This is a genomic window from Marinitoga arctica, assembly GCF_054657315.1.
Genome location: NZ_BAAHYY010000007.1, coordinates 1 through 57671, shown reverse-complemented (window position 1 = coordinate 57671; position 57671 = coordinate 1). Strand labels below are relative to the sequence as shown.

Here is a 57671-nt window from a genome sequence, read left to right as displayed (position 1 = left end):
ATCCTAATCCTGAGGATATTAAAGCTTTTGAATATGCGAAGAGATTAGCTAAAGAAAAAGATGCAGATATAATAATTGCAACTGATCCAGATTGTGATAGAACAGCGGTAATGGTAAAACATAATAATGAATATATACCGCTAAATGGGAATCAAACAGGGGCATTATTGATTAAATATATTATAGAAGGAAGAAAGGAAAAAGGAATACTTTCAGAAAAAGGAATGATTATAAAATCAATAGTTACAGGGGATTTAGGAAAAGAATTAGCAGAAAAATATGGAGTTGTTACCTTTGAAACATTAACAGGTTTTAAAAACATATGTGGATTAGAAAATGAATTAGAAGGTAAATATGATTTTGAATTTGGTTATGAAGAAAGTATAGGTTATGTAACAGGAACATTTGTAAGAGATAAAGATGGAGTTATTTCTTCTATGTTTGTTTCAGAGGCAGCAGCATATTATAAAAAGTTAGGTAAAACATTGGTTGACGTTTTATATGATATGTATAATGAGATAGGATATTATTTCGAAAACAATTTTTCTATAATTATTGAAGGTTTAGAAGGTATGACAAAGATGAAAAAAATTATGGAAATATATAGAAAAGATTTTCCAAGAGAAATTGGAAGTATGAAACTTGTAAGATATATGGATTATTTAGAGAAAAAGGATTATGATTTATTATCTGGTGAAATAAAAGGTACAGATGTTCCTAAGTCGAATGTTTTAAGATTTTTCTTTGATGATGGTTCATGGTATGCAGTAAGACCATCTGGTACTGAACCTAAATTAAAAATTTACATTTATTCAAAGGACAAAGAAGAGGAAAAATCAAAAGAAAAACTTGAACTAATGAAAGAAAAAATTATGCAAATAATTAATTCTGTTGAATAAAAAAATTCCCCTGTGCTGTTTGTGCAGGGGAATTTAACAATAAAAGGGGGGAGAAAAATGGATTTAGGATTGAAAGATAAAATAGTCATGGTAACTGGGGGGAGTTCTGGAATAGGTTTGTCCGTAGCAAAAAATTTTTCAAATGAGGGAGCAATTCCTATTGTAATATCAAGAAATGAAGAGAAATTAAAAAAAACAGGATTTCCATATATTGTATGTGATCTATCTAAAAAAGAAGATATAGAAGAAATGGTAAAGGCTTTAGAAAATAAATATGGTATTCCTGATGTGATTTTTTTAAATGCCGGAGGTCCTAAATCAGGTTATTTTGAAGAAACTTCTGAGGAAGATTGGTATTATGGATTTGAGCAAAATCTTATGAGTACTATACATATTTTAAAATATTTTTTACCAAAAATGAAAGGCAAAGAGTGGAGTAGAATAGTATTTTTAACCTCTCTTTCTGTAAAAAATCCTATTGAAAATTTATACATATCTAACTCTATAAGATTAGGAATAACAGGATTATTAAAAACATTATCTTTAGAATATGGAAAATATAATATAACCATTAATGCTGTAGGTCCTGGTTGGACAAAAACTAATAGGGTAAGGGAATTAGTTGACGAAAGTAAAGAAAAAGAGATTTCGGAGGCTATTCCATTAAAGAGGATGGCTTTACCTGAAGAAATTGCAAATGTTGTTGTTTTCCTTTCTTCGAAAAAAGCATCTTATATTAATGGACAAACAATTTTGGTTGATGGAGGATTATCAAAATTTCCATTATAAATGAGGCCGTATTTGGCCTCTTTTATTATTTTTATACTAATTTTTTTTTATTTCTTGTGAAATGCCAAAAAATCTTATTTTTCCTTTTTCAAGAATAATAATTTTATCTGCCAAAGAAAGAGCATCATTTTTATCATGTGTTACTAGAATAGTAGTTGTATTTGCCTTTATTAGTATTTCTTTTAACTCAATTCTTATTTTATCTTTTAAGTTTTCATCTAAGTTGCTGAAGGGTTCATCTAATAAAAGTAATTTTGGTTCCGTCGCTAAAGTTCTAGCTAATGCAACTCTTTGTTGCTGCCCGCCACTTAATTCATATGGATATCTGTTTTCATAACCTATTAAACCCACTAATTCCAACATATTTTTAGATTTCCCCTTTTTAGCATATTCGATGTTTTCTTTGACGGTCATATGTGGGAACAATGCATAATCTTGAAAAACGAAACCTATATTTCTTTTTTCAGGCAAAATAAATTTGTTACTAGAAGATAAAATTTTATCTTCTAAGCGAATTATTCCTTTTTGTTGTCTTTCAAATCCAGCAATAACTCTGAGAATTGTACTTTTTCCACTCCCGCTTTCTCCCAAAATAGCTACAGTTTCCCCTTTTTTAATTTGAAAATCGACACCCTTTAATATATAATCCTTATTATATTTAAACCAAATATCTTCGACATATAAAAACATTATTTATCATCTCCTGATAATTTTTTTAATATCATGATGAAAACGAAAATTATTATTATTATTGTTAATGAAGCTACTGAAGCTTCATGAATCATTTCATCGTTTGCATACTCAAACACTTTTGTAGCCAAAGTATCAAAATTAAAAGGGCGTAAAATAAGTGTTAATGGCAATTCTTTTATTATTTCTATAAATACAAAAATGAAAGCACTAAAAATAGCTGGTTTAATCATAGGAATATCAATATTAATAAATGTCTTAAAAAATGTTTTTCCTAAACTTCTTGAAGCTTCATGATAATATTTCCCGTTTTTTTCAAAATTTGAATCTATTGGACTATATGCAATATTTAAAAATCTAACAATATATGCATATATTAGCATAATAATGGAAGAAGATAATATTAATTTTGTTTTAAAATTTAACATATTGTATATAGGATATAATTTTTTATCCAAAGTTATAAAGAAAACCATAACACCAACTGCAATAACTGCTCCAGGTATTGAATATCCCATAGTTGCTAATTTAGATAAAATTTTTGAATTTTTTCTACTAAATCTTATTGTATCAGAAATTATTAATGCAATAATTATTATTAAAATAGAACTAATAAAAGATATAAAAAATGAATTAAAAGTTAATTTAAAAAAATTAATATTTGTATTTTTATATGAAAAAATACTCCATTGAATTAATTGTAATAAAGGTAAAAGGAAAGATACAAAAAATACGATAATATAAAAGGTCATTACAAGGAATAATGGAATACCTTTTAACTTTCTTCTGTTTATAGGTTTTTTATTTTTAGTAAAGAACGCTTTATTTTGTCTTAAATATCTTTCTATTGATAAAACAATAAATACAAATAATAACATTACAGCAGATAGTCTAATAGCAGTATTTACATCTCCTAATGAAAACCATGCTTTAAATATACCAGTACTAAATGTTGGTATACCATAATATTTTACAACGCCATAATCATTTAAAACCTCCATTAATACAAGACTAGTCCCGCCTACAATTGCGGGTCTAGCCAAAGGAAGAATAACTTTAAAAAATGTTGTTAGAGAGTTTTTTCCCAAAGATTGTGAGGCTTCAATAATACCTGATATTTGTTTACTGAAAAAAGATTTAACTGTTAAATATACATATGGAAATAAAAATATTGAAAAAATAAATACAGCACCTGAAATAGACATTATATTCAGTAAATAAGATTTCCCATTATAATTAGTATATTTCATTAATAATGTTTGAATGGTACCAGTATAACTTAGCATTCCAGCATAAACATATGAGCCTATAAAAGGTGGTATTGTTAAAGGTAAAATTAACGCCCATTCAAAAAAATTTCTATAGGGAAATTCATAATAACTTATAAACCATGCACTTAGAATTCCTATTAATGATGAAAGTATTGCAGTACCAATTATTAATTTTAATGAGTTTAATACATAATTTTTTAATAAATATGTATAAATGTGTGTCCAGTTTTCATTTGAAGGTAATATAAAATTATATAATACGATAAATATTGGTATAGAAATCACTAAAATTAATAAAAAGGTCGTTTTTTTCATATTATTTCCAACCTGCTTTATCCATGATTTCCACAGCTTTTGAATTGTATTCTCCTAATAATGTTAAGTCTATATCTTGTGGTTCAAACTTCCCAAATGATTTTAAAAATTCAGATGGTTCAACTTCAGGATTTGCAGGATATTCATAATTAGCTTCAGCATATAATTTTTGAGCATCTTTGCTTGTGAGAAATTCTAATAATCTAATAGCATTTTCCTTATTTTTTGCATATTTTGCTACTGCAGCACCACTAACATTTATATGCGTTTTTTTTGGGAAATATAATTTAACCTTTTTTGCAGCATTAATTTGCTGTTCATCTGATGAATTTAACATTTTTCCCATATAATAAGTATTAATTATTGCAATATCTCCATCACCTGCAGCTACAGCAATTACTTGTGCTCTATCATTCCCTTGTGGTTCTCTTGCCATATTTTCAACTATTCCTTTTGCCCAATTAAAAGCCCATTCTTCACCATAAATAGCTATAAAAGAAGCAACTAAAGATTGATTATAAATATTTGAAGATGAGCGTATTAAAATTCTTCCTTTCCATTCCGGTTTAATTAAATCTGCATATGTTTTTATTTTAGATATATCAACTCTTTCTGGTGCATATGCAATTACTCTTGCTCGAACTGTTAAAGCGTACCAATAATTATCTCTATCTCTTAAATATGATGGAATGTTTTTTGTCAATATTTCAGATACAATTGGTTGTAATAATCCTAATTCTTTTGCCCTATGTAATCTTCCCACATCTGCAGTAATGAATAAGTCGGCGTTTGTATCTTCACCTTCATTTTTCATTCTTTCAATTAATTCGTCTTCTCCAGCTTTAATAACATTAACTTTAATACCTGTAAGTTTTGTAAAATCATTATATAATTGTTGATCTGTGTCATAATGTCTGCTAGTATAAACATTTACTACTCCACCTTGTCCATACCCAAACATACCAGCGAAAATAGTTAATGATAATATAAGTAATAATATAGTGGCAAACTTTTTCATTTTGCAACCTCCTTTGGTATTTTAAATTATTTTTTTCACTAAATCATTTTAATTATACCAATTTTTGTCCTATTATCAACTAAGAAAAAATTACAATAGTAGAAAAATTTTTGTAATATATTATGGTTATTTACACAAGATTTATAAAAAAATAACCATAATTTAAACAAACACCCCTATCATATAGGGGTGTTTGTTTATAAGTTAATATATAAAACAATTTTAGTTTCTTTAATTTTTTGTAAAAAAGAAAAAATTTTTTAAAGAACAAATACATATTTATAACAATTACAATTTACTAATTAATTCTCTTTCTAGATATTTAAATCCTTTTTCCCAAAATTCTCTTTTTGTTATATCTATACCAATTTTTGATAATAAAACTTCAGGAGCATTATTTCCTCCGCTTGATAATAATTCTTTATACTTAGGTACAAATGCTTTCCCTTCTTCTAAATATTTTTCATATAATGCAATTACTAATAAATTTGCAAAATTATATGCATATACATAGAACGGAACACTGATCATATGAGGAATAGAACTCCATTCATATTTGTATTCTTCAGTGATTTTCACTGAATCTCCAAACATTATTTTTAATTCTTTCTCATACAAATCAGATAATTCATCATATGTTGCCAAACCATTTTCATCAATCATTTTATGCGATTGAATTTCAAATCTTGCAAACATATTTTGTCTAAACATTGTGGCGAACATATCCTCTATTTTTGAAGCAATAAATACTTTTTTATCATCTTCATTTAATTCATTTAATAATTTATCCATTACTAACATTTCACCAAAAACTGATGCTACTTCTGCCATTGTTAGAGGAGTATGATAATTTAATAAATTTTGTTTTGAAGATAAGGTTCCATGTACACCATGGCCTAATTCATGAGCTAGTGTCATAACATCTCTCATGTTTCCCGTAAAATTCATTAAAATAAATGGTTTATAATTTGGTATGTTATATGAGCAAAATGCTCCCCCTCTTTTTCCTGGCGCTATTTCAGAATCTATTCTGTTTTCATCGAAAAATGATTTGACAATGTCACCAATTTCTTTATCAAAATCATAATATGATTCTAAAACCATATTTTTAGCTTTTTCAAAAGATATCTCTTTTTTTACAGGATCTAATGGAGCATAAATATCAGCCAATGTTAATTCATAACCTAAATATTTTTCCTTCCATTTATAATATCTATGCACTATAGGAGCTTGTTCTGTTGTAACATCGATTACCATATCAACAATACTATCATCAACTTCATTTGCCATATTTCTCATAGAAATAGGTCTAGGATAATTTCTTAATTTAGTTTCTGTATCATAATATTTTGCTACAGAGTTAAATGTACTTTCTAAAACTATTTTATCTGAATGATATTTTTCAAAAAACATTTTCATAGCCTTTCTTCTTAATTCTTTGTTTGGATTTTGTCGTAATGCTCTAATTTGAGGACCAGTCATTTTTTTTATTTCACCATCAATTTCTATTTCAAAGCTATATGATGAAGTTAATTTTTCATATAGCATATCAAAAGCATCTCTTCCTGCAGGTTGTAAAGCAGATAATACTTTTTCTGCATCTTCGCTTAAAACATGAGGTTTTTCTTTAATCAATTTTTCCATTACGTGTTTATATTCTTTTAATTCTTCAGAATTTTTCCATCTTTCTAGTTTTTCAATTGGATGGCTAAGTAATAATGGTTTCCAAAAAGATAATTCTATCTCACCTTTTGTTAAATAATCCTGTCCCATGGCTATTAATTTTTGGGCTTGGACGTTTTGAGTATTTTCAGCATATAGTAAATGAGCATATTGTATAGCAAAATATGGCTTTTCCATAATTTCCTCTAAATCTTTAAAAAAATTTCTTAATTCAGAAGCAGTTAAATTTTCTGATGAAAGTTTTGAATAGTATTTTTCTTTTATATTTTTCGTATTTTCTAATGCAGATTCAAAATCTCTTTTTATATTCTCGCTTTCTGGCGAATCATAAAAAAATGTTAAATCCCATTTCATTATATTACCTCCTATTTTTAATTTGTCATACTAACATTATAGCATAAAATTATTATAAATTTTATTTTATAAATTTTATTAACTTTTTTGGTATAATAAAAAAAAATCGGAAGGAAGATAAAATGATAGAGATACTTGCAGTTTCTGATGAAGAAAGAAATTATTTGCCTAAAAAAATAAAAAAATGCGATATTTTATTTGGATGTGGAGATTTATCTCCAGGGTATTTTGATTATTTATTAAATACATTAAAACCAAAAGTAAGCTATATGATTTATGGTAATCATGATAAAAAATATTTTAAAAATATTTTTGATGTGGATTTATCTGGATATTCTAGTGTATATAAAGGATTGATAATACTACATGAAAATATTATAAATTTAAAAAAAGAATTAAATATAAAAAATAATTTATACATTGGTGGTTTCTCTGGAGCTTTTTCATATGGCAAAAGACCATTTCATTTTTCTGAAAAGGATGTAAAATCTTTTAAAAGAAAGCTTCAAAGGAATAAAAATTTTAAGTTTGTAAAAGATATAGATATAATAATTACGCATTCGCCTCCTGGATTGGGAAATATGTTTGAAGAAGAGATAAGTACATATCATAGAGGATCCAAATTAATGGGGTTAATTTATAAAAAGTTTTTTCCAAAAATCTGGTTTTATGGTCATATACACCCAAGATATACAGATCAATTATTAAATTTTATAATACATCATAAAGATAAAAAATCTTATTTACTAAATGCTGTCCCATATAAATATGTAAAATATGATGAAACAAGAAAAGAAATAGTAGAAATTATAGGTGAGGAAGGAGTAATTAAATTTAAGGAAATTTTTCTTTAATTGATGGGAGAGGATTATATGAGTAATATGAGATATGATAGTTCTAAAGAATATAGAATAGCAAAAAAAATGGGTGAGAGAGAATTATTATTTTGGCAAAGTAGAGGTAAAGACGGTTATTTACCTGCCCTTGAGGAAATTATAAAAAATAAAAATATAGTTAGTGAAGTATCTCTCGGAACAATAGAAATTCCAATTACAAAAATAAAAGGAACATTTTACTCATCTAGAAAAAGTGCATTTGCAAAAAATTTTATGCCCCTATTAGAAGAGAATACGGAATTTGCTATAAAATGGATGAATTTATTTGAAGCTCAGCAAGAAGAAGGGATAAGAGATGCTATTATAGCATATGAATACTTAAATAAATTTTTTGTAGTAGAGGGTAATAAAAGAGTAAGTGTTTTGAAATATCTTGAATCACCATCTATAATGGGTAATGTAAAAAGATTAATACCAAGTTATGATGAAATGGATTTAAATATAAGGATATACTATGAATTTTTGGAGTTTTATAATAAAACAAAAATAAATATGATATGGTTTAAAAGAGAAGGTGGATTTAAAGAATTAGAGAAAATTTTATTTGATTATATAGAAAAAAACAATGAAAATCCAACAGAATTTTTTAGACATTTTGAAAGATTTATTTATTGGGATTTTAGAAAAATATTTCATGAGTTAAACGGTGAAAAATTGCCTATTACCACAGGAGAAGCTTTTTTATATTATTTAAAAAAATATGGAATTCAAAGACTAATTTCTGATAAGGAATTAAAATCACAAGTGAAAATAATAATTAAAGAACTTGAAGATATTTATATAGAAGGGAAAAAAGGAATATTTCAAGATGTATTTTCTTCATTTATTAAATCAAATAATGATAAACGAATTAATATTGCTTTTTTATACAGAAATTATATTGAAGAAAGCACTTGGGTGAAGTCTCATGAGATTGGAAGAAAATACATAAAAGAAAAATTCGGAGATAAAATAAATACCTTTTATATAGAAAATGTAAAAAAAGAAAAGTCATTTGAAGTAATAAAAGAATTAGTGGAACAAGATTATAACTTAATTATAACTACAAGTTTTGATTTTATGGATCCTACCTATAAAGCGGCTATAGAATTTCCAAATGTAAAATTTTTAAATTGTGCTGGATATAAAAGTTATAGAAACTTATCAGTTTATTTTGGTAGAATCTATCAGCCTAAATATTTATCTGGAATATTAGCTGGAGCGATGACAAAAAATAATAAAATAGGATATTTAGCTCCATTTCCTTTACCACTATTTATAAGGAATTTAAATGCTTTTTCTCTAGGTGTTAAATCAGTAAATCCTCGTGCTAAAATAATTGTTAAATGGACAAAAAAGTGGATAGATCATGATATTGAAAGTGAAAAAACTATGCAATTAATTAATGAAAATATAGATATTTTAGTATCAGATATGGATTCTATAATACCTCAAACTATTGCAGATAAATATGATATATATACTATAGGATATAATATAATAACTCAAGATATAACTCCAAATACTTATATAGCAGCAGCATATTGGAAATGGGGGAGATTTTATAAAAGAATAGTTGAAAAACTATTAAATAACGAATGGATAATAACAACTTCAAAAAACTTAGAGGATTTAAAAAAATATTGGTATGGAATGGATAGAAAAATTGTTAAATTATATAAGAATAAAAAACTAATACCAGGACAAACAGAGAAAATTGTAGGGGTATTAAAAGAATTATTAAAGAATAATAATTTTGATATTTTTAGTGGTCCAATATATGATAATAATGGAAATTTAATTGTAGATAGAAACGAGAGTATTCTTGATGAAGATTTATTGAAAATGGATTGGTATCTTGACAACATTGAAGGAGAAATAGAAAAAGTTATTTTTAATACAGATGGATAAACTAATACACCTTTTATCTATTAATACCTTTATTTTTTATGATTTAAAAGATGAGTTGATAAATTCTTCTATATTATTTAATGATTTGTGTACAACTTAGTTAAAAAATATTTGCGGAGAAAAAAGATTATTTTTTAATGTTAATAAAAGAAGGGTTGATTATTGAAGAAATATTATATTTAGCTTCAAAGATAAAATATTTATGAGATATATATAATTGTAACAACAGTATACAAATATTCTACAGTTGTTACAAAGGTCACAATAAAATATTTTTAATTAAGAGAATTTTTAAATTAGATTGGAGGAATATTATGAATAGATTATTCAATCAAATAACAGCAAAACCTTTTTTGAAGTGGGCAGGTGGAAAAACTCAGATAATACCAGAGATTGAAAAAAGATTGCCTAAAAAGTTAAAATCTAGTGGAGGAATGAAATATGTTGAACCTTTTGTAGGTAGTGGCGCAGTATTATTTTATCTGCTTTCAAATTATAATATTACGGAAGCTTATATTTTTGATGCAAATATAGAATTGATAAATTTATATAATATCATAAAAAGCAATGTAGATGAATTAATTGATTTATTACATATATTTGAATCTCTATATAAAGAAAAGTCTGATGAAGAAAGAAAAAAGTTCTATTATCATCAAAGAGAAGAGTTTAATAATTTAAAAAATAATCCATTAAAGAAAGCTGCTTTATTTATTTTTTTAAATAGAACATGTTATAACGGTCTATATAGAGTTAATTCAAAGGGAGAATTTAATGTGCCTTTTGGAAAATATAAAAATCCAAAAATATGTGATGAAAAAAATTTAAGAAATGTATCTTTTGCTTTACAAAATGTAAGTATTTATTATGGAGATTTTGAATTGAGTAATAAATTCATAGATGAAAAAACATTTGTGTATTTAGATCCGCCGTATAGACCTCTGAGCTCTACGGCCAACTTTACATCATATTCTAAAAATAATTTTGATGATAATGATCAATTACGTTTAAAAATTTTTTATGATAAAATTACTGAAAAAGGTGCAAAAGCTTTGTTAAGTAATTCTGATCCAAAAAATATGAATATCAATGATAATTTTTTTGATGAGTTGTATAAAGACTATATTATTGAAAGAGTGCGGGCAAAAAGAATGATAAATTCTAAATCTCAAAAGAGAGGAACCATCACAGAATTATTAATAAGAAATTATTTTGATTAGGGGGGATTTTAATGGATAGATTTGACGAATTTATTAGTACATTATCAGAAACTAATGCAACATTAGATTATTTTACTGATTTTGATAAAGTTATAAATAATGTATCAAAGATAGAGATAAAGTTAAATCAACTAAATTATTTGCTTGGAAAGAAAGATATTAAAAAAGCTGTATATGAATTGCATCAAGAAAATCCTAAAGCTTTTGATGTTCTTGATATATTAATTGCAGTGCGTAAAAAACATAAAAAGAAAGTTTTAGATGAATTTGGTAACTATGCATATATCGAGCAATATTTTAAAGAACCAGAAAATATATATTATTTTATAAAAGAAACAGGTTTAGAAAAAATATTTTTAGATAAAAACATTACAAACCTTGTAGATTATGTATTTGGCATAGAGGTTGGACTTGATACAAATGCCAGAAAAAACCGTTCAGGAAAAAATATGGCAAAAATAATAGAAAAAATTTTTAATAAAAATAAAATAAGTTTTAAAAAAGAAGTTAATGTTAAAAGTTTTCCTGAAATTACAAGTCTTGGTTATGATGAAAAAAGATTTGATTATGTAATAAATACGTCTAAAAAACAATATTTAATAGAAGTAAATTTTTTTAATGGTGGAGGTTCAAAACCTAATGAAGTAGCAAGAGCCTATTCTGAATTAGCAAATAAATTGAAAAAATATGATGAATTTGAATTTGTATGGATAACAGATGGTAAAGGATGGATGTCCGCTAAAAATAAGATCCAAGAAGCTTTTTCCATAATTGATAAAATTTATAATTTGCACACATTAAAAAAATTTATTAAGATAGTAAAAACGGAGATGTGAAAATGGAGAAAAAATATGGATTAGAATATTCAACGGTTTGGTCATTTCCTGAAAGAGGGAGATGGGAAACTCATAATTCTAAATATAGAGGCAATTTTGCTCCGCAAATAGCTAGAAATATAATTTTAAGATATTCTAAAGAAGATGATTTAATATTGGATCCTATGGTGGGTGGGGGAACAACATTAATAGAAGCTAAATTATTAAATAGAAAAAGTATAGGTGTTGATATTAATCCTAATGCAATTAAAATAAGCAAACAGAATATAACTTTTGAAAAAGGAAAATATAAACCGAAATGTATAGTTGGAGATGCGAGAAATTTAAATTTCATAAAAAACAATTCTATAGATTTAATATTAACTCATCCACCATATCTGAATATTATAAAATATTCAGAAGGGGAAATAAAAGGGGATTTTTCAAACATTTCAGGAGTTAAAAAGTTTTGTGATGAATTAGAATATGCTGTAAAAGAATTTTATAGAGTTTTAAAACCTGGAAAATTTTGTGCAATACTTATTGGAGATACAAGAAGAAATAGACATTATATACCATTAGCATATTTTGTAATGCAAAAATTTTTGAAAAACAACTTCATTTTAAAGGAAGATATAATAAAAATTCAATATAACTGTCAAACAACTCCATATTGGAAAAAACAAGTTGAAAAATATAATTTTTATTTAATAATGCACGAACATCTTTTTATTTTTAGAAAGCCTTTTGAAAGTGAAAACTTATCGAAGTATAAATATAGTATGTACAATTGTTTTTAAGTAAGAAATTTGGTACAAAGGTAATAATAATAATAATATAATAATCAACCCCCGGGAGAAATAAATCTCCCGGGGTTTTGATTATTATATTAGTCAGCGTAATTTACAAATTTTCCTCTTTTGAATTTAACTGCTGCTTGAGCTGCGGCTAATCTTGCAATTGGAACTCTGTATGGTGAACAACTTACGTAATCTAATTGTGTTTTGTGGAAGAATTCAATTGATTCTGGATCTCCACCATGCTCACCACAAACACCTAATTTTAATTCTGGATTTACTGATCTACCATAATCTTTTGCAATTTTAACCATTCTGCCAACGCCTGTTTGGTCAACATGTTTGAATGGATCTTTTTCATAAATTCCTTTTTCAATGTAATCATTTATGAATTTACCATAATCATCTCTTGAGAAACCTAATGTCATTTGTGTTAAGTCGTTTGTACCAAAACTGAAGAATTCAGCAACTTCAGCAATTTCATCAGCTGTAATAGCTCCTCTTGGAACTTCTATCATTGTACCAACTTTGTAATCTAAATCAACGCCAGCTTCTTCGATTAATTTATCTGCAGTTTCTCTAACTATTTTATCTAAGTATTTTAATTCATTTACTGTTCCTACTAATGGAATCATAATTTCTGGTTTAACCTTTTTACCTTCTTTAACCATTTCAATAGCAGCCATGATAATAGCTTTTGTTTGCATTACAGCAACTTCTGGATATGTGATAGCTAATCTTACACCTCTGTGTCCCATCATTGGGTTGAATTCGTGTAAGTTTTCAACGATTTCTTTTAATTCTTCTACAGTTATACCTAATTGTGGTGCTAATTCTTTCATTTGTTCTTCGTCATTTGGTAAGAATTCGTGTAATGGTGGATCTAATAATCTGATTGTTACAGGGAATCCTTCCATTGCTTCAAATAAACCTTTAAAATCATCTTTTTGTAGTGGTAATAATTCTGCTAATGCAGCTTCTCTTTGTTCTACAGTTTTAGAAACAATCATTCTTCTCATTTTTTGAATTCTGTCGCCTTCAAAGAACATATGTTCTGTTCTACATAATCCAATACCTTCTGCGCCAAAGTTTCTAGCTACTTTAGCATCTCTTGGAATATCAGCATTAGCTCTAACTCCTAATACTCTTATATCATCAGCAAATTTCAATAATTCAGCAACTTCTCCTTCTAAACCTTGTGGTTTGATTGTTTTAATTTTACCAAGATAAACTTTACCTGTAGTACCATCAATTGAAATCCAGTCTCCATCCTTTACAGTAACGCCTCTTGCTGTAAATTCTTTAGCTTTTTCGTCAATAACAATTTCTTCAGCACCAACGATAGCTGGTTTACCCATACCTCTTGCAACAACAGCTGCGTGTGATGTCATACCACCTGTAGCGGTTAAAATACCTTCGGCAGCGTTCATACCTCCGACATCTTCTGGACTTGTTTCTGGTCTTACAAGGATAACAGGAGTCCCTTCTTTAGCTAATTCTTCTGCTTCATCAGCACTGAATACAACTTTACCTGTTGCAGCACCTGGTGATGCTGGTAATCCTTCTCCGATTTCTTGTGCTTTTTTAACTTCTGCTTCGTCGAATGCAGGGTGTAATAATTTGTCAATTTGATCTGGTGTTACTCTCATTACAGCTGTAGCTTTATCGATTAATCCTTCTTTTACTAAGTCAACAGCAATTTTAACTGCAGCTTTAGCTGTTCTTTTTCCTGTTCTTGTTTGCAAGAAATATAATTTTCCTTTTTCAACTGTAAATTCAATATCTTGCATATCTTTATAATGATGTTCTAATCTATCCATAATATCTGTTAATTCTTTATATACATCAGGCATAATTTCATTTAATTTTTCTAATGGGAAAGGTGTTCTTATACCAGCAACAACATCTTCACCTTGTGCATTTGGTAAGTATTCACCATATTTAACCTTTTCTCCAGTATTTGGATCTCTTGTGAAACATACACCTGTTCCACTATCATCACCCATATTACCAAATACCATCATAACTACGTTAACAGCTGTACCTAATAATTCCCCTTCTTTTATTCCGTTAATAGCTCTATATTTAATAGCTCTTTCATTCATCCAGCTACCAAATACAGCTTCAATAGCGATCCATAATTGTTTTTTAGGATCTTGTGGGAATTCTTTTCCAGCTTTTTTATAAATTTCTTTGTATAATTCTACAACTTTTTTGAAGTCATCAGCTTCTAATTCAATATCCAATTTAACGCCTTTTTCTTCTTTAACTTTATTTAAAGCTTCTTCAAAGTCATGGTGAGGAATTCCTAATGCGACATCACCAAACATTTGCATGAATCTTCTGTAAGCATCATATGCAAATCTTGGATTATTTGTATTTTTTGCTAATGCTTCAACAGTTTCATCGTTTAAACCTAAGTTTAAAATAGTATCCATCATACCAGGCATAGAAACAGCTGCACCTGATCTAACTGATACCAATAATGGATTATCTTTATCACCAAATTTTTTACCGGATACTTCTTCTAATCTTTTTAAAGCAGCTTCTACTTCAGCTTCTAATGTTTCAGGAAATTTTCTATCATGTTTCCAATAATAATCACAAACTTCAGTTGTAATTGTGAAACCTGCTGGAACAGGTAAACCCATTCTTGCCATTTCTGCAAGATTAGCACCTTTTCCACCTAATAAGTTTTTCATTTTTGCGCTACCTTCGGCGATACCACCGCCGTAAAAATATACCATCTTTTCCATATGTTTCTCCCTCCTTATCAATGTAAAAGGTTAAATTTCATTTTTTAATTCTCTCATCATTAATTCATGAATGGCCATTTTAGGATTTTTATTTAAATAAAGCACTTCATATGTTTTTTCTGTTATAGGCATTTCTATATTTAACACTTTTATTTCATTATATAAAGCTTTTACAGTATAAATACCTTCCGCCACCATATTCATATTTTCAATAATTTCATTTAATTTTTTCCCTCTTCCTATCATTTCGCCAACATATCTATTCCTACTATGTTGGCTCGTACAGGTTACTATTAAATCACCAAGACCAGCTAACCCTGAAAAAGTTTCCTTTTTTGCCCCCTTTTTTTCGCCATATCTCATAATTTCTGCAAGCCCTCTAGTAATTAATGCGGCCTTAGAATTGTCCCATCCACCTATACCATCAATTATACCAGCAGAAATTGCTATTACATTTTTCATAGCTCCTCCAATTTCTACCCCAATAACATCATCGTTAGTATACACTCTGAAAGAGACATTACTAAAATTTTCTTGAACAATTTTTGCATATTTTAAATCATATGACGAAGCGACTACACTTGTTGGAATATCTCTTGCAACTTCTTCAGCGTGACTTGGACCGCTTAATATCACATATTTTATATTTTCTCCTAAAATATCTTGTAAAATTTCACTTATTCTTTTTTGTGTGTGGATTTCTAATCCTTTTGCTAGATTAACAAGAATTTGATTTTTATAATAGAGTTTAATCTTTTCAGAAACTTCCCTGATTGCCTGTGTTGGGATAGCTAAAACTAATAACTCAGAATTCTCAATTACTTCTTTTATATCTAAGGACGGAATAATTGATTTTGGTATTGAAATCCCAGGAAGAAAATATGGATTTTCACCATTTTTTAAAGCCTCAACTACATGCTTGTCTCTTGACCATATTCTAACGGTATGGCCATTATTCAATAAAATTTTTGATATAGAAGTTCCCCAACTTCCAGAGCCTATAATTCCAATATTCATAATTATCCTCCTTAATTATATCATATCTTTTATTATAAATTCAGTGTTTAAGCTTTTGTTACTTTCTTTTACTATAAAATAACTTATTTGAGTTCTTTTTAAAAATTTTGAATTGTTTTTAACAGAGGTCCTTTTTATGGTGTGTTTCCAACTTCCCAGGTTACAATAGAAAACTTCGCCGTCATCAGTTGGAAATACTTCATATGATGGGACATGTATATGTCCCATGATTATTCCTTGTAATTTTGAAGGTATAACAATATCTTTTTCAGAATATCCAACACAATATTTTTTTGGAATAACTCTATTTTTATATAATAACTTTTTCACATTTTCCATTAAATAATTTGTTCTTTTTGCTCCTCGTAATGAACTTATAACTCTTACAAGCATCTCGCTGAATTTTATTCCACCTATTTTATTAATAAATATATATGATAAAAGATGTATGAATGGATAGTTTTCTTTTAACCATTCTTTTGATTCCTTGCTTCTTACAAAATTGACAAACATATCTATCCATTTATATTCTAAATCAAGACCTATAGAATACTTTTTTCTTATAACTTCTAACCAAAGAAATATTTCCATTTTTGGTTCGATGTTATCATAATCCATTAGTATTTCATCTGGAAGAACATTTAGAACCTCGTTATCAAAGTATTTAGATATAAAGTTTTCCATTAATTCACCATATGGAGATAATATTTTTCCTGTTTTAGTAAGGGTTAATCTATTAAGGGCATCAAATTGATTTCCATGAATAATAAAAAGTTCCCATTTTTCATCATAATAATAAGGATGGATTTCAACATTTTTCCCTAAAAATTCTTTAAATGTAGATTTTAATTTATTATCAAAAAGTAAGTAATAATCATGATTCCCCACTATATAATGTATGGTATTTTTTTGAGAATATTTTCTAAAAGCGTTTATTAAATCTTTATGATTTTGTTCAATTTTATGTAGAATATAATTAAAATCAATGTTTTTTACAATTTCAAGTACATCATTACTTTTATGGTGTGTTTCATATGATTGAAGAATTTCAAATCCATCACCTACAATATACAATTCATTGTTTGATTCTTTATTTAAATCATCTAAAATTTTTATTAATTCACTATCATATTTGAAATCATCCTTTTTATTACCATTACCAATGTGGAGATCACTTAAATAAACTTTAATCAATATTCTCACCTAGCTTTTTTTCTGCTGTTTTTCTTTCCTTCCAGATCTTTGCTGCTTCTTCGTAAGAAGTATTTTTTTCCCAGAAAAGCCAAGGTTTTCTATTGGAAATTTTTGATACAACTCGTTTGATTACTTTGTCGGAAGATATTTTATAATCTCTTTCAGCAATTTTTAATAGTAAAAGTGAATCATATATTAAATCTCCAATTTCTTCTTCAAGATTATCAATATCATTCTTAGAAAGAGCCTCTTCTATTTCTTTTATCTCAGAAGAGGCTTCATTTAACATAATTTTTGTATTTATAGATTTTACCCATGGACATTTTTCAATACTCTTTTGCAATATATTACATAATTTTTTAAATTCATCAAAAAATTTGTTATTCATATTATTCTCCTAATAATTTAAATAAAGATCTTTTGGAATATCGGATATAGCGCCATATTCATATAAGTTTTTTAAATATAAATCCGTTATATTTTTAATATCTTTTGTATAATAGATTTCTGAACGTGAGGCAGCTTTTTCTAAAACAGGTTTTGGCATAGTTTGCATAATTTTAAATACATAATTCAAAGCTTCTTCAAAGTTATTCTTATAAAAGTCATTTGCTGAAGCTTCGTAGGCATTCAATACCCGCTTGACAAAATTTGGATTTTCTGAAAATTTTTTATTTGATACAAAAATGCCTGCTATAGGGATTTTTTCATCTTTTAAATTAAATAAATTAGAATATAATTTTTGTAAATCCATTTGTGTTTTAATTTTTCCTTTTGTTTTTATTTCTGCTAATGAAACAAATGGTTCAGGTAATACGGCAATATTTTCTTTTCCGGAAGCTAATAGCTGTATAATTTCTGGACCACTTGTTACATATGCTATTTCAAAGTCAATATTTTTCATCTTTTTTAGTATTTTTAATATTACATCAGCTGTTTGACCAGGGCCATGAAGTGTAACAATCCTTTTGCCATTTAAATCTTCAACATTAGTTATTTTTTGTGAAGAAACAAGATAAAATGTTTTCCATAACGAAATGCCAGCTAATTTGTAATTAGCGCCTTTATTTATTAATTCAACACCTAAAGCAACAGGAAGAACAATAAAATCCGCTTGTTCTTTTAAAACTAAAGCTTGAGCTTGATCAATATTTCTCCAATAATATGTTTGTAATGTTGGAACTTTGTTTATATATAATTCTGCAGCAGGCAAGAGAGTAGGACCTAAAGGATTATAAAATGTACCAGCAAAAATTGAAAAACCTATAATTAAAATACTAAATAAAAAAACAATTTTTTTCATAATACCACCTCCTAATAAATTTTTTTAGTAATTTTTTTTGTATAATTGAAAATTTTTGATTGAATATAAAAAATAATTTCTAAATTATCAGGATATTTTTTAAGAGGGAAGTTTTCTAATATATATAAATTATCTTTTATTTTTAAATATTTTTTAAGTGAATTATTTATTAGTAATATTCTTTCATTAGTTTTTATTACAATTTTATTAATATCTATATTCTGAGATAAATTTGTATTTCCATCTTGGACGTAAAAAGATATAAATAAGTTATTATCTATCTTTTTGTCAATTATTATTACATTTCTTGGGACACTATGAATATTTACTATTAAAGAACCTTCAAGTTTTTTATTTTGATGATAAAAATATATTTTAAATTTTCCAGGATATGCATTAGAAGAAATATTAATTGAATGCTCTTTTATTGAAATATTTGGGGTTAATAAGGTTTCTGGTATTATTTTGAAAGTTATATTTGAACTTTCAGCAGGATTATCAAATTTATCATATGATGTATATTGTATTTTAGAATTTTTTGGTGGAAAATGAATAGTATCTTTAAAATATGTGGCTAAGTCTATAATATTTTTTTCAAATTTTATTTTATACGGTACATTTGGAATAATTTCAAAATTAATGTTTTTCTTTATTTTATCATCTATATTTAATGAAAAAACGTATTTTCCAGGTTTAGTAATATTAAATAGCTCTAATTCATAAGATCCCTTACCCGAAGTTTTTATATTATTTTTCACATATGGAAAAATAGAAAGATTTTCAAAAGGAAATATTATCTTATTATCATATTTATCGATATAATATAATTTGAAAGGTATTATAATTTTTTCAGAAGCTTGAAATGTTCTTTTAGGAATTTCAATTTTAATATCTATAGGTTTATCTGGAATTATTTGAATATCCAATGAGGTGGAATTATCAGAATGAGAAAAAGTTAATGTATAAGTTCCTGACTTTGTGAAATTATGAAATTTTAAATAATTTTTATAAATAGAAATTGAAGCGCCATTAGAAATGGGAGATATAGAAATTTTATCTATAAATTCTCCTGGAGTAGCAGCAAAAGTTTGTTTTGTATATACCTTAAAAGGTATAGAAAAATTTTTTGTTGCAACATAATGGGTATTTTCCAGTAATATATTAAATTTTTTAGTTTTTTTATATATTTCTTCAAAAGTTTTTTCTTTAAATTGAAAGATTGAACAACCTGAAAAAATAATAATTATTATAAAAAATATTAAAAAGTATAATGTTTTTTTCATATTACACCCCCTATTCGCTCTCTAAACTATTATACAATAAAAATAAGAATTTTTAAAGAAAGTATAGATATAATGTTCATGGTATTAAATTAAAAAATAAAATGATTAAATAAAATAAAGCCTTTTATTCAAGTATAATCTGGTAAAAAATTCACTAATCGGACTATGAAAAAAATTTCAAAAATGATATAGTTAAGTTGAATAAAATATGGAGGTGACGGTATGCTAAATTTCTATAAGATTGATAAAATTCCTGAAGATTATGATTTCCTAGATATTATGGTTGTCGACATAAATGGAAAATTAAAACATGTGGCCTTACCTAAAAGTTATGTGAATGAAAAAATATTCAAAGAAGGAATAGGTTTTGATGCGTCAAACTTTGGATTTGCAAAGGTAACTGATTCGGATATGGTTGCTATACCAGATATATCTAAGATGTATTTAGAAACAAATAATGAAATGAAAATCATTCACATTTTTTCTGATGTTATAAATCCTTCAACAAGAGAATATTTTGATCAATATCCAAGGAGTATATCTAAAGAAACATTAGAATACATAAAAAATTCCAAGATAGCAGATGATGTAAAAATGCTTGTAGAACTCGAATTTCATATATTTGATGATGTTAATTATAAAACATCTTCTACAGAGTCATATTATATCTTAGAAAATGCTGAAGGACTAGGAGAGAATAATGATAAGCCAAAAGCGAGTGGTTCTTCATATCATTTAAATGAACCATATGATGTTCATTTTGATTTAAGAAATAAAATAGTAAAAACATTAGAAAATGCCGGGATACCTGTAAAATATCATCATCATGAAGTTGGTATTGCTCAACATGAGATAGAATTAAACTTTATGAGTTTGGTAGATGCTGCAGATAATGTTACTTTAGCGAAATATTTAATTAGAAGAATAGCAAAGGATTATGGATTATATGTTACTTTTATGCCAAAACCTTTATATAACATGCCAGGAAATGGAATGCATGTTCATCAATATTTAGAAAAAGATGGAAAAAGTTTATTTGTTGGTGATGGATTATATAATTTGAGTGAATTAGCTTTAAACTATACTGCAGGGGTTTTAAAACATAGTTTATCTGGATCATTATTAGCATGGTCTAACCCAAGCACAAATTCATATAAAAGATTAGTTCCTGGATTTGAAGCTCCTATTTCTGCATCTTTTTCAAAGGGAAGCAGAAGTGCAGCAATCAGGATTCCAGGGTATTTAAGTAAAGCTGATACAAGAATTGAATTTAGAACAGGTGATGCTACTTCAAATATTTATTTTTTCCTTTCTGCGATGGTATTAGCAGGTATAAATGGAATAGAAAATAAGTTTGATCCTGTAGAAATGGGTTTTCATTCAAAAGGCGAAAATAATAAAGAATTTCCATTAAATTTAAAAGATGTTGTTTATGGACTTAAAGAAGATAACGGATATTTAAAAACATTCCCAAAATCATTAATTGAAAAATGGGTGAATACAAAAATAAAAGAAGCTAATCTTGTTTATTCAATTCCGTTGTCAAAAGAATTTGAATTATATTTTGATTTATAAAAACAGCTCCTGCTTTTGCAGGAGCTGTTTTTATATTCCTAAAAGTCTTTCTATTTTTGATTTATCAAATCCAACAATTATTTGATTTCCAATTTCGATTACCGGAACTCCCATTTGTCCAGTTTTTTTAACCATTCTTTCGGCAGCCTTTTGATCTTTTTCTACATTATATTCTTTAAAAGGGATGCCTAATTCTTTAAAATATCTTTTAGCTTTTTTACACCAAGGACATCTTGAAGTTGTATATATTGCAATTTTTATATGAGCCATAAAATCCCTCCTTATATTATATACAATTTGTATATATCACAGTATTTATGCCATATAAAATTTAAAATAAAGAGCATTTTTTGTTAAAAATAAAAAAATCTTCCCTAGCGGGAAGATTAATCAACGTTATATTCTTTTATCGGAATAATTTTATCTAATCTAACAATTTCAATAACTTTTTTAACATTCTCATTTCTCACGTTATGCAATTCCATTGTTCCACCTTTTTTCTTAAAATTCATAAAGAAATATAATATTCTACCTAACCCACTACTATCGATATAATCTAACCCTGACATATCTATAAATATCCTTTTTATTCCATTTTCTGCTAATTCATTTAATTCGTCTCTTAGTTCTTCAGAGTTATTTATGTCGACTCTTCCTTGCAAAAAAATTGTTGCACTATTTCCATAAATTTCTTTTTTCATAATATTCCTCCTCTCATAGTACACTTTGATTATATCACAAAAAATTATATTTTTTTTAATACAATAGCACATTTTCCCGGTATGTTTCCTTTTATTATACCTTGATAAGCCTCGATTTCTTCAAAATCAACACTTTTTGTACTAAATATAGTCCCTAATTTATCATTTTCAATTTCTAAAATCCATACAGGAATTTCAAAATCATATGGAGTATCATTTATATTGATAATAACTATTATTTTCTCTCCAGAATTCCATATTCCGTAAGATATGAAACCTTTGTTCCATTTTAAAAATTCAATGGAACCTTTTCTTAAAGATGTATAATCTTTATAAAATTTTATCATATTTTTCATAAAATTCAAACGCTCTTGATATTCTTTTTCATTTAATCTATCCCATGGAAATGTTCTTCTATTGTCTGGGTCTGTCCAACCAGCTAAACCTATTTCATCACCATAATATAAACCAGGAGATCCAGGTAATGTGAAAGTCATTAAGTAACCGATTTTGAATATTTCCCAGTCAATTCCATTTTCAGCATCTTTATGACCATTAGTTTGTGCTCTTCCAATTTTTTTAGTAGTTCTAGTGGCCCATCTGGAGTGATCATGATTACTTAACTGGTTTAAAGAAACATATTTTGAATTTAAAGGTAATTGGCTCCAAGCCCACTTTAGATGCTCTATAAACCATTCAGAATTCCCAATTAATTCTGGTTTGAAGTCATCATTATGCTTTTCTGTTCCTGTTAAAAAATAACTAATTGGATCCATAGCTCCAATATAATTCATAACTCCATCCCATGATAAACTCTCAAACCATTCTTTGGGTGATTCGTAATCTTCTGCGAAAATTATAGAATCTTTATTAGCTTTTTTTACTATTTTTCTAAAATACCTCCAAAAAGTTTTGTTTATATTTTTACTTTTTCCCAAATCTCTTGCTACATCTAATCTCCAACCATCTGCATTGTATGGCGGACTTACCCATTTTTCCCCAATTTGGGAAATATATTTCCATAGTAACATTGTTTTGTCATAATTTAATTTAGGTAAAGATTTATATCCCCACCAACCTTCGTAACCATCTTTATGCCAGTAAAAATATTCAGATTCAGGGGAATTTGGATCATTAGCTACACCCACATTTTCTCCGTAAATTTTATATTCGTTTACCCATTTATGATATGAACCACAATGATTAAATACACCATCTAAAATAATTTTTATTCCTCTTTTATGAGATTCTTCAATTAATTTTGAGAAAAGTTTATCACTCTCTATTAAATTCTTTTCAGAGGTTGTTCTAATTTTATATTTTTCATTAATATTTTCAGAATCTTCGATAATAACTCCTAAATGTGGATCAATATGTTCATAATCCTGAGTATCATATTTGTGAGGACTTGGAGATACGAATATAGGATTTAAATATATTACTTCAATACCAAGCTCTTTAAGATAATCTAATTTATCAATAATTCCTTGCAAGTCCCCACCATAAAACTCTTTATGGCCTTTAGTGGGGTGAGGTAATTCATTCCACTTTTTCTTTTTTATTGGTTCTCCATCATATATATATTCATTATCAACGGGATCATTTGAAGGATCACCATTATAAAATCTATCAGGGAAAATTTGATAATAAACTGCACCAATTGACCATTCTGGAACTTCAAAGTCAGGTATGATAACATAATCCTCAATATGTCTATGAGTTACAATACCTCTTGAATCATATTTAATTTTTTGTTTTTTGTCTAAGAAATCTATTTCAAAATGATATCGTATAAACCTTTCAGTTAATATAAATTTAGTTGAAAAATACCAGAATAAATTATTTTCCTTTTCTAAATGCATAGGTGTATGTTTATATTTGTTTGAGTGTTTTTGAGTTAATAAATATAAATTGCCAGCAACCCTTCCATATTGTTTTGGAACTCTAATTTTAATACAAATTTCATCTCCGATTTTTGGGTTAGTTGGTGTTAAAAAATTTTCGCTTTGGTCGGAATAAATTCCGAAAATCATAAAATCATCCTCCAATATTTTTTAATTCTTCTAATTCTAAAATTATTTCATTTTCTCTTTTTGAAATTTCATCCATTTTTTTTTCTAATAAACTTTTTTCTTTTTGTAATTCTACAAGTTTTTGATAATTATTAGAATAAGAAGACATTAATTCTTCTACATCTTCGATTTTTAATATTATTTCTTCAAACAAAATTTCTAGTTTTTCTTTTTCTCTAGTTAAAGATTTTATTTTATTTTTAATTTTTTTTGATGTTTCAAAATCAATATTTGCTTTATTTTCTTTTTTTAATTTAAAAGAATCATTTAGTAATTCGGGCAATATTGATTCAAAAGAGGTATATTCTAATATGTGGCCATCTTTTATTAAAAAGAATCTATCAGAAATATTTTTTATTAAATTTTCATCGTGAGAAACCATTATTATAGCCCCTTTAAACTCTTTTAAAGTTTCCTCTAAAGTTTGGACTGTAAAAATATCTAAATGATTTGTAGGTTCGTCTAATATTAATACATTAGGTTTTTGCAAAATTAGTTTAGCAAGAGCTAATCTTGTTAATTCTCCACCACTAAGAGTATCAACATTCTTGAAAACATTATCACTAACAAATCCAAAACGACCAATATACTTTCTAACTTCAAAATCTTTCCATTCTGGGACATCGCGCCATATAATATCCATTACATTTAAAGATTTGTTTAATGATGAAATAACTTGGTCTAAATAACCTATTTTGATATTATATCCCCAATTGATTAAGCCATCATCACATTTTATCTTCCCCATAAGTAATTTTAATAATGTAGATTTACCACTTCCATTTTTACCTAAAATAGTTATTTTTTCTCTTTCGTTTATTTTAAAATTTATATTTCTCAATATCAATTTATTTGTGGAGTATCCAAAATTCAAATTTTTAACTTCTAATACATTATACCCTGTTCGTTTTGGTTCAGGTATTTTAATTTTTATAACTTGATCTTCTTTTAATAAATCAAGTTCATTATATTCATTTATGAGTTTATCACGTATCTTTTCTCTAAGCTTAGCTTGCCTCATCATTTTTTCTGTTCCCCATTTTCTAAAACGTTCTATCATTACATTTAATCTCTCAATTTCTTTTTCAATATTTTTTTTTCTTGCTGTGATATTAATTAACATGTTCTTTCTATTGTTAATATACTGATCATAATTTCCTTTAAAATCCCATATTTTGAAATTATTTATTTCCCAAAATCTATTTGCTAAAGATTTTATAAAATTCCTATCATGTGAAACAAATATTAAAGCTCCTTTATAGTTTTTTAAATAATTTATAAGCCAATTTATGGAATATATATCTAAATGGTTTGTAGGTTCATCAAGTATTAATAAATTGTAATCACCAGCTAAAATTCTCCCAAGGCCAAGTCTTGTTAACTCTCCACCACTTAAAGAATGTATTTTTCTGTTCCAAGTATTTTCTTCAAAACCCATTCCTTTTAAAATAGAACGAACTATTTTGTTCTTCATTTCATCGGTAGCACTTTTCTCAATTTCTTTTAGTACATATTCAAATAATGAAAAATTTAATTCATCTGCTCTAAATTGCTTTAAGTATCCTAATTTTAAGTTTTTTGTTCTTAAAACAGAGCCCTCTAAAGGCTCAATTTCGTTGTTTATAATTTTTAAGAGAGTTGTTTTTCCAGAACCATTTGGACCAATTAAAGCAATTTTATCATGTTCGTAAACAGATAAATTGACATCATAAAAGATGTCTTGATTTCCAAAATTATGAGAAACATTTTCTATTTTAAAAAGCATTTTTTCACCTCGTGAAACATTTAAAAATTAATATTATATAATTACAAAATTTTATTAAAACAACTGTATAATTATAGCATTAAAATTTTAAATTTAAAAACACCACAAAAATGTTTTTATCCATAAAATTTATAGCTAACAATATTTTAAATTAAGATTTTAAATTTTATACTTTTAATTATTCATACTATGCTTAATTTTTGTTATTCTTTTTTTCTTTAGTTAATACTAGTAACTTTTTATTATTTTTTTTTTGTTTTTATACATCATCTTATCTGCAATATCAAATAATTTATTAATATCTTCACCGTCATCTGGGAAAACAGAGCATCCATAACTTACTGATAAATATATTTCTATATTATCATATTTGAAAGGTGTTGAAAGAGTTTTATTTATTTTTTTTATTACATTTTTTGCTCCATTTTTATCTGTTCGAGGTAAGGCAATAATAAATTCATCACCACCAATTCTTCCAAAAATATCACTTTCTCTTAAAATATAAGATACTTTTTTTGTAAAAAATTTTAAAACTTCATCACCAATATTGTGACCATAAGTATCATTAATTTGTTTAAATTTATCAATATCCATATATATAAAAGACATTTTTTCTTTATATCTTTTTTCAAATTTCATTAATTCAATTGATTTTAAAATGAATGTTTGTCTATTATAAACTTTTGTCAAATAATCAAACTTCGCAGCTTGTTTTAATTTTTTATCGGTTTCTAATTTCCACAATAAAAATTCAATATTAGATTTTAAAACCCTTGAAAAATCTAATTCTATTTCATCGAACGAATTATTAAAGGAGTCGAAGTTTATAAACCCATATAATGTTTTTTTAACCTTTATAGGAATGATTAAAGTTTCTTTTATTTCATTGATTTTTCCACATTTTTTTAATATATTTTCATTATACTCTGAAATTGGATGAAAACCATCCCATTTTTTTACAATGTATGGTTCGTTTTTGAAAAATTTTTCAAAATCAACTTCAAAATTTATTTCTTTTAATTTTTCAAAGTTAAACCCTTTAACAGCTTTATATTCATAATATTTTCCATTTTTAAAAATAAAACTACCAGCATCTGCATGAGGAAACAATTTTACAAACTTATCTAATATTTTTTGATATAAATCTTCAGTGTATCCTAAAGCAATAATTTCGTTTGAAAATTTTAATAGCTCATTAGATAAAAGATTGCTTGCTTTTAATGCCTCTATGTATTTTTTTTCTTTTGTTCTATCGATACCAGAAGAAATTACATATTTAATTTCTTCATTTTCTTCTATATAACCGTTATGCCAAGAAACTAAATACTTTTCTCCTTTTTTGCTAATAATTTCATTTTCATAAAATTCTACTTTATCCATTTCTTTATTAATAATTTTATTAAATACCATTTTTATTTTATCTCGAATACTTTTTTCAATAAAATTATCAAACCAATTTAATCCAATAACAGCTTTTTTTTCTACATTTAGCAATTCACATGCTTTATTATTTATATCGTATATATTTCCTTTTTTATCTAAAACAACATTTATAGTTTGAGAAAGATTAAAATAATTTTCAAATTTTTTCTTTTCTAAGTCCAGCTGGCTTTCTAAAATTTTTCTTTCCGTTATATCATATGCTATTTCTTGTATTATATAATCATTGTTTTTTAATAATATAGGCGAAATATGGACCTCAAACCATTTTATACTTCCATGTTTTGAAATGTATTTTTTTTCAAATATTTGCATAAGATTTTTATTTTCTATAGCTTTTTTAATTCTTTCTAATATATCAATTTCAGTGTCATAAATATGTTTTTCATATGAAATACCGATCATTTCATCAGGCGATAAGTAACCTAACATTTCTGCAGCTCTTTTATTTGCTTTTATTAATTTTAAATGCTTATCCCAATAAAAAACAGCATTATCTGTGTATTCAAATAATCCTTTACATAAAATATCTTTCATTTTATCACCTAAATTTATATATAATTTTAAATATTATAACATAAATTTTTAGAAGTTATGTAAATCTAAAATAAAAAACGGGGATTACCCCGTTTTATGCCATTTCTAAAGCTATTTTCATCATATTAGTAAATGATTTCATTCTTTCTTCACTGGATGTAGCTTTCATGGTAACTAATGAATCTGAAACGGTTAGCAAACATGCTGCATTCTTTCCTGTAACTTGAGCATTAGCAAATAAAGCAAATGATTCCATTTCAACGGCTATACAACCATATTTTTCTTTTATTTTTTTATAGTTATCAAAATTTTGTCTGTAGAAAACATCAGAACTATGTATTCTTCCTTTGTGAATAGGTATATTTAAATTTTTTGCAGCATTTTCTAATTTAATATTTAATTCAGAAGAAGGCTTTAATATTTCATCTTCTATTCCTGCCATTACTTTTGCATAAGTTGATTCGCTATATGATTCTTCCACTAAAATAACATCATATAAATCAATTTCATCAGTGTAAGCTCCGCAAGAACCAACCCTTATGATATTTTGGACATCATAAAATTTAAATAATTCATAGGAATATATACCAATACTAGGCATTCCCATTCCACTACCCATTACACTAATTTTCTTTCCTTTATAAATGCCAGTATATCCGAACATGTTTCTTACTTTATTAAATAAAATAGGATCTTCTAAAAAGTTTTCCGCTATAAATTTTGCCCTTAATGGATCACCAGGCATAATAACTGTTTCAGCAATTATTCCTTTTTTATCTACCTCAATATGTGGTGTTGGTATCATATAATCTCCTCCTTGTATTCTTTAGAAACGTCATAATTCCCTTGTTAATATTATACACTTTTGACTGTATAAAAATGTCTCAATATAATTACAATTAAGAAAATTGAAATTGAAATAATTATGGTATTATAATATTGAATTATAACATGGGAGGAATGCTATGTTAAATCTTTTTTTAATATTTTTTAGAATTTCAGCAGTAGCCTTAGGTGGAGGTTATGCTATGATTCCTGTGATGATGAAAAATTTAACTTCTAAAGGATATCTCTCTGAAGATGAGTTTAAACATATTTTAATAATAGCTCAAGCAATACCTGGCCCTATGGCGTTTAAAGTTTCATTTTTATCAGGTAAAAAAATTCAAGGTATTAAAGGGGCAATAGTTTCATCTTTAGGAGTAATACTTCCACCGTTTATAAGTATTATATTAGTAGCCTCTATATTAAAAGAGTATTCAAATAACGTTTATGTTTCTGGTTTTATTAAAGGGGCATATGCATCTTTGATAGGTATGGTTGCTGGTATTTTGTATGATTTCATAAAAACTACAAAGATTAAAAAATATGATTTATTTATAATACTTTTTTCTGTGCTAATAATGTTCTTTTTTCCAAGATATACAGTTTTAGTATTTTTTTCCGGAGTAATACTTTTCTATTTTTTTGATAAAGGATTTGATAAAAATGTTTAAAATGGTTTTATTATTTTTTGAAATTGGATTTATTTCATTTGGTGGTGGCTGGGCTTCTTTGGGGGTAATAAAACAATTAATACTTGAAAATAATTTGTTAACAGAAAGAGCCTTACAAGAAGCAATATCTATATCACAAATGACTCCTGGCCCTGTAGCAGTAAATCTCGCTACATATATTGGATATTTAAAATATGGTTTTTTAGGAGCTCTTCTTAATACATTTTTTTTGGTAATTCCTGCAATTATATATTATTTTACAGCTAAATTCTTATTGAAAAAATTTAATGTAAATAGAACTAAATTAATAAAATCTTTGAGATTAGGTACAATTATTTTAATTTCAATGACATTTTTATCAGTTTTAAAACCAGTAATTGTTGAAAAAAATTTAATAGGCATTTTAATATCAATATATGCTTTTATATTATTTATGAAAACAAAGCTTGACCCGATTTATATAATTTTAAGTTCTGCAATTATTGGATTGATTATAACCTTTATTTAATTATTGTAATAAAGAAATGCCTTTATTAAATTTTCAAATAATATGAGAGAGGTTATTTCACCTACACCCCCAGGTACTTCTGTTACATATGCAATATCATAAACTGTTGAAGATACATCACCAACAATGTGACCATATTTAAAGTTTATTCCCACGTCAATTATTATAGTATCTTTTTTTACCATATCCTTTGTTATAAAATCTGGAATACCAACAGCAGATACTATAACATCTGAATTTAAAGTTATGTTCTTTAAATTTTTAGTATGACTATGACATATAGTAACTGTGGCATTATTTTTGCTATTTGATAATAATATAGATACAGGTCTTCCTACAATAACACTTCTTCCTATTACGGTAACCTTTTTTCCATCTAATGTTGTAAAATCATTAAGTATTCTTTCGACAGAGTCTGCTGTACATGGTTTAAAATAGGATTTTTCATATAATAAGTTTCCTAAATTAAAAGGTGTTATACCTTCAATATCTTTCTTAGGATTAATTTCAGAAATAATTTCATAAGGATCAAAAGGTAATGGTTGAGCTAAAAAAATCCCATGAACATCATTTTTATTATTTAGGATATGTATAGTTTCAAATAGTTCATTTTTTGAAGATAATTTGATTAAATCAAAATCAATATGTAACTTTTTTGCTAATTTTCTCTGTGAATTTAGATATGCCAATGTTGGTTTTTCAGGATTTAAAGCAACACTAGTTAACTTGATTTTATGTTTTGTCGATGTTTTCAATATATTCTCTGTAATTTTTTTTGCAAGATTGTCAATATTAATAATCATAATATCACCTTAGAATAACCCTGTAATATTACCTTTTGCATCAATATCTAAATTCACAGCATTAGATATTTTTGGTAATCCTGGCATTCTCATTATATCTCCAGCTAATGCAACTATAAAACCAGCGCCTGCTGAAAGTTCAAAATCCCTAATTGTAAAATTATAGTTAGATGGGGCTCCTAATTTTTTTGGATCATCGGAAATGGAATATTGAGTTTTGGCAACAATTACAGGAAGATTATCATAACCATATTTCTTAAAAAATTTGATTTTATTTCTTGCTGATAACTCATAATCTACATGTTTTGCTCTATATATTTCTTTTGCAAGTTTCATTATTTTTACTTCAAGGGAATCATGCCAGTTATATATAGTTGTTAATTCACTAGCCTTTTCTGAGGCTTCAATAACCTTTTTCGCGAGATCTATAGCTCCATTTGACCCTTTTGAATATGATTCATTAATAGCTACAGGAACATTCATATTTTCGACATAATCTATAACATATTTAATCTCTGATTCAGTATCTGTGTCAAATTTATTTAATGCAACAACTATAGGGATTCCGAATTTTTGAAGATTTTCTATATGTGTTTTTAAATTTACAATTCCATTTCTTAAAGCATCTAAATCTTCCTCATTTAAATCTTTAGCTTTTCCATTGTATTTTAAAGCTCTAATTGTTGCAACTAATACTATAGCATTGGGTTTAAAACCTGCTGTTGGAGATACAAAATCTAAAAATTTTTCAGCTCCCAGATCTGCTCCAAAACCACTTTCAGTAACAACATAATCAGATAATTTTAAAGCCATTTTAGTCGCAATTAATGAATTAGTTCCATGAGCAATATTTGCAAAAGGGCCACCATGAATAAATGCAGGAGTACCTTCTATAGTTTGCACTAAATTTGGATTCAACGCATCTTTTAAAACAACGGCTAATGCGCCTTCTATTTTTAAATCTCCTATAGTAATAGGTTTTCCTTTGATATTTCTTGCAATAACTATATTTTGAAGTCTTCGTTTTAGGTCTGGAATATCATCAGCTAAACATAAAACTGCCATAATTTCTGAAGCGGCTGTAATTACAAATCCATCTTCCCTTGGATATCCATTTGAACGACCACCTAAAGAAATTACTATTTGCCTTAGAGCCCTATCATTCATATCCATAGCCCTTTTCCAGAAAATGCGAGTTTCATCAATATTTAAATCATTTCCATATTTAATATGAGCATCAATAACAGCAGATACAAGATTATGAGCGGTAGTTACAGCATGTATATCTCCTGTAAAGTGTAAATTTATGTCTTCCATAGGAAGAACTTGTGAATATCCTCCTCCAGCAGCTCCTCCTTTTATTCCCATAACAGGCCCTAAAGAAGGTTCTCTAAGAGCAACAATAGATTTTTTCCCTAATTTATTAATAGCCATTGATAAACCTATGCTTGTGGTAGTTTTTCCCTCACCTGCTGGAGTTGGATTAACTGCTGTAACCAAAATTAATTTTCCATTTTTTTTGTTATTTAACTCTTTTAAATAATGATGAGAAATTTTTGCAATATGATGGCCGCATTGGTGAACATGATTTTCATCAATTTCTAATTCTTTTGAAATATCAGAGATTTTTCTTAAATTAGCTTTTTTTGCGATTTCGATATCATTTAGCATAATATTGCCCCCTCTGTATTTATTTAAAATATGCTATTTTTGAAAATTAGCAATTAAGGTTTGAGTGGTTATACTTTTTGGACATGGTATTAATCAACAGAATTTCTTGCTATATTAACTAATTTATTTAAACTATTAGAAATATCACTTAATGCTAATGAAGTTTGTTTTATGCCTTCTAAAACTTCTTCCATGGATATATTAGTTGTGTGTGAAAAATTAGATAATGTTTCTACGCTATCAGCAAAACTTTCAACAACTTGTGAAATAGAATCTAAAGAATTTTCAACATTTATTAATTCTTTTGAAATTTTTTCTGACAATAAAACGTTTGAAGTAATGTTATTTTCAATGTCTTTGATTACTTTTTCAGAATTTCTAGAAGTTTCACGCGCTTCAGAAGCTAAATCGTTTATGAGTTCTGCAATTTTTGATATACCTTCTTTATCTATTACTTCTTTACTTGTCTCAATAGAAGAATTAATAGATAATATAGACACAGTATCAGAAATATCTTTTATTTTTTCGTTTAGTGCAGTTAATTTATTAATAAACTCTGCAATTTTCATAGTCATTTGATTCATTGTTTGAATATTTCCAAAAAACTCTTTCATATTTAAAAGTGTAGCATTTAGCTCGCTTCTACCTTCTTCAATTGATGAAGAAAAATTCTGAACCAGTTCATCTAATTTTTGAATATTTTGTCTGGTATTATTTGCAACTGATTCAATTTCACTTGAAGCAGAACTGCTTTCAGCAATATTAGCAGAAACATTTGTTGTGAATTCCTGTATTCTTTTTATGTGGTTTTTAAATATAGCGCTAAATTTGTTAAATAAATATAAAGATATAATTACAGATATTAATATTATTATAATATAAGCTATGTATATATATGTTTTAAATATTTTTAAATCAAAAAACAATTCATCTTCACTTAGAGCATGAACGAGAAAATATGTTTTTCCATTTATTTCAAACTTTGAAAAAGCAGCATATCTTTTTAATTTTTCATATGAATATTCATATACACCGTTATCATTATTTAAGAAATAATTATATAAATTTTTTAGTCCAACATCATTTAAATTTAACCCTATTTTTGTTTTATCAGAATGGAAAATAACATTTCCACTATTATCAACAATATAATAATAACCATGATTAAGTGAACCTAAATAATTAAACAAATTTTCATTGTTTATTTCATTAAAATTAGACAATATTTTAGAAGTAATATTAACAGATTCTAAGTAAGATTTTTCTAATTCCTTTATAGTAAAATTCAAAAAAGTGAAATAGGAAGACATAAATGTTACAATTAAAGAAATAGCTATAATGGATGTAAATAAAATTCCAAATTTGGTTTCAATTTTCATAATAATTCCTCCCCTGTAATTATTATATTTTTCCCTTTATTTTTGGCTATATATAAAAAATTATCTGCGTCATTAATAAAGTCTGTAACACTTTTATTTTTAAAATCACAACAAATACCTGCACTAAATGTTATTTTCCCTTTAATTCCAATAGATGACCAATTATAGTTATTTATTTTGTCTAAAGCTCTTTGTAATGCAATTTTAGCTTCTTCACAATTTGTAGCAGGCATTATTGCTAGGAACTCTTCACCTCCATAACGCCCTATAAAATCATTTTCTCTTAATTCTTCAGTTAATATATTTGAAAAAATTTTTAAAACGCTATCTCCAACAATATGACCATATGTATCATTAATGGATTTGAAATCATCGATGTCTATCATGGCTATTGAAATCTCAAAGTTTTTCCTTTTAAATGTAGTAATTAAATCTTTTAATTTTTCTTCTATAGTTTTTTTGTTATATAGTCCAGTTAAACCATCTCTTTCAGAAGCATCCCTATAGTCTATAAAATTATTTAAAGCTTTAAATAATATACTTATAGCTTTGTTTAATACATTCATATAATATATTAAATTGTTTTTATTATATATTTTCTCAAAAACAATTACACCTAATTCTATATTTTCATGAATAACATTAAAAAACATATAGTCTTCGGGGTTAATATCAGATTCATGATTAAAATTTCCCTTAAAAATCCATTCTGTAGGAGAAGTAGGTTTTATTGAAAATTTAAGCAAAAAATTCTTCATATTTTTTTGAGAATATTTATTTTTTGAAAAAGAATATATTCTTCCAAATGAAGTAGATAATAATAATATATGTAAGCCATCAAATTTAAAGAATTCTTTAAATAAATTATGCAAATTTTTAATAACATATTCTTCATCAGAAGTATAATCAATTAAATCTAAAATAGTTGATCTTAAAACTTCCATTTTTAAACTTTCTTCTAAAATATCTACTAATTCGATAAAAGGGTTTACTCTAAATTTATAAAATTCTTTTGACCATTCTATACTGAAATTATTATTTTTAATGAAGTTATCTAATTTAGTAATTAATTTTTCTGGAGGTAAATTTTTTCTTAAAAATAAATTGGCCCCGCTTTTTTTTGCCCAGAATTCATTTATTGATTCATTGGCACCAGTTAGTACAATGATCCCTACATTTGAAAAAGAATTATAGCTTCTGATAAATCTACACAAATGAATTCCGTTCATTTGAGGCATAATGTAGTCAGTAACAACTATGTCAGGTAAAAATTCAAAAAATTTATTTAAACCATTTAATCCATCAGAGGCAATTTCAACATCGTATCCGAGTGTAGTTAATTTGCTATTTAAAAATTCCCTCCACGAGACACTATCATCAATTATAAGTATTTTTTTTATAAGTATTTTTTTCATTTTTTCACCTTCTTATTTAATGAAATTAATAGATTTTTCAAATCTATTATATTTAACAATATATAATGTTTAATCTCTTTCATGGCATTTCTTGTCATGTAAGTGAATTGAGCATCTTTTTGAATATAGATATTTGTTTTAGTTTTTTCTAATTTTTTAATTCCTTTTGTTCCATCATTTCCTAATCCTCCTAATAAAATTACATATGTGTTTTCACCTGAAAAACTATATAATGTTTCAAAGAGTTTATTAATAGATGGAGCAACATAATCACTTTTCTCTACTGTTGTTATTATGTTTTTTGAAATAAATATTAAATCTTTTCCCCCTTCAGGAATATATATTCCTTTTTCTATTATTGTGGGGTTATTTATTATATAAACTTTTTGATTTGATATAGATGATAGATACTTCTTGAAATTCTCTGTTTGATTAGCTAGGTTATGCATAGCTAAAATAATAGGATATTCAATCTTTTCGTTAAAATTAAATAATTCCTTTAATGTAGCAGGACCGCCTGCAGACGCGCCAATTATCACTTTCATTTTTTCACCTTAATTTAAGAATTTTTTTAATAATTTAATTATTTTGTCGGTTTCTTTTCCTTTAACAACATATGCGTTTGCACCTGAATCTAATCCTTTCTTAATATCTTCTCTGGTAGATTTTGTGCTAAGCATAATAATAGGTATATCAGGATTTTTATTTTTTATATATTTCACAACTTCATAACCGCTTATACCAGGCAATTCGACATCAACAACAGCTGCATCGTATCCTTCTTTTTTTATTGCTTCTTCTCCTGATGCTGCTTCAATAACTTTAAATCCATTCTTTTTAATTAAATTAGAAACAACAAACCTTGTGAATACTGAATCATCAAGTACTAATATAGTTTTATTACTTGATTTACTACTAGCAAAGTTGCTGGATACTTTTGAAATAGATATTATTGGTATAGGAAACGATAAAATATTTTTTGCAAATCCTGATATTTCTCCTAAATTGTATGGATCAACGAAAGCTTCAAAATGCCCAATTATTTCATCACAAATAAAAGCTTTGTTATTATTACAAATAACAGAAAATCTAATATTTCCTTTTCCGTAATCTAAAATATCAAATAATTGATTTTTATATGTTATTTTATTATTTATAATTTCAGGATTGTTTATTACTTCAATAATATCTTCCGAAGATACGGCAAATATATTTTCATCTCTTTTCAATACCAGTACTTTTTTTGAAGTTATTTTCGTTTTAAATGCAACAATAAATTTTGTTCCAATATCCTTCTCTGTTTCTAATTTAACAAATCCTCCTTTAGCTTCAGCAAATGCTTTAACTGAATCTAAACCTATACCTCTTCCAGAGGATTGATCTGCAGTATCTTTAGTGCTAAAGCCTGATAAAAAAATAACCTCTTTTGGATCAATATTTCCTAAATTCATTTTTTCAGCTTTTTCAAGAATTTTTTCTAAATCTAATCCTTTTCCATCATCAGAAATCTCTATATAAATTAAACCTTCTTTAACATAACTTTTTATAGTTAAATTACCAATTTCATCTTTTCCTTTTTTTCTTCTCTCAGCAGGAGTTTCTATTCCATGAGCTATAGAATTTTTTACTAAATGAACCATTATATCTCTTAGTATTTCAGTATCTTTTTTTTCAATTTTGGTGTTTTCAACTTCTATATTGAGTTTTACTTTTTTATTATTAAAAGAAGATTCTTGTATTACTAAGTTTTCAAAGCTTTTTACTATTTTTTTAATAGGTACAAACATATTTTTTTCAATCAGATTTTGTAAATAATTTCTTATTTTTTTTACTTCTTTTATAGCTAAAGTTGTTTCATTGTTCAAAAGGAAATTTTCTATTCTTAAAGCCGTTTCATAAAATTCATTTAGATATTCCATTGAGGATTCTTCAATTACTAATTTGGTATCAGAACTTTTAATTTTTTCTTTTCCAGTTAATATATTTTCAAATAAAATTATTTCATCATCTGTTAAATCACTTTTTTTGTTTATTATTTCGCTAGATATTTTTATAACTCTAGCGACAAAATCTTCATCAAGTTCTTTATTTAATTTTTCTTTAAAAGCAGATTCTAATTTATGCATAAATTCACCAATTTTTGGCAGACCAACCAATGCGGCAGAACCTTTAAGTGTATGATATATTCTATATAAATCCTTGATTAATATAGGATCATGAGTTTTTAAATATTCTTTAAGCAATTCCAGGGCCTCATTTAATTTTTCATTCATTTCAGAAAAATAAATATCTATAAATTCCATAATATCACTCCAAGATTGGTAAAATAATTTTTCCAGATTTAAAATATTTTTTCTTATTATTATCCAACACTTCTTCTCCAAATACAAAATCTATCTTTTTACACAATAAACCCATGTTACTTGTTAATAATATCCATTTATTTTTTTCAGTTATCTCTTTTACTGGATAAATTTTATTTTTATATTCAATAAAACCTACATAATTTTGATACTTGAACTTACAATAATTTCTTTTATCGGTTATACTAATAACATTTTCTTTTTTTATTGCATATTTATTATCTAAAATATAATAATTTGGAATAAATAATTTTTTGTGATCTTTACTAATTTTTTTAACCATTTCTATAATATTGTTTTGTGGAATTTCATCGGTTATTTTATCAATATTAAAAGTAAAGATTTCTTCCCCCTCTAATTCAAAATAACCGCTAAAAATTTTTAAATGTGGAAATAAATTTAAAGTGTTTTCAGGAAATGTTTCAACTTTTTCAACATCAACCTTTTTTATTATAGAAGTTACGCCAAAAGCAAAAGAATTAAAAATTAAAAACATTTTTAAAATAAAATTTTTTTTAACAGGTAAAGTTAAAGCAGGATAAAGAATTTCTTTGAATTTTGCATAACCTAAAAAGTTATCATCTATATTCTTTTCAACAAATTCAGCAGAAACTCCAATTATTTTATCTTCTATCGCAATTTTTGTGGAGTAATTTTTGTCATCAATTAATTCACAAATATAATAATACATTGTATCATCTCCTGTAAATCATCTTTTTTAGATCCCAAAGATCATCATCGTCTGGATATAAAAATATAGCTTTATCTATAGATTTTTTAGCTTCTTTAAAATTTCCTAAATTTAGTTCAATTAAAGCTTTATATTTCCATATAAGGAAATTTAATGAATTTTTTGCAAGTGGGGTAATAAGCTCATAAGCATATTGAAAATTATTTTTAGATATTAAATTTTCAATTAATTCAATATATTCTTCTTCGGATAAATTAGTAAAAGTTTTTAATAATTTATTTTTTTCTCTATCCTTTAGAAGGATATGATTTTTTTTAGATTTCTTATTATTTATATTTTTAGGTTTAACGATGTTGTTATTAAATGATTTAATTTTTGTTTTATTATAATTATTTTTTTGATTTTTCCATATAATGACGCCGTTATTAGATTCGAATTCAAATAGTTCTGTTAATACAGGGTAAAATTCTCCATGACCTAATATTAGAATTCCGTCTTCTTTTAATATGTTTTTGATGTTTGTTAATATTTCATCAATTTGTTGTTGATTAAAATATATTAAAACTCTCCTCATAGTTATTAAATCATATTTTTTTGAGGATTTAAGTATATCTAAAATATTTCCAACTATAAAATCGACATTTCTTTTATACTCTTTTTTCACATAATAATAATCTTTATCAATGTCAAAATATTTTTCTATAACATCTTTTTTCAAAAATCTGACACTCCAATGAGTATATTTTCCTTCTTTGGCTTGTTTTATTCTTTCTTTTGAAGCATCAACGCCTAAAATATTAAATTCTTTTTTTAAATCGTTTAGAATGAAGGAGAAATTATAAGATTCTTCACCTCTAGAACAGCCTAGATTAAGTATATCTAGATGATTTTTATTTGATAAATAATTTGGTAATATTTTCCAGAGTTTTTCATCTCTGAAAAAATAAGATTCGCCTATTGTATAATTTTCTAATATTATTAGTTCTAACTCATTATCAGAGATTTTATCAAAAAATTTTATAGTTTTAAAAATATTTTCAATTCTCTTTTTATCATAACCAAGTCCATACTTCATTAATATGTTTTTTATTTTTTCTTCTATGACAATCCCTCCTGATATAAAACACTTTGTTACATTGTATTAATATTATATCATAAAAAATGATATAAATAAAAATATTTAGGATTTTACTTATACTAGGCGAAATAAATAATGATATAAAAACAATTTAAAAAGCTAAATGTATAAATAGTTTTATTGAAAAATGCTTGTTTAAACCACATTCTTGTGATATAATCTTTTTGAAAATTAATTAATCACTTGATATATTAATAGAATATTAATATTGCGAGGTATAAGCATGAAGTATGATAATGTAATAAAAAAATATATAAAAAACTCAGTGATACAAAATATTATTTTTGTATTTATTATTTTTATATTATGGGGATTAATGTTTGTGAATACCAATGAAACGTTAAAATCGGTATCTCACCTAAATATAAATAATTTTAATAAAATAATGAACAATTATTATTATCATCTTAAATATATTAGCATAATTAATGATAAAGATTTATTAAAGGATATAGGTATTTCAAAATTTTATATAATTGAAGAAACCGGGAATATAAGAAGAACGCTACCTGAGAATCTAGATGTTAATAATATATTCCATACAGACTTTTTTTCGAATTTAACAAATAGTAAGCTAGGTGTGTTTATATTTAAAAGTAAATTATTTGATGGGAAAAGTAAAATATATGTTGGTGGGAAATATAATAATTTATATTTGGTAGGTGAATTAGATAAAAAAATTTTTGAATATCAATCTAAATCCTTTTTTATTATAAAAAATAATAATGGCGAAATTGTATATTCAGACTATCCGTTGAAGGATATTAAGAAAGTAAATATCATCAATGGTAAGATATATGCATCATATTCGTCTGATTGGAATAATTTAAAAATAATTACATTTTTAGACATCACAAACCAATTAGTGGCTAACATTATTGTTTCTATTTTTATGATATTATTAATTTTATGGAATTTTAGTTCAAAAAATAAGAGTATTCTGTTGATTAAAAGGTTTGAATCTGAATTTAGAAAAATAATGAATAGTATGGAAAATTTTTTGAGAGAGCTTAGGGTTCTGGATAAACAAAGTTTTTTAAGTTTTTCAGAAAAAGATTTTGAAGATATATTAAAGCCTATTAAAGAAGAGGACTTCTTTTTTAATGAATTAAAAGAGCTAAAAGAGGTAGAATTTTTATCAATAAAGGAAATGTTAGAATTATTTGATGAAATAAGTGCCTCTACTGAAGAATTAGAAGCAACTAATGAAGAACTTGAAAATCTATATATGCAATTAGAGAATGCTTATAATGATTTAGAAAGCTCATATAGAAAATTTTCTTCACACTTATCTTCTATAGCTGAAAAATATGATGAAATTACAGGAAATCATATAGAAAGAGTTGCAAAATATTCAAAATTGATTGCGGAAAAAATGGGGTTTGATGCTAATTTTGTAAAAGATATAGAATCATATGCTCCTTTACACGATATAGGGAAATTAATGATTAAACATGAAATTTTGAATAAACCTGGTGGATTAAGTAGAGATGAATATGAAGAGATGAAGAAACATACACTATATGCTGAAAAAATTTTTGGCAATGATGTTAGATTTAAAATGGCTAAGAATATAGCAATATACCATCATGAATGTTATGATGGAAGTGGATATCCTTATGGCTTAAAGGGAGAAGAAATTCCAATTGAGGCACGAATAGTTGCACTTGCAGATATATATGATGCTTTAAGAAGTGAAAGGCCATATAAAGACGAATATAATCATGAAGAAACCTATAATATTATTGTTAATGGTGATTTTAAAACTAAACCTTCTATATTTGATCCAAAGATATTAGAAATATTTAAAAGATATCATTTAGAATTTGATAAAATTTATAATGAACATACAAATAAAAATATATTTGAAGTTGAAAAATATAATGAGATTAATTAACACCTTGTTTTCATTTAAGTAGTTTTTAATTAATGAAAATCTAGTATCATTTTGATGAAAAAGTTAATAAATAACTCTTCCTATATAATCTCGGGAATATGGCTCGAGAGTTTCTACCAGACAGCCGTAAACTGTCTGACTATGGGAAGGGAGATGTTATATTTTGGTTAATATACCAAAATAAAAAACGCCTCTCTTCCAAGGGGCGTTTTTTATTTTTAAATAAGACAAAATATTTATTAATAATTTGTTTTAGAAAAATTAGATTTGAGAAAGTTTCAAAATAAAAATAAATTACTTTGAAATTAAAATTTACTTTATTTTAAAATAAAAGAAAAAATAAAGTAATCATATAACTATACAATAATGTTAAGTTCTCATTAATAAATATTAACTCAGGAGGTGTCAGGGGTGGAAAAATTTTTTAAGTTAAAAGAAAACGGAACAACTGTTACTACGGAAATTTTGGCTGGATTAACTATTTTTTTGAGTATGGCTTATATTTTATTTGTCAATCCTAGTATTCTAGTTACAGCTATGGCTCCAGGGGCAGAAGTAGGATCTACAGTGTATAATCAATTTTTTGGAGCTTTGATGGTTGCTACAATTTTTGGTGCGGCAACAGCAACGTTAGTAATGGGATTGTATGCTAATTATCCTTTTGCACTGGCACCAGGTATGGGATTAAATGCGTATTTTACTTATACAGTTGTTTTGAAAATGGGGGTTCCATGGCAAGTAGCATTAGGTGCTATTTTTGTTGAAGGTATTATTTTTATTCTTTTGACAGTATCAGGAGCAAGAACTTTTGTTGTCAAAGTCATTCCTCAAAATATAAAATTTGCAACAAGTGCAGGTATAGGTTTATTTATTGCATTTATAGGATTAAAAAGCGCTAGTATAATTGTTGATAATCCTGCAACTTTTGTTGGTTTAGGTGATTTGACAAAATCAGATGCTCTTTTAGCGATTATTGGTTTAATTATTACTGGAGTATTGTTTTCATTAAAAGTTCCAGGTTCTATTTTACTTGGTATTATAATAACAACAATTATAGGAGCTTTCCCTGTATTTGGAGTTACTCATTATCAAGGTATAGTAGGTAAAATTCCAAGTATAGCTCCAACATTTATGAAATTACAATTATCATGGGGAGATTTACTTTCAGGAACATTTTGGGTTGTTGTATTAACTTTCTTTTTTGTTGATTTTTTTGATACTTTAGGTACTTTAACTGGATTAGCACAAAGTGCTGGATTTATTAAAAAAGGCGAAACAGATTTTCCGAGATCAAATAAAGCTTATATGGCTGATGCTATAGGTACATCTGTAGGTGCATTGTTCGGCACTTCTACAGTTACAACATATATTGAAAGTGAAACTGGTATAGCTCAAGGAGGAAAAACAGGGTTAACTTCTTTAACTGTGGCAATATTAATGCTTTTAATGCTTTTCTTCTCACCATTAGGGTTAACAATTCCAGCTGCTGCAACTGCTCCGGCTTTAATATTTGTTGGATCATTAATGCTTAAAAATTTGGTACATATTACCTGGGAAGATACAACAGAAGCTTTGCCAGCATTTATTACAATAATTATGATGCCTTTAACATATTCGATTGCAAATGGTATAGCTTTGGGTTTAGTAGCCTATCCTTTAATTAAGGTATTTTCTGGAAAGGGAAAGGATGTTCATTGGTTTAATTGGTTTTTGGCTTTGGCTTTTGTATATTATTTAATTTTCTTACAACATTAATAGTTATTTTTATTATATTTAGCCCTGCATTTGCAGGGCTAATTTATTAATTTTTCAATAACTCTAAAAATATGAAGAAAATTTTCTCATCATTATTATTATTGTTAGCAGTTAAATGGCAATGCGTAAGAGTAAATAATAAAGTATCAATATTTGAAATTTTTCTTTGAAAAACGTTATGAGAAAAGGATTTTATTATTTTTCTTAGTTCTTTTCTTATTTTTAATATATCTAATTTTTTTGATTTTTTTTCAAATGATTTAATATTTTTTTCAGAGAAAACAATGTATACATCATATTTATACACATTTTTAAATAAATATAATCTTCCAATTTTTTCATTTTCGAAATTTGATAAAAATTCTACATCAACATCTTCTATATACTTCAATATAAATTCTTCATTATTAAAATTGATTCCAACAGAAAATAAGGATTTAATTTCATTAATATTAAAAACTTTTTTTAATAGTCGTTTTAATATAAGGTTTTTAATTTTTAAAACTGTATTATATGAAACATCTAAATCTTTAGAAATATTCTTTAAAAGCTCTCCTTTTGATATTTTGTGTATGATTCTTAAAAATTTTAATGGTTTTATTCTAATATCTTTAAATATAGTGTTATTGTATTTGGACCATTCTCTTCTGCAACTTTTGCATTTTAAATGATTTCTTCTTACTTCATATACTTCTGTATGACCGCAATATGGACATTTTTTTTCTATTTTTAATATTTCTAAATCAATTAAAAATCTTTCCGCGTCTTTATCATCTTTTAAATTTTCTATTATCATTTCGATTACTCCTTTCGAAAATAGAAATATTATAGCTTATAAAAGTATGAAAAAATTACTTCGCATATATATTTTATCACATTAATAAAGAATTAATTATTTGCCACCAAAAAATTTTTTAAATTTAAACAAAAATGAAATATATGAGTAGTATAGTACCGTACGTAAGTGATTAATATTTGCCACCAAAGGAGGGAGTTTATGAAATTAGATAAGGGTAAGTCTATTTTTATAGTTATTGCTATATCTATATTAACAGTATTTTTTATTAATTATGCATCAAAAGTTAGTGTAAAGGATAATATTTCAAGTTATGTACCTAAAGATGATCCAGATAAAAGGATTTATGATGAAGTGGCAGATGAGTTTGGATTAAACGGAATCATATTAACAGGAGTTAAATTTGATGATGTTTATCAACATTTCGCTGAAATAAATGAAATAACAGAAAAATTAAAGAAGTTGGATGTTGTTGATAATGTAATCTCTCCTGTTAATGCACCAAGAATAAGCACAAATGAAGATGGTGATATTTCAGTTGGTAATTTAAAATCAAGCTTTGATTTCTCTACAAATTCATCATATGACGCAAGAAAACTAAAAGATGAATTAATTAATGATGATATGATTAAAGGAAAGTTCATTTCAAAAGATGGAAGAAGTGTTTTGTTTGCGGTTGGATTAAAAAAAGATGTAGAAGAAAAATCTGCTGGATTAAAAGTAGAAAACATTTTTAAAGATTCAGGAGTTGATTATTATATATTTGGAACGGCAATAGCAAATAGAGAAATAGAGGCTATTGTAAAAGACAATCTTTTAAAATTAATTCCAATTGTATTGATTCTTGTTATGTTAGTTTTGTATTTTAGTTATAGGAATATAGCAGGTGTAATATTGCCAATAATATCAGTATTAATAGCAGATGTTTGGACAGTTGGGATAATGTATCTTTTGGGGATTAACTTTAATATTACAACATCAGCTGTTCCTATAGCAGTTGTAGGGATAGGTACTGCTTATTCCATTCATATTATAAGTAAATATTATGAAGAATTGCATTTAGGAATTTCGGTAGAAGAAGCGGTAAATAATACTCTTAAACATGTTGGAACTGCGGTTCTTTTAAGTGCGCTAACAACAATAGCTGGTTTTTTATCCTTATTAACAGCAGATTTGACACCAGTTTGGCAATTAGGAATTTTCACTTCTTTAGGTATAGCATTAGCTTTATTAATGGCAACAATATTTGTTCCAGCAATGCTTATGATTTTTAAACCAAAATCTAAAGCACAATTATCCGAAGATGGAGAAAGCCCATTATTAAGAAAATTTGCGGATAAAATAGTTCATCATAGATCAATTACTATGATTATAATTATTGGGTTGATATTATTAACAGCATTTTATATTCCTAAAATAAAATCTGATATGCAAATAGAGAATTTCATGAGTGAAAAAACACATATGGTACAAGGTTCTAATTTTTTAAGAGAAAATTTTGGAGGTAATGATTATATATTTGTAGATTTTCAGGCAAAAGGAGAAAATACATTTAGAGATTTTTATTTTAATAGAGCAATAAGAGATATATCAATGTTTGCAAAGAATTATGAAGTGGTTTCTCAAATAACTAATATTGGTGATGTGGTTGCAGAATTAACAGAAGGATTTACAGGTTATAAATATATTCCTGGTTCAAATGATGCTATGGAACAAAATTATATGTTAATAGAAGGAAGTGATGGAATAGATAAAATACTTTCGCCAGAAAAAAATGAATCTATTTCTCAAATAATGGTAAATACAAAAAGTTTTAATGAAGTCAAAAAACTTGAAAATGCGTTAAGGGAATACATAAATAATTACATAATAAAAAATTATCAAATAATGGATTTTGATATAAATAATCCTGATCATATAAAAGCATATGAAAAAGAAATTAAACAATTTATAGTTTCAAGAAATGGGGAGTACAAAAAAGAAATAGTCAATATAATGCTTAACTCTAAGTCAAAGGATATTAAAGAATTGATTTCAACTTTAAACAAAAAAGAAATATTTAATATGTTTAATGATTACTTAAAATATAATGATGAAGATCCTATAGATTATCAAACTTTTGAAAGTTTAATTAACAATGAAAGCAAAGATGAATATTTGTCAGAATATTATGATTATTTCTTATATGATTATGAGCCTAATATTAGAGCACAATATGCAATGAATGAATTGTCAAAATTAGATATCAAATTATCAAATGATTCTTTAATGGAATTGTCGCAATATGTAAATGATGAGCAAATCCCTATTGAGAATGGTAAGAATATTTTAATTGCAAGAGTTACAGGAATACCAGTTCTAACTAACAAAGTAAATGATATGGTTTTCGATAATCAGAAAGAAAGTATGTTATTAGCCTATGCACTTGTGTTTATATTATTTGCTATACAAATGCATTCTTTAATATTGGGTTTATTATCATTAGTACCAATTACTTTAACTATTGTGGCAAATTTTGGAATTATGGGTTTAACAGGAATTTCTTTGAATGCAGCGACAGTTACAATTGCATCTATAACAATAGGTACAGGAATAGACTATACAATCCATTATATTTCAAGATTTAAGAAAGAATATAGAGAAAGCAAAGATAAATTTAAAGCAGCAATAAGAACATCTGCAACATCAGGAAGAGCAATTGTAATAAATTCCTTAGCTGTAATCTTAGGATTTGCGACATTTATATTTTCAGAAATTGGTATGTTAAAACAATTTGGAATATTAACAGCCACTGCTATGTTTGTTGCGCCATTATTAACTTTGACGATTTTTCCGGTTTTGATGACTATGTTAAGTGATAATTTGCTAACTAAAATTTCAAAAGGTTCTATTATAAAAAGAAAACTTAGAGAAAGGGAGGAGAGTATATGAAAAAACAAGTGGTGATTTTATCAGTATTACTTATTTTATTAAGTTCATTAAATTTTGCAATTACTGGTCAAGAGGTGTTAGATAAAGTAAAAGATGTACATGATAATTTCAAAACGGAAAAATCGTTAGTTATAATGCAATTAAAAGATGCAAATGGTAATTTAAGAGAAAGAGAATTTGATATGTATTTAATGCATTCTGGAGATGATTCATTAGCTTTGGTAAGATTTAATAAACCATCTGAAGTAAAAAATATTACATTATTAACTTTATCAGATGATGAAATTTATCTCTATATGCCAGCATATAGAAAAACAAAAAGGATTTCTGGTGGAGCAAAAAATGGTAAATTTGTTGGGTCTGATTTTAAATATAACGATATTTCTCTAATATATAATGAACAAAATGGTGATTATGACTCAAAATTAATTGAAGAGAATAAAGATAAATATGTAGTAGAAGTAATACCTCATGAAAAAGATAACGATTACGGAAAAATAATTATGACAATAAAAAAGGAACATATGCTATTCCAAAAAATAGAGTTTTATAACCACGAAAACAAATTAATTAAAATAATGAATTTTAGCAACGAAAAGAACTTTGATGGACACATTTTAGCAACAAAGGTGGAATTAGACAATTTAGAAGAAAATCATTCAACAATATTAGAAATAAAAGAAGTTGAATTTGATATACCACTAACAAAAAAATTTTTTGATAGAAGAAACATTTCAAAACCAGTATTAAAATATAAATAATGAGAGGTGAAAAAATGAAAAGAGCTATAAATATTATATTATTTACATTATTTACAACATTAATATTTTCATTTAATGGAGATTTGCAGTATATATACGGATATAACTTTTCAAATGATGCTTCAAAAACTTATTCTGGTTTAAAATCAAATATTAAATTAGAAAATTCTTTAGATTCTATATATTTTAAATTGTCTTTAGATCTTTTTAGGTTAGATGAAGGTAAGAATGATATATCTTTTAATACTAATGGTTTGACTAATTTTATTCCAAATGAATTAATAAAGCCAAATATTCCATGGTCATTATTTATGTTAAATGAAGCTTATGCAGATGTATATGTGGGAGATACAACATTGCGTTTTGGAAGATTTGTATTAGATAATGGTAGTTCGACATTATATAGTCCTTCTGTATTATTGAGCGCTCATGATGGATTAAATCCATTTGAAAACTATAAGTCACTACCAGTAGATGGAATTTCAATTAATGGTTATTTTGGAGATTATGGTTATGATATTACATTTGTTCCCAAAACATATGATGATATACCAGGATTTTATTTATATCCAACAATGATTAATGATAATATCATCGAAGAAAATGAAGCGACATTAACTTATCAGTTTACTCAAAAACAGGAAGAGGCAACAGCTGCAATAAATGAATTAATATCTCAGTTAAAATCAGAGGGCCTAAGTGATGCAAATATAGAAGTAATGCTTCAAAATCCTGAACTATTAAAAAGTGCTGAATTAAATGATGAACAAGTTAATCAAGTTTATTTAGGTCAAACATTATTAACATTGCCTAGTGAATATAATATAACAACAACAACAATTTCTGCTACGAATATTGATGAGTTAAATCCTATAAATAGTGATTATTCAGTTAAATTCACAACGACTTTAATGAATTTTGATGTTAAATTAGGATATGTTCATGATCACTATCATTTTATGGTTCCGGAAAGAGTAGATATACAATATTCAGAAGACGGAACAGGAACAGCAAAAACAATTTTATACAGACCTACAAGGAATTCTATAACTCTAGATACTCAAGGTATATCTAATTTATTTGATTCAATTAGTTATCATGGTGAAGCTGCATTTATAATGCCGGAAAAAAATTATGTTAAAGTAAATACTACTTATTATATACCAAATACACAACAACCAACAACGACAGTACAAACAACAGATTCTACAGATGTTAATATATTTGAAAAATATTATGTAAAAGCAGTAGGTGGATTAGAATATACAAAAGGCGAGGATTTTACATTAGGAATTGAGGGATTTAATGGATTGCCTACGGATGAGTTAAAAGATAATATTTCATTTGGAAGTGATGCTTATTTAAAAGTGAAAATATCTAATATATCCTTTGAAGGATTAGGATTAGTAGCATTTTCTAAAATTGATAATAAATATAAACCAGGTTATATGACTAATATAAAAATTTCATATTCAGGAATAGATAATTTTGAGCCCTCATTGCAATTAAAATATGCATATGCAGATGATGAAAAACATTCATTAAAACAAATAGAAAAATTAAATACAATCTCCTTAAATATAAAAATTTACTTTTAAATTAATTAAAAATCACCTGCTAAATTGCAGGTGATTTTTATATTGTTGAATTAACAAAATATTAATCTATCTAACTATCGATTAATTCATTGATTTTATGATATAATTGCATAAATATAAAGATATAAAGGGGGGCTTTTATGAAAAAGTCTAAGTTTTATCATGGTACTGGATTTAGAACAGTTTTTATTGTATCTATTGTAGTTATAGTAGCTTTTTTATTTAACGCTTCTATATCGTACATAACAACAAAAGACTTAACAGATACATTTATAAAAGAAGGTTTAATGAAACAAAGTGTTGAAAACATATCTTCCCTAATAAGTATTTTTGAAGACAATTTATCAAACTTCGAAAAAACCTTAAGGAATGATGAAATAAACAGGATAAAAAGTATTAATGAATCTATGAAGAGTTTAGTTAATTATTATATCAATGAAATGAAAAAAGGTAAAATAACGGAAGATGCTGCAAAAAATATTATAAAAGAAGAATTGAGAAAAATAAGATTTGATAATGGTCAAGGCTATTATTTTATTTATGATGAAAAAGGCATTAATATAATGCATGCTGTAAAACCTTCCTTAGAGGGCAAAAGTTTATATGATTTAAAAGATAAAACTGGAATATATGTAATTCAAGATTTGATTAAAGTAACAAAAAAAGCTTATGAAAATAATGATAACGGTGTTCTAACTTATTATTGGCCTAAACCAGGAGAACCTGAAGATAAAATATTTCCAAAATTAGGTGTTGCTTTTTGGGTTCCAGAATTTAAATGGATGATTGGTACAGGAGTATATATTGATGAAATTGATAAAAAAATAAATGAAAAAAAAGTTACTTTTTTAGACCAATTATATAATAAATTATATTCAAAATCTTATGTTGGTAAAAACACATACCCCATTATATATAATAAAGATGGTTCTTTCTTTATGTATAAAGATAAATCGAAAATCGGCACAAAATCTTCTGCAAAAGACCCTATTTCTGGAAAGATTATCTCTCAAATAGCGATTGAAACAAAAAATGGATATTATGAATACATGTATCCTAAAATTAAAGGAGAAAATAAACTATATAAGAAATTAGCATACGTAAAAAACGTTGGAGATAAATATATAGTTTTAGCAGTTTATAAAGATGAAATATATAAAACGTTATTTGACTCATTAAAAACAAATATAATTATTATCTTTTTAACAGTATTTTTAATAATCATTGTAATCATTTATATGATTAAAAAATTAGTCTCCAAACCTATAAATAAACTAATAGCTGATATGGGAAAAATAGAAAATGGTATATTGAATAAAGAAATAAAGACAACATCTGTTGGAGAAATAGGATTATTAGAAACATCTCTTGAAAATATGAGAAAATCATTAAATGACTTGATTAAATCGATTATATTAGAAAATAAAAAGGTTAATACTGGAAAAGATAGAGTTCTAGAAAATGCAGATAAATTAAAGAATATTGTTGAAACTGTTGAAAAATCATTGGATTCTGCTTTAAATGAAGCTGATAATGCAGCATCATCAATTGAAGAAACAACATCTGGAATAGAAGAGGTTGCATCAGCTGCACAAATGGTAAGTTCATCTGCACAGGATTTAAGTCAAAAAAGCAATGAAGTAGAAAGTTCTGTAATTAAAGGAGAGAATAGTATAAATGAGATATTAAAAATTACGAATGAAGCCAAAATTGCATCTGAAGAGAATGTAGATAAAGTAAAAGAGTTACAAGAAAAATCAAAAAATATTGGCGAAATAGTTGATATTATAGTTAATATTGCAGAACAAACAAATTTATTGGCTTTAAATGCGGCAATAGAGGCTGCAAGAGCAGGTGAAGCTGGAAAAGGTTTTGCTGTTGTTGCTGATGAAATAAGAAAACTTGCAGAAGAAACGAGGAAAGCAACAGAAAACATTTCAGATTTATTGAAAGGTATAAAAGATGAAACAGACATTGTAAGTGAAAAGTCAGAATCCCTTTCAAATATAATAGAAAGAGTTGCTATAAAAAGTAATGAAGTATCTGATGAATTTAAAAATATTAAAAATGCAATAGAAAACATAGTATCTATGGTTGATAGTTTAGCTTCAAGTTCTGAAGAACAAAGCGCTTCAACAGAAGAAATGGCAGCAGCTATGGATCAAGCTTCTAAAAATGTTATAAATGTTAATGAAGAAATACGAGAATCAAAAGAGAAATTTAATGATGTTGAAGAAAAAAGCGAAGAGTTGCATCTTATTTCTAATGAACTAGCAAAATCAATACAGCAATTAGAAAATTTAATAAAGAAATTTAAAATTTAATGGCAAAAATACGGTTCCTCAGCATTGTGAGGCCCGTATTTTTATTTGAATTAAAAACATTATCTCATCTTTTTATGAAAAAATGTTATAATAAGTTATAATAAGAAATTTAAAATAGATATGCACGTGAGGTGATTGTGTGAAAATTGCGATAACAGGAGTAACAGGATCAATTGGAACACAAACTTTGGACGTTTTAAGATTTTTAAAAGAAAAAGGATTTAAGTTCGATTTAGTGGGAGTAAGTGCTGCAAGGAATAAAAATAAATTAATTGAAATAATAAAAGAATTTTCACCTAAATATGCAGCATTAGAATATGATGAAATTGAAAAATTTAATAAAACCGAGATTTTAACAGGAAAAGATTCAACTATAAAAATGTTAGAGATATCTAAACCGGATTTTGTTTTAGTTGCAACAGGCGGAGCAATAGGTATTAAGCATACATTAAAGGCTATTGAAGTAGCAAAAAGGATAGGATTAGCTAATAAAGAATCAATAGTTTGTGGAGGCAATTTGTTATTTGACTATGCTAAAAAATATAATACAGAAATTATTCCTGTTGATAGTGAACATAGTGCCTTATTTCAATTAAAAAATGGAGATGTAAATCCTTCTAAGGTGATAATCACAGCTTCAGGAGGAGCATTGCGAGATTGGTCGATAGATGAATTAGACAATGTTAAAGTGAAAGATGTATTAAATCATCCTGTATGGTCTATGGGTAAAAGAATAACGGTCGATTCTGCAACAATGGTAAATAAAGGATTAGAGGTAATTGAAGCGTATTATTTATTTGATTTAAATAAAGATAATATTGAAGTCTTAATTAATAGAAATAGTCATATTCATGCTATAATAGGGTATCCAGATGGTGTGATGAAATTTCATTATGGAACACCAGATATGAGAATACCAATAGCATATTCAATCACTTATCCAAATAGAGTATATGAATATGAATTTCCCGATTTAACTATAGATCCTATTTCATTTGAAAAAGTTGATTATAATAGATATCCGGCATTAAAACTTGCTTTTGAAATTTTAGGAAATCAAAAACTTCAAATAGTTTATAATGCAGCGGATGAGATAGCAGTTCAACTATTTTTAGAAGAGAAAATTAAATATACAGAAATTTATAAATTAATAGAAAAAGCTGTTGAATTTTATGACAAAAAAACATTTAAACTAATTGATTTTCAAGATGTATTAAAATTAGACAATGATGTGAAAAAAAGCTTGAAAGATTTATATACATTATAGTAACAAAATATAAATACAATGTATTGAAAAGTCCATATGGTGATGTTAAAATAAAATAAAATAAAACTGATTTGTAGGAGGATTCGTATATGAAAGAAAAACATTGTTCTTTTTGTGGGAGGCCAGCAAGTAAAGTAGAAACACTTATTGCAGGGCCTGGTGTATATATTTGTAATGAATGTATAGATTTATTTTCTGAATTAATTGAAGAAGAATATGCAAAAGAAGAACCTAAAAATACCAAATTAAATGAAAATAAAAAATTACCCACACCAGCTGACATTAAAGCAGAATTAGATAAATATGTTATAGGTCAAGAACATGCTAAAAAAACTATTTCAGTAGCTGTATATAATCATTATAAAAGAGTATTTTATGGAAATACACATGATGATGTTGAAATAGAAAAATCTAATGTTTTGTTAGTTGGACCTACTGGTACAGGTAAAACTTTAATGGCTAGAGTTTTAGCGAAAATATTAGGAGTTCCCTTTGCTATTGCTGATGCTACACCTTTAACTGAAGCAGGATATGTAGGTGAAGATGTTGAAAATATAATTTTGAGATTATTGCAATCTGCAAACTTTGATCCTAAAAAAGCACAAATGGGGATTATATATATTGATGAAATAGATAAAATTACTAGGAAATCCCCTAATCCTTCAATAACAAGAGATGTATCAGGAGAAGGAGTACAACAAGCTTTATTAAAAATTGTTGAAGGAACTATAGCAAATGTCCCACCACAAGGTGGAAGAAAACATCCATATCAAGAATTTATAAAAGTTGATACATCTAACATTTTATTTATTGCAGGTGGAGCATTTGATGGTCTGGATGAAATAATAAAACAAAGAATTTTGACCACAACAATGGGATTTGGCTCGGAAGTAAAAAGTAAAAATGATATGAAACTTGGAGAAATTTTAAAGCATGTGACTCAAGATGATTTGGTTCATTATGGATTAATTCCTGAGTTTGTTGGAAGATTTCCAGTTGTAACAACATTAAATGATTTAAGTGCTGAAGATTTAGTAAAAATAATAAAAGAACCAAAAAATGCTATTCTAAAACAATATCAAAAAATGCTTGAATTGGATGGAATACAATTAGAATTTACTGATGATGCTTTATTAGAATTAGCTAAGGAAGCATTGAAAAGAGGAACAGGTGCGAGAGCGTTGAAAAGCGTGTTTGAAGATGTTATGTTAGATATAATGTTTGAAGCACCTAGCAAAAAAGGTATTGTGGAAAAAGTTATTATAGATAAAGATGCTGTAAAGAGAGAAAAAGAACCTATTATGATTGAGCGGGAGAGTGCATAATGGAACCTATAATATTTTCAATAGAAACTTCTTGTGATGAAACAGCAGTTTCTATATTGAAGGGGAAAAATAAAATCCTTTCACATCTTGTGGTTTCTCAAATAGATATTCACAAAATTTTTGGTGGAGTTGTTCCAGAAATTGCTGCAAGAAAACATCTTAATTATTTAAACAATTTAACAGAAAAAGCTTTTGATGAAGCTAAAATAAAACCAGAAGAAATTTCTGCTATAGCGGTTACTTATGGCCCCGGATTAGTCGGGGCTTTGCTTATTGGATTAAATTTTGCAAAAGGAATGGCACTTAATTTGAACAAACCTTTAATAGGTGTAAATCATTTATATGGTCATATATATGCAAATTTTCTTGCTTTCCCAAATTTAAAGCCACCGTTTTTAGTTTTATTGGTTTCTGGTGGTCATACTATGATTTTGCATGCTAAAGATTATTTACATTTTGAAATAATAGGTCAAACAATAGATGATGCAGCTGGAGAAGCATTTGATAAAGTTGCTAGAATGCTTGATTTGGGATATCCTGGAGGTCCTAAAATTGACGAATTAGCGCAAAAAGGAGAGCCTATATATGAATTTCCTAAACCATTGTATTATAAAGGATATGATTTTAGTTTTAGTGGATTAAAAACAGCATTATTATACTTTACAAAAGAAAATAATGATTATAGGATAGAAGATGTAGCAGCTTCATTCCAAAAGGCGTTAATAGACACTTTAATTCATAAAACATTAAAGGCATCAAAAGAATTAAAAATTAATGATATTATTATAGCCGGTGGTGTGGCAGCTAATTCTTATTTACGAAAAAAAATTAATGAAGAAAAATCTAAAAATTCAAATTTAAATATATATTTCCCTCCATTAAATTTATGTACAGATAATGCTTTAATGATAGCAAGAGCAGGATATGAGAAATATATAAGAAATCAATTTACCGATTTAAGCCTCGATGCTATACCTAATTTGGGGTTGAGAGATATATGTTAAAAGGCATAGGATTGGCTCCAATGGCTGATTATACGGATTTTGCATATAGAGAAATTTGTAGAGAGTATGGTGCGGAATTCTCATTTACTGAAATGATTAGTGTAGAAGCCTTAATTAGAAATAAAAAAGAAAGTTTTTCTTTGCTTCCAAAGAAAGGCGAACAAGATGTTGGTATTCAATTATTCGGTTCGAATGTTGAAAGTTTTGTTAAAGCAGGTAATATGATTCAAGATTTAGGAAATTGGATAGATATAAATGCAGGTTGTCCAGTAAAAAAAGTAATAAAAAAAGGTGCAGGCTCTGCATTATTAAAGGATTTAGATAAATTAGGTATAATAATAAGTGAATTAAAAAAAACAGTAAGTATTCCAGTTGGGGTTAAGATTAGACTAGGGTTTGATGAAGATAATGCAGAGAAAATAATAGATACCGTTCAAAGGAATAATGCTGATTATGTAATTGTTCATGCTAGAACACAAAAACAATTATATTCTGGAAAAGCTAATTGGGATAGATTTAAAGATTTGAAAAAAATGTGTAATATTCCACTTGGTGCCAGTGGTGATGTGTATTCATACAATGACGCAAAAACATTAATAGAAAATTTTGGAGTTGATTTTGTAATTATTGCTCGAGGGAGTATTGGAAATCCATGGATATTTTCTAATAAAAAGCCAAATCTTGATGAGTTGAAAAGAATTATATTGAAGCACGCTAAGCTTATGATGAATGATTATGGAGAAGAAAAAGCTATAAGAAGGTTTAAAAAAATATTTATTGGATATACAAAAGGGTTAATTAATGCAAAGGAGTTAAGAAAAAAAATTCCTATCTTAAATACTTACAAAGATTTAGAAGAAATAGTCTCTCGTATAGGGGATGATAAATATACTTAAACTTGGGATAATACAATATCCGAAAAAAGAAAGTTTGTCTGAAAAGGTATTTAATAGGTATTTTAGACTAATAAATGAAAATACCATATATGAAGGAATAAATCTAGAACCAAGAAAATTCGATTTAGAAATAAAAAATATTTTAGAAAAATATTATGGTATAAATATTACAGTTCCATATAAAGAAAAAGTTTTTAAATATATACATTCAGCAACTGAAAGTGCAATATTTTTGTCTGCTGTTAACACAATTTTTAGTGGAATAGGTCATAATACAGATTGGATAGGATTTTATAATTCAATAAAAGAAGAAAATTTAAATGGGAATATACTTGTTTTTGGTGCAGGTGGTGCAGCTAAGGCAGTTCTATATGGGTTATATAAACTTGGAGTTGATAGATTAACTCTTATAAATAGGACTTATGAAAGAGCATTGGGTTTAAAGAAATTATTTAATAAAAAGATTAAGATTGACATTAAAGAATTTAGTAAATTAAATTTAGAGATGATAGATGTATTTATTAATACAACTTCTTTAGGGATGTTTAATGAAAAAATACCTATTAAATTAAATGAGAAAATCAAACTTATTTATGATGTTGTTTATTACAATACACCTTTACAAAAAGAAGCTAAAACTAAAGGAATAAAAGTGATAAATGGGGAAAAAATGTGGTATTATCAGGCTGTTGAAAATCTTAAAATTTGGAATTTATATGATTCTGATAAATTTGATAGAGTTTTTAAAAATTTGAAATTATAAAATCCGGGTATTTTTGCCCGGATTTTATTTATTTAAAAGATATATCGAAGATATTTAATTGTGATATAATTTTATTAATAGTATGATTGAACAATTTTGTGTAAGAGAAATGTATAAAATATATAAAAACTTTACTTTTGGAAATATATTTGGAGGTGAACTGATGAAAAAGTTACCAATAGGGATACAAGATTACAAAAAAATAATAACAGGTGATTATATATATATTGATAAAACAAAATATATATATGATTTAATATCGTCAGAAGTACCGATATTTCTATCCCGACCGCGAAGATTTGGAAAGAGCTTAACAATATCAACATTATACTATTTATTCAAAGGGGAAAAAGAATTATTTAAAGATACATATATATATGACAAATGGGAATTCATAGAATATCCCATAATTAGAATAAATTTACTTGATGTAGTAAGTGAAAATGAAAAGGAATTAAAAGAAGGATTATTAAAAATAATAAAAGATGAAGGGAAAAGATATGGTATAGAAATAAAAAACGATCACTATAAATATGCATTTGATGATTTAATAATAGAATTATCCAAAAAAGGAAAAGTAGTAATACTAGTAGATGAATATGAAAAGCCA

Annotated in this window: 47 protein-coding genes and 1 riboswitch (1 of these 48 running past the window's edge); of the genes, 22 read left to right on the top strand and 25 right to left on the bottom strand. The window is 26.3% G+C overall.

What is annotated here, in order from left to right:
- Together ACYQ44_RS03590 and ACYQ44_RS03585 are read left to right on the top strand one after the other, a co-directional pair.
- Positions 1-899 carry the 3' portion of a phospho-sugar mutase gene (locus ACYQ44_RS03590; RefSeq protein ID WP_459995280.1) on the top strand. It extends 817 nt beyond the left edge of the window, so only the last 899 of its 1716 coding nucleotides appear in the window; its start codon lies beyond the left edge, outside the window; its stop codon occupies positions 897-899.
- Between the two features lie 57 nt (positions 900-956).
- On the top strand, positions 957-1688 hold the full coding sequence (locus ACYQ44_RS03585) for an SDR family oxidoreductase (RefSeq protein WP_459995278.1): 732 nt from the start codon (positions 957-959) through the stop codon (positions 1686-1688).
- Positions 1689-1724: 36 nt separating this feature from the next.
- Here ACYQ44_RS03585 and ACYQ44_RS03580 read toward each other — a convergent pair whose 3' ends face one another.
- From ACYQ44_RS03580 to ACYQ44_RS03565, 4 genes are all read right to left on the bottom strand, one after another.
- Positions 1725-2378 carry an ABC transporter ATP-binding protein gene (locus tag ACYQ44_RS03580; protein WP_459995277.1) on the bottom strand — a complete coding sequence of 218 codons (654 nt, stop codon included), beginning with the start codon at positions 2376-2378 and terminating at the stop codon, positions 1725-1727.
- Positions 2378-3964 (bottom strand): ABC transporter permease, encoded by a 1587-nt coding sequence (locus ACYQ44_RS03575; RefSeq protein ID WP_459995276.1) that lies wholly within the window; start codon positions 3962-3964, stop codon positions 2378-2380. Before ACYQ44_RS03575 ends, ACYQ44_RS03580 begins: the two co-directional genes overlap by 1 nt.
- 1 nt (position 3965) lies before the next feature.
- Complete coding sequence (locus ACYQ44_RS03570; RefSeq protein WP_459995274.1) at positions 3966-4982, bottom strand: Fe(3+) ABC transporter substrate-binding protein; 1017 nt, start codon at positions 4980-4982, stop codon at positions 3966-3968.
- Between the two features lie 288 nt (positions 4983-5270).
- Entirely contained in the window at positions 5271-7019 is a 1749-nt protein-coding gene (locus ACYQ44_RS03565) for a M3 family oligoendopeptidase (RefSeq protein ID WP_459995272.1), read from the bottom strand.
- Between the two features lie 122 nt (positions 7020-7141).
- Here ACYQ44_RS03565 and ACYQ44_RS03560 point away from each other — a divergent pair, with 122 nt between their 5' ends.
- From ACYQ44_RS03560 to ACYQ44_RS03540, 5 genes are all read left to right on the top strand, one after another.
- Positions 7142-7873 carry a metallophosphoesterase family protein gene (locus tag ACYQ44_RS03560; RefSeq protein ID WP_459995271.1) on the top strand — a complete coding sequence of 244 codons (732 nt, stop codon included), beginning with the start codon at positions 7142-7144 and terminating at the stop codon, positions 7871-7873.
- An 18-nt stretch (positions 7874-7891) separates the two neighbouring features.
- Positions 7892-9805, top strand: a complete 1914-nt coding sequence (locus tag ACYQ44_RS03555; RefSeq protein ID WP_459995270.1) for a BMP family ABC transporter substrate-binding protein — start codon at positions 7892-7894, stop codon at positions 9803-9805.
- 314 nt (positions 9806-10119) lie between these two features.
- Positions 10120-11025 carry a DNA adenine methylase gene (locus tag ACYQ44_RS03550; RefSeq protein ID WP_459995269.1) on the top strand — a complete coding sequence of 302 codons (906 nt, stop codon included), beginning with the start codon at positions 10120-10122 and terminating at the stop codon, positions 11023-11025.
- Positions 11026-11036: 11 nt separating this feature from the next.
- Entirely contained in the window at positions 11037-11861 is an 825-nt protein-coding gene (locus tag ACYQ44_RS03545; protein ID WP_459995268.1) for a type II restriction endonuclease, read from the top strand.
- Positions 11862-11863: 2 nt separating this feature from the next.
- Positions 11864-12640 (top strand): TRM11 family SAM-dependent methyltransferase, encoded by a 777-nt coding sequence (locus ACYQ44_RS03540; RefSeq protein ID WP_459995267.1) that lies wholly within the window; start codon positions 11864-11866, stop codon positions 12638-12640.
- Positions 12641-12729: 89 nt separating this feature from the next.
- Here ACYQ44_RS03540 and ppdK read toward each other — a convergent pair whose 3' ends face one another.
- The 6 genes from ppdK to ACYQ44_RS03510 are packed head-to-tail and all read right to left on the bottom strand — an operon-like array spanning position 12730 to position 20190.
- Positions 12730-15393, bottom strand: a complete 2664-nt coding sequence (gene ppdK, locus ACYQ44_RS03535; protein ID WP_459995265.1) for a pyruvate, phosphate dikinase — start codon at positions 15391-15393, stop codon at positions 12730-12732.
- A 30-nt stretch (positions 15394-15423) separates the two neighbouring features.
- Positions 15424-16410, bottom strand: a complete 987-nt coding sequence (locus ACYQ44_RS03530) for an NAD(P)H-dependent glycerol-3-phosphate dehydrogenase (RefSeq protein WP_459995264.1) — start codon at positions 16408-16410, stop codon at positions 15424-15426.
- 15 nt (positions 16411-16425) lie between these two features.
- Positions 16426-17613, bottom strand: coding sequence for a metallophosphoesterase family protein (locus tag ACYQ44_RS03525; RefSeq protein WP_459995262.1), 1188 nt, complete (start codon positions 17611-17613; stop codon positions 16426-16428).
- On the bottom strand, positions 17597-17992 hold the full coding sequence (locus ACYQ44_RS03520) for a MazG nucleotide pyrophosphohydrolase domain-containing protein (protein WP_459995260.1): 396 nt from the start codon (positions 17990-17992) through the stop codon (positions 17597-17599). The genes ACYQ44_RS03525 and ACYQ44_RS03520 overlap by 17 nt, the downstream gene beginning before the upstream one ends.
- Positions 17993-18001: 9 nt before the next feature.
- Positions 18002-18907 (bottom strand): ABC transporter substrate-binding protein, encoded by a 906-nt coding sequence (locus tag ACYQ44_RS03515; RefSeq protein ID WP_459995259.1) that lies wholly within the window; start codon positions 18905-18907, stop codon positions 18002-18004.
- Positions 18908-18918: 11 nt separating this feature from the next.
- Positions 18919-20190 (bottom strand): hypothetical protein, encoded by a 1272-nt coding sequence (locus tag ACYQ44_RS03510; protein WP_459995258.1) that lies wholly within the window; start codon positions 20188-20190, stop codon positions 18919-18921.
- A gap of 222 nt (positions 20191-20412) precedes the next feature.
- On the opposite strand from ACYQ44_RS03510, the gene ACYQ44_RS03505 reads away from it, so the two are divergent.
- Complete coding sequence (locus ACYQ44_RS03505) at positions 20413-21765, top strand: glutamine synthetase family protein (RefSeq protein WP_459995256.1); 1353 nt, start codon at positions 20413-20415, stop codon at positions 21763-21765.
- 30 nt (positions 21766-21795) lie between these two features.
- Here ACYQ44_RS03505 and ACYQ44_RS03500 read toward each other — a convergent pair whose 3' ends face one another.
- The 6 genes from ACYQ44_RS03500 to deoD all read right to left on the bottom strand — a co-directional run bounded on the left by ACYQ44_RS03500 (position 21796) and on the right by deoD (position 29082).
- Positions 21796-22035, bottom strand: coding sequence for a glutaredoxin family protein (locus ACYQ44_RS03500; protein WP_459995255.1), 240 nt, complete (start codon positions 22033-22035; stop codon positions 21796-21798).
- 116 nt (positions 22036-22151) lie between these two features.
- Entirely contained in the window at positions 22152-22466 is a 315-nt protein-coding gene (locus ACYQ44_RS03495) for an STAS domain-containing protein (protein ID WP_459995252.1), read from the bottom strand.
- 44 nt (positions 22467-22510) lie between these two features.
- Positions 22511-24499, bottom strand: coding sequence for a glycoside hydrolase family 13 protein (locus ACYQ44_RS03490; RefSeq protein WP_459995251.1), 1989 nt, complete (start codon positions 24497-24499; stop codon positions 22511-22513).
- A gap of 4 nt (positions 24500-24503) precedes the next feature.
- Positions 24504-26303 (bottom strand): ribosomal protection-like ABC-F family protein, encoded by a 1800-nt coding sequence (gene abc-f / locus ACYQ44_RS03485; protein WP_459995250.1) that lies wholly within the window; start codon positions 26301-26303, stop codon positions 24504-24506.
- A gap of 228 nt (positions 26304-26531) precedes the next feature.
- Positions 26532-28280, bottom strand: a complete 1749-nt coding sequence (locus tag ACYQ44_RS03480; protein WP_459995249.1) for a sensor domain-containing diguanylate cyclase — start codon at positions 28278-28280, stop codon at positions 26532-26534.
- Between the two features lie 94 nt (positions 28281-28374).
- Positions 28375-29082 (bottom strand): purine-nucleoside phosphorylase, encoded by a 708-nt coding sequence (gene deoD / locus ACYQ44_RS03475; protein ID WP_459995287.1) that lies wholly within the window; start codon positions 29080-29082, stop codon positions 28375-28377.
- Between the two features lie 163 nt (positions 29083-29245).
- On the opposite strand from deoD, the gene ACYQ44_RS03470 reads away from it, so the two are divergent.
- Together ACYQ44_RS03470 and ACYQ44_RS03465 are read left to right on the top strand one after the other, a co-directional pair.
- The gene (locus ACYQ44_RS03470; protein WP_459995248.1) at positions 29246-29776 is read left to right on the top strand and encodes a chromate transporter; all 531 of its coding nucleotides are present in this window, start codon (positions 29246-29248) and stop codon (positions 29774-29776) included.
- A 1-nt stretch (position 29777) separates the two neighbouring features.
- Positions 29778-30284, top strand: coding sequence for a chromate transporter (locus tag ACYQ44_RS03465; protein WP_459995247.1), 507 nt, complete (start codon positions 29778-29780; stop codon positions 30282-30284).
- Here the strand turns inward: ACYQ44_RS03465 and ACYQ44_RS03460 are convergent.
- The 8 genes from ACYQ44_RS03460 to ACYQ44_RS03425 all read right to left on the bottom strand — a co-directional run bounded on the left by ACYQ44_RS03460 (position 30281) and on the right by ACYQ44_RS03425 (position 39681).
- Entirely contained in the window at positions 30281-31087 is an 807-nt protein-coding gene (locus tag ACYQ44_RS03460; protein ID WP_459995246.1) for a bifunctional 5,10-methylenetetrahydrofolate dehydrogenase/5,10-methenyltetrahydrofolate cyclohydrolase, read from the bottom strand. The genes ACYQ44_RS03465 and ACYQ44_RS03460 overlap by 4 nt on opposite strands.
- Before the next feature lie 9 nt (positions 31088-31096).
- Positions 31097-32758: a formate--tetrahydrofolate ligase gene (locus ACYQ44_RS03455; RefSeq protein ID WP_459995245.1), complete on the bottom strand. Its 1662-nt coding sequence runs from the start codon at positions 32756-32758 to the stop codon at positions 31097-31099.
- Positions 32759-32847: 89 nt separating this feature from the next.
- Positions 32848-34137, bottom strand: a complete 1290-nt coding sequence (locus ACYQ44_RS03450) for a methyl-accepting chemotaxis protein (protein WP_459995244.1) — start codon at positions 34135-34137, stop codon at positions 32848-32850.
- A complete protein-coding gene (locus ACYQ44_RS03445) occupies positions 34134-35552 on the bottom strand; it encodes a GGDEF domain-containing response regulator (RefSeq protein ID WP_459995243.1) in 1419 nt (472 codons plus the stop codon). Before ACYQ44_RS03445 ends, ACYQ44_RS03450 begins: the two co-directional genes overlap by 4 nt.
- Positions 35549-36097 carry a chemotaxis protein CheB gene (locus ACYQ44_RS03440; protein WP_459995242.1) on the bottom strand — a complete coding sequence of 183 codons (549 nt, stop codon included), beginning with the start codon at positions 36095-36097 and terminating at the stop codon, positions 35549-35551. Before ACYQ44_RS03440 ends, ACYQ44_RS03445 begins: the two co-directional genes overlap by 4 nt.
- Positions 36098-36106: 9 nt before the next feature.
- Positions 36107-37855, bottom strand: a complete 1749-nt coding sequence (locus ACYQ44_RS03435) for a response regulator (protein ID WP_459995241.1) — start codon at positions 37853-37855, stop codon at positions 36107-36109.
- A 4-nt stretch (positions 37856-37859) separates the two neighbouring features.
- Complete coding sequence (locus ACYQ44_RS03430) at positions 37860-38606, bottom strand: hypothetical protein (RefSeq protein ID WP_459995240.1); 747 nt, start codon at positions 38604-38606, stop codon at positions 37860-37862.
- Between the two features lie 4 nt (positions 38607-38610).
- A complete protein-coding gene (locus tag ACYQ44_RS03425) occupies positions 38611-39681 on the bottom strand; it encodes a CheR family methyltransferase (protein WP_459995239.1) in 1071 nt (356 codons plus the stop codon).
- A 286-nt stretch (positions 39682-39967) separates the two neighbouring features.
- On the opposite strand from ACYQ44_RS03425, the gene ACYQ44_RS03420 reads away from it, so the two are divergent.
- Entirely contained in the window at positions 39968-41641 is a 1674-nt protein-coding gene (locus tag ACYQ44_RS03420; protein ID WP_459995238.1) for an HD-GYP domain-containing protein, read from the top strand.
- Between the two features lie 60 nt (positions 41642-41701).
- Positions 41702-41803, top strand: a riboswitch (purine riboswitch).
- Positions 41804-42052: 249 nt separating this feature from the next.
- A complete protein-coding gene (locus tag ACYQ44_RS03415) occupies positions 42053-43396 on the top strand; it encodes an NCS2 family permease (protein ID WP_459995236.1) in 1344 nt (447 codons plus the stop codon).
- A gap of 46 nt (positions 43397-43442) precedes the next feature.
- Here ACYQ44_RS03415 and ACYQ44_RS03410 read toward each other — a convergent pair whose 3' ends face one another.
- A complete protein-coding gene (locus ACYQ44_RS03410; RefSeq protein ID WP_459995235.1) occupies positions 43443-44192 on the bottom strand; it encodes a transposase in 750 nt (249 codons plus the stop codon).
- A 201-nt stretch (positions 44193-44393) separates the two neighbouring features.
- Between ACYQ44_RS03410 and ACYQ44_RS03405 the strand changes: the two genes are divergently transcribed.
- The 10 genes from ACYQ44_RS03405 to ACYQ44_RS03360 all read left to right on the top strand — a co-directional run.
- On the top strand, positions 44394-47123 hold the full coding sequence (locus ACYQ44_RS03405; RefSeq protein WP_459995233.1) for an efflux RND transporter permease subunit: 2730 nt from the start codon (positions 44394-44396) through the stop codon (positions 47121-47123).
- Complete coding sequence (locus ACYQ44_RS03400) at positions 47120-47884, top strand: outer membrane lipoprotein-sorting protein (RefSeq protein WP_459995232.1); 765 nt, start codon at positions 47120-47122, stop codon at positions 47882-47884. Before ACYQ44_RS03405 ends, ACYQ44_RS03400 begins: the two co-directional genes overlap by 4 nt.
- Positions 47885-47898: 14 nt before the next feature.
- Positions 47899-49482, top strand: a complete 1584-nt coding sequence (locus ACYQ44_RS03395; RefSeq protein ID WP_459995230.1) for a hypothetical protein — start codon at positions 47899-47901, stop codon at positions 49480-49482.
- A gap of 140 nt (positions 49483-49622) precedes the next feature.
- A complete protein-coding gene (locus ACYQ44_RS03390; protein ID WP_459995229.1) occupies positions 49623-51806 on the top strand; it encodes a methyl-accepting chemotaxis protein in 2184 nt (727 codons plus the stop codon).
- 139 nt (positions 51807-51945) lie between these two features.
- A complete protein-coding gene (gene dxr / locus ACYQ44_RS03385; RefSeq protein ID WP_459995228.1) occupies positions 51946-53073 on the top strand; it encodes a 1-deoxy-D-xylulose-5-phosphate reductoisomerase in 1128 nt (375 codons plus the stop codon).
- Between the two features lie 89 nt (positions 53074-53162).
- Entirely contained in the window at positions 53163-54398 is a 1236-nt protein-coding gene (gene clpX, locus ACYQ44_RS03380; RefSeq protein WP_459995226.1) for an ATP-dependent Clp protease ATP-binding subunit ClpX, read from the top strand.
- On the top strand, positions 54398-55402 hold the full coding sequence (gene tsaD, locus ACYQ44_RS03375; protein WP_459995225.1) for a tRNA (adenosine(37)-N6)-threonylcarbamoyltransferase complex transferase subunit TsaD: 1005 nt from the start codon (positions 54398-54400) through the stop codon (positions 55400-55402). The genes clpX and tsaD overlap by 1 nt, the downstream gene beginning before the upstream one ends.
- Positions 55396-56298, top strand: coding sequence for a tRNA dihydrouridine synthase (locus ACYQ44_RS03370; RefSeq protein ID WP_459995222.1), 903 nt, complete (start codon positions 55396-55398; stop codon positions 56296-56298). The genes tsaD and ACYQ44_RS03370 overlap by 7 nt, the downstream gene beginning before the upstream one ends.
- The gene (locus ACYQ44_RS03365; protein WP_459995221.1) at positions 56282-57061 is read left to right on the top strand and encodes a shikimate dehydrogenase family protein; all 780 of its coding nucleotides are present in this window, start codon (positions 56282-56284) and stop codon (positions 57059-57061) included. The genes ACYQ44_RS03370 and ACYQ44_RS03365 overlap by 17 nt, the downstream gene beginning before the upstream one ends.
- Positions 57062-57224: 163 nt before the next feature.
- Positions 57225-57671, top strand: a 447-nt coding sequence (locus tag ACYQ44_RS03360; protein ID WP_459995220.1) for an AAA family ATPase, incomplete at its 3' end; no start/stop codon positions are given.

Excerpts from the sequence above, each read along its gene's own strand:
- ACYQ44_RS03445 (WP_459995243.1), bottom strand. The coding sequence starts at position 35,552 with ATGAAAAAAATACTTATAAAAAAAATACTTATAATTGATGATAGTGTC.
- ACYQ44_RS03440 (WP_459995242.1), bottom strand. The coding sequence starts at position 36,097 with ATGAAAGTGATAATTGGCGCGTCTGCAGGCGGTCCTGCTACATTAAAG.
- ACYQ44_RS03470 (WP_459995248.1), top strand. The coding sequence starts at position 29,246 with ATGTTAAATCTTTTTTTAATATTTTTTAGAATTTCAGCAGTAGCCTTA.
- ACYQ44_RS03480 (WP_459995249.1), bottom strand. The coding sequence starts at position 28,280 with ATGAAAGATATTTTATGTAAAGGATTATTTGAATACACAGATAATGCT.
- ACYQ44_RS03530 (WP_459995264.1), bottom strand. The coding sequence starts at position 16,410 with ATGAATATTGGAATTATAGGCTCTGGAAGTTGGGGAACTTCTATATCA.
- ACYQ44_RS03505 (WP_459995256.1), top strand. The coding sequence starts at position 20,413 with ATGCTAAATTTCTATAAGATTGATAAAATTCCTGAAGATTATGATTTC.
- ACYQ44_RS03495 (WP_459995252.1), bottom strand. The coding sequence starts at position 22,466 with ATGAAAAAAGAAATTTATGGAAATAGTGCAACAATTTTTTTGCAAGGA.
- ACYQ44_RS03545 (WP_459995268.1), top strand. The coding sequence starts at position 11,037 with ATGGATAGATTTGACGAATTTATTAGTACATTATCAGAAACTAATGCA.
- ACYQ44_RS03430 (WP_459995240.1), bottom strand. The coding sequence starts at position 38,606 with ATGTATTATTATATTTGTGAATTAATTGATGACAAAAATTACTCCACA.
- ACYQ44_RS03455 (WP_459995245.1), bottom strand. The coding sequence starts at position 32,758 with ATGCTAAATGATATCGAAATCGCAAAAAAAGCTAATTTAAGAAAAATC.
- ACYQ44_RS03435 (WP_459995241.1), bottom strand. The coding sequence starts at position 37,855 with ATGGAATTTATAGATATTTATTTTTCTGAAATGAATGAAAAATTAAAT.
- ACYQ44_RS03510 (WP_459995258.1), bottom strand. The coding sequence starts at position 20,190 with ATGAAAAAAACATTATACTTTTTAATATTTTTTATAATAATTATTATT.
- ACYQ44_RS03420 (WP_459995238.1), top strand. The coding sequence starts at position 39,968 with ATGAAGTATGATAATGTAATAAAAAAATATATAAAAAACTCAGTGATA.
- ACYQ44_RS03400 (WP_459995232.1), top strand. The coding sequence starts at position 47,120 with ATGAAAAAACAAGTGGTGATTTTATCAGTATTACTTATTTTATTAAGT.
- tsaD (WP_459995225.1), top strand. The coding sequence starts at position 54,398 with ATGGAACCTATAATATTTTCAATAGAAACTTCTTGTGATGAAACAGCA.
- ACYQ44_RS03460 (WP_459995246.1), bottom strand. The coding sequence starts at position 31,087 with ATGATTATTAATATTGACAATCTTGCAAAAAAAATTACAGAGAATATA.
- ACYQ44_RS03390 (WP_459995229.1), top strand. The coding sequence starts at position 49,623 with ATGAAAAAGTCTAAGTTTTATCATGGTACTGGATTTAGAACAGTTTTT.
- ACYQ44_RS03515 (WP_459995259.1), bottom strand. The coding sequence starts at position 18,907 with ATGAAAAAAATTGTTTTTTTATTTAGTATTTTAATTATAGGTTTTTCA.
- abc-f (WP_459995250.1), bottom strand. The coding sequence starts at position 26,303 with ATGCTTTTTAAAATAGAAAATGTTTCTCATAATTTTGGAAATCAAGAC.
- ppdK (WP_459995265.1), bottom strand. The coding sequence starts at position 15,393 with ATGGAAAAGATGGTATATTTTTACGGCGGTGGTATCGCCGAAGGTAGC.
- ACYQ44_RS03490 (WP_459995251.1), bottom strand. The coding sequence starts at position 24,499 with ATGATTTTCGGAATTTATTCCGACCAAAGCGAAAATTTTTTAACACCA.
- ACYQ44_RS03520 (WP_459995260.1), bottom strand. The coding sequence starts at position 17,992 with ATGAATAACAAATTTTTTGATGAATTTAAAAAATTATGTAATATATTG.
- ACYQ44_RS03575 (WP_459995276.1), bottom strand. The coding sequence starts at position 3,964 with ATGAAAAAAACGACCTTTTTATTAATTTTAGTGATTTCTATACCAATA.
- ACYQ44_RS03555 (WP_459995270.1), top strand. The coding sequence starts at position 7,892 with ATGAGTAATATGAGATATGATAGTTCTAAAGAATATAGAATAGCAAAA.
- ACYQ44_RS03425 (WP_459995239.1), bottom strand. The coding sequence starts at position 39,681 with ATGAAGTATGGACTTGGTTATGATAAAAAGAGAATTGAAAATATTTTT.
- clpX (WP_459995226.1), top strand. The coding sequence starts at position 53,163 with ATGAAAGAAAAACATTGTTCTTTTTGTGGGAGGCCAGCAAGTAAAGTA.
- ACYQ44_RS03365 (WP_459995221.1), top strand. The coding sequence starts at position 56,282 with ATGATAAATATACTTAAACTTGGGATAATACAATATCCGAAAAAAGAA.
- ACYQ44_RS03405 (WP_459995233.1), top strand. The coding sequence starts at position 44,394 with ATGAAATTAGATAAGGGTAAGTCTATTTTTATAGTTATTGCTATATCT.
- ACYQ44_RS03450 (WP_459995244.1), bottom strand. The coding sequence starts at position 34,137 with ATGAAAATTGAAACCAAATTTGGAATTTTATTTACATCCATTATAGCT.
- ACYQ44_RS03465 (WP_459995247.1), top strand. The coding sequence starts at position 29,778 with ATGGTTTTATTATTTTTTGAAATTGGATTTATTTCATTTGGTGGTGGC.
- ACYQ44_RS03565 (WP_459995272.1), bottom strand. The coding sequence starts at position 7,019 with ATGAAATGGGATTTAACATTTTTTTATGATTCGCCAGAAAGCGAGAAT.
- ACYQ44_RS03410 (WP_459995235.1), bottom strand. The coding sequence starts at position 44,192 with ATGATAATAGAAAATTTAAAAGATGATAAAGACGCGGAAAGATTTTTA.
- ACYQ44_RS03580 (WP_459995277.1), bottom strand. The coding sequence starts at position 2,378 with ATGTTTTTATATGTCGAAGATATTTGGTTTAAATATAATAAGGATTAT.
- ACYQ44_RS03570 (WP_459995274.1), bottom strand. The coding sequence starts at position 4,982 with ATGAAAAAGTTTGCCACTATATTATTACTTATATTATCATTAACTATT.
- ACYQ44_RS03540 (WP_459995267.1), top strand. The coding sequence starts at position 11,864 with ATGGAGAAAAAATATGGATTAGAATATTCAACGGTTTGGTCATTTCCT.
- ACYQ44_RS03560 (WP_459995271.1), top strand. The coding sequence starts at position 7,142 with ATGATAGAGATACTTGCAGTTTCTGATGAAGAAAGAAATTATTTGCCT.
- ACYQ44_RS03585 (WP_459995278.1), top strand. The coding sequence starts at position 957 with ATGGATTTAGGATTGAAAGATAAAATAGTCATGGTAACTGGGGGGAGT.
- ACYQ44_RS03370 (WP_459995222.1), top strand. The coding sequence starts at position 55,396 with ATGTTAAAAGGCATAGGATTGGCTCCAATGGCTGATTATACGGATTTT.
- ACYQ44_RS03395 (WP_459995230.1), top strand. The coding sequence starts at position 47,899 with ATGAAAAGAGCTATAAATATTATATTATTTACATTATTTACAACATTA.
- ACYQ44_RS03550 (WP_459995269.1), top strand. The coding sequence starts at position 10,120 with ATGAATAGATTATTCAATCAAATAACAGCAAAACCTTTTTTGAAGTGG.
- ACYQ44_RS03500 (WP_459995255.1), bottom strand. The coding sequence starts at position 22,035 with ATGGCTCATATAAAAATTGCAATATATACAACTTCAAGATGTCCTTGG.